Annotated in this window: 36 protein-coding genes, 1 tRNA gene and 2 pseudogenes; 22 read left to right on the forward strand and 17 right to left on the reverse strand. The window is 38.3% G+C overall.

The window, feature by feature from the left end; translation table 11 throughout:
- Positions 1-102: pseudogene (locus tag DK858_RS12770) on the forward strand (RNA-guided endonuclease InsQ/TnpB family protein); the annotation flags it as partial.
- 39 nt (positions 103-141) lie between these two features.
- Here the strand turns inward: DK858_RS12770 and rhuM are convergent.
- The 3 genes and pseudogenes from rhuM to DK858_RS12785 form a co-directional block, all read right to left on the reverse strand.
- A pseudogene (rhuM, locus tag DK858_RS12775) lies at positions 142-725 on the reverse strand (RhuM family protein); the annotation flags it as partial.
- A gap of 471 nt (positions 726-1,196) precedes the next feature.
- Positions 1,197-1,646, reverse strand: coding sequence for an IrmA family protein (locus tag DK858_RS12780; protein ID WP_036914279.1), 450 nt, complete (start codon positions 1,644-1,646; stop codon positions 1,197-1,199).
- Between the two features lie 378 nt (positions 1,647-2,024).
- Positions 2,025-2,119, reverse strand: a tRNA-Sec gene (locus DK858_RS12785).
- Positions 2,120-2,361: 242 nt separating this feature from the next.
- Between DK858_RS12785 and prlC the strand changes: the two genes are divergently transcribed.
- Together prlC and rsmJ are read left to right on the forward strand one after the other, a co-directional pair.
- Entirely contained in the window at positions 2,362-4,404 is a 2,043-nt protein-coding gene (gene prlC, locus DK858_RS12790; protein ID WP_109397745.1) for an oligopeptidase A, read from the forward strand.
- Between the two features lie 3 nt (positions 4,405-4,407).
- Complete coding sequence (gene rsmJ / locus DK858_RS12795; RefSeq protein WP_109397746.1) at positions 4,408-5,154, forward strand: 16S rRNA (guanine(1516)-N(2))-methyltransferase RsmJ; 747 nt, start codon at positions 4,408-4,410, stop codon at positions 5,152-5,154.
- Between the two features lie 74 nt (positions 5,155-5,228).
- On the opposite strand, the gene DK858_RS12800 is transcribed toward rsmJ, so the two are convergent.
- From DK858_RS12800 to uspA, 3 genes are all read right to left on the reverse strand, one after another.
- Complete coding sequence (locus DK858_RS12800; protein ID WP_109397747.1) at positions 5,229-5,978, reverse strand: SDR family oxidoreductase; 750 nt, start codon at positions 5,976-5,978, stop codon at positions 5,229-5,231.
- Between the two features lie 151 nt (positions 5,979-6,129).
- On the reverse strand, positions 6,130-7,470 hold the full coding sequence (gene gdhA / locus DK858_RS12805; RefSeq protein ID WP_109397748.1) for an NADP-specific glutamate dehydrogenase: 1,341 nt from the start codon (positions 7,468-7,470) through the stop codon (positions 6,130-6,132).
- A 256-nt stretch (positions 7,471-7,726) separates the two neighbouring features.
- A complete protein-coding gene (uspA, locus tag DK858_RS12810; RefSeq protein WP_023583131.1) occupies positions 7,727-8,158 on the reverse strand; it encodes a universal stress protein UspA in 432 nt (143 codons plus the stop codon).
- 404 nt (positions 8,159-8,562) lie between these two features.
- Between uspA and uspB the strand changes: the two genes are divergently transcribed.
- Entirely contained in the window at positions 8,563-8,895 is a 333-nt protein-coding gene (gene uspB / locus DK858_RS12815; RefSeq protein WP_006534411.1) for a universal stress protein UspB, read from the forward strand.
- A 66-nt stretch (positions 8,896-8,961) separates the two neighbouring features.
- On the opposite strand, the gene pitA is transcribed toward uspB, so the two are convergent.
- Entirely contained in the window at positions 8,962-10,461 is a 1,500-nt protein-coding gene (pitA, locus tag DK858_RS12820; protein WP_109397749.1) for an inorganic phosphate transporter PitA, read from the reverse strand.
- Between the two features lie 309 nt (positions 10,462-10,770).
- On the opposite strand from pitA, the gene DK858_RS12825 reads away from it, so the two are divergent.
- Complete coding sequence (locus DK858_RS12825; protein WP_109397750.1) at positions 10,771-11,985, forward strand: BaiN/RdsA family NAD(P)/FAD-dependent oxidoreductase; 1,215 nt, start codon at positions 10,771-10,773, stop codon at positions 11,983-11,985.
- A 603-nt stretch (positions 11,986-12,588) separates the two neighbouring features.
- Entirely contained in the window at positions 12,589-13,290 is a 702-nt protein-coding gene (locus DK858_RS12830) for a pirin family protein (protein WP_109397751.1), read from the forward strand.
- Between the two features lie 174 nt (positions 13,291-13,464).
- Here the strand turns inward: DK858_RS12830 and pckA are convergent, their stop codons facing one another.
- The 4 genes from pckA to umoB form a co-directional block, all read right to left on the reverse strand.
- Positions 13,465-15,084, reverse strand: a complete 1,620-nt coding sequence (pckA, locus tag DK858_RS12835) for a phosphoenolpyruvate carboxykinase (ATP) (protein ID WP_109397752.1) — start codon at positions 15,082-15,084, stop codon at positions 13,465-13,467.
- Positions 15,085-15,288: 204 nt separating this feature from the next.
- Positions 15,289-16,173, reverse strand: a complete 885-nt coding sequence (hslO, locus tag DK858_RS12840; RefSeq protein ID WP_109397753.1) for an Hsp33 family molecular chaperone HslO — start codon at positions 16,171-16,173, stop codon at positions 15,289-15,291.
- A 26-nt stretch (positions 16,174-16,199) separates the two neighbouring features.
- Positions 16,200-16,613, reverse strand: a complete 414-nt coding sequence (gene hslR / locus DK858_RS12845; protein ID WP_109397754.1) for a ribosome-associated heat shock protein Hsp15 — start codon at positions 16,611-16,613, stop codon at positions 16,200-16,202.
- A gap of 71 nt (positions 16,614-16,684) precedes the next feature.
- The gene (gene umoB / locus DK858_RS12850) at positions 16,685-18,793 is read right to left on the reverse strand and encodes a flagellar biogenesis regulator UmoB (protein ID WP_109397755.1); all 2,109 of its coding nucleotides are present in this window, start codon (positions 18,791-18,793) and stop codon (positions 16,685-16,687) included.
- Positions 18,794-19,146: 353 nt separating this feature from the next.
- Here umoB and nudE point away from each other — a divergent pair, with 353 nt between their 5' ends.
- Entirely contained in the window at positions 19,147-19,698 is a 552-nt protein-coding gene (gene nudE, locus DK858_RS12855) for an ADP compounds hydrolase NudE (RefSeq protein ID WP_109397756.1), read from the forward strand.
- Between the two features lie 46 nt (positions 19,699-19,744).
- On the opposite strand, the gene mrcA is transcribed toward nudE, so the two are convergent.
- Complete coding sequence (gene mrcA / locus DK858_RS12860; RefSeq protein ID WP_109397757.1) at positions 19,745-22,279, reverse strand: peptidoglycan glycosyltransferase/peptidoglycan DD-transpeptidase MrcA; 2,535 nt, start codon at positions 22,277-22,279, stop codon at positions 19,745-19,747.
- 115 nt (positions 22,280-22,394) lie between these two features.
- Between mrcA and DK858_RS12865 the strand changes: the two genes are divergently transcribed.
- From DK858_RS12865 to trpS, 11 genes are all read left to right on the forward strand, one after another.
- On the forward strand, positions 22,395-23,219 hold the full coding sequence (locus tag DK858_RS12865) for a hypothetical protein (protein WP_109397758.1): 825 nt from the start codon (positions 22,395-22,397) through the stop codon (positions 23,217-23,219).
- Positions 23,207-23,776 (forward strand): fimbrial assembly protein, encoded by a 570-nt coding sequence (locus DK858_RS12870; protein WP_109397759.1) that lies wholly within the window; start codon positions 23,207-23,209, stop codon positions 23,774-23,776. The genes DK858_RS12865 and DK858_RS12870 overlap by 13 nt, the downstream gene beginning before the upstream one ends.
- A complete protein-coding gene (locus DK858_RS12875) occupies positions 23,773-24,303 on the forward strand; it encodes a hypothetical protein (RefSeq protein ID WP_109397760.1) in 531 nt (176 codons plus the stop codon). Before DK858_RS12870 ends, DK858_RS12875 begins: the two co-directional genes overlap by 4 nt.
- A complete protein-coding gene (gene pilQ / locus DK858_RS12880; protein WP_370685749.1) occupies positions 24,303-25,403 on the forward strand; it encodes a type IV pilus secretin PilQ in 1,101 nt (366 codons plus the stop codon). The genes DK858_RS12875 and pilQ overlap by 1 nt, the downstream gene beginning before the upstream one ends.
- 578 nt (positions 25,404-25,981) lie before the next feature.
- Positions 25,982-26,503: a shikimate kinase AroK gene (gene aroK, locus DK858_RS12885; protein WP_012368596.1), complete on the forward strand. Its 522-nt coding sequence runs from the start codon at positions 25,982-25,984 to the stop codon at positions 26,501-26,503.
- 54 nt (positions 26,504-26,557) lie between these two features.
- Positions 26,558-27,652, forward strand: a complete 1,095-nt coding sequence (gene aroB, locus DK858_RS12890; protein WP_109397762.1) for a 3-dehydroquinate synthase — start codon at positions 26,558-26,560, stop codon at positions 27,650-27,652.
- Between the two features lie 169 nt (positions 27,653-27,821).
- Positions 27,822-28,760, forward strand: a complete 939-nt coding sequence (locus DK858_RS12895) for an SPOR domain-containing protein (RefSeq protein WP_109397763.1) — start codon at positions 27,822-27,824, stop codon at positions 28,758-28,760.
- Positions 28,761-28,842: 82 nt separating this feature from the next.
- Positions 28,843-29,658 carry an adenine-specific DNA-methyltransferase gene (dam, locus tag DK858_RS12900; RefSeq protein WP_109397764.1) on the forward strand — a complete coding sequence of 272 codons (816 nt, stop codon included), beginning with the start codon at positions 28,843-28,845 and terminating at the stop codon, positions 29,656-29,658.
- 44 nt (positions 29,659-29,702) lie between these two features.
- Positions 29,703-30,374 carry a ribulose-phosphate 3-epimerase gene (gene rpe / locus DK858_RS12905; RefSeq protein WP_023583115.1) on the forward strand — a complete coding sequence of 224 codons (672 nt, stop codon included), beginning with the start codon at positions 29,703-29,705 and terminating at the stop codon, positions 30,372-30,374.
- On the forward strand, positions 30,374-31,084 hold the full coding sequence (locus DK858_RS12910; RefSeq protein ID WP_109397765.1) for a phosphoglycolate phosphatase: 711 nt from the start codon (positions 30,374-30,376) through the stop codon (positions 31,082-31,084). Before rpe ends, DK858_RS12910 begins: the two co-directional genes overlap by 1 nt.
- 1 nt (position 31,085) lies before the next feature.
- The gene (gene trpS / locus DK858_RS12915; protein ID WP_109397766.1) at positions 31,086-32,114 is read left to right on the forward strand and encodes a tryptophan--tRNA ligase; all 1,029 of its coding nucleotides are present in this window, start codon (positions 31,086-31,088) and stop codon (positions 32,112-32,114) included.
- Between the two features lie 98 nt (positions 32,115-32,212).
- On the opposite strand, the gene yiiM is transcribed toward trpS, so the two are convergent.
- Together yiiM and sodA are read right to left on the reverse strand one after the other, a co-directional pair.
- Entirely contained in the window at positions 32,213-32,887 is a 675-nt protein-coding gene (yiiM, locus tag DK858_RS12920) for a 6-hydroxyaminopurine reductase (RefSeq protein WP_109397767.1), read from the reverse strand.
- A 114-nt stretch (positions 32,888-33,001) separates the two neighbouring features.
- Entirely contained in the window at positions 33,002-33,625 is a 624-nt protein-coding gene (gene sodA, locus DK858_RS12925; RefSeq protein ID WP_109397768.1) for a superoxide dismutase [Mn], read from the reverse strand.
- Between the two features lie 372 nt (positions 33,626-33,997).
- Between sodA and acs the strand changes: the two genes are divergently transcribed.
- The 4 genes from acs (at position 33,998) to DK858_RS12945 (ending at position 40,098) form a co-directional block, all read left to right on the forward strand.
- On the forward strand, positions 33,998-35,956 hold the full coding sequence (acs, locus tag DK858_RS12930; RefSeq protein WP_109397769.1) for an acetate--CoA ligase: 1,959 nt from the start codon (positions 33,998-34,000) through the stop codon (positions 35,954-35,956).
- A 159-nt stretch (positions 35,957-36,115) separates the two neighbouring features.
- The gene (locus tag DK858_RS12935; RefSeq protein ID WP_006534371.1) at positions 36,116-36,427 is read left to right on the forward strand and encodes a DUF485 domain-containing protein; all 312 of its coding nucleotides are present in this window, start codon (positions 36,116-36,118) and stop codon (positions 36,425-36,427) included.
- Entirely contained in the window at positions 36,424-38,079 is a 1,656-nt protein-coding gene (locus DK858_RS12940) for a cation acetate symporter (protein WP_109397770.1), read from the forward strand. Before DK858_RS12935 ends, DK858_RS12940 begins: the two co-directional genes overlap by 4 nt.
- A gap of 435 nt (positions 38,080-38,514) precedes the next feature.
- Positions 38,515-40,098, forward strand: a complete 1,584-nt coding sequence (locus DK858_RS12945; protein WP_109397771.1) for a phosphoethanolamine transferase — start codon at positions 38,515-38,517, stop codon at positions 40,096-40,098.
- A 24-nt stretch (positions 40,099-40,122) separates the two neighbouring features.
- On the opposite strand, the gene DK858_RS12950 is transcribed toward DK858_RS12945, so the two are convergent.
- Genes DK858_RS12950 through DK858_RS12960 form a run of 3 tightly spaced genes read right to left on the reverse strand, consistent with a single transcriptional unit; the run spans position 40,123 to position 42,962 of the window.
- Positions 40,123-40,812 (reverse strand): LutC/YkgG family protein, encoded by a 690-nt coding sequence (locus tag DK858_RS12950; RefSeq protein ID WP_109397772.1) that lies wholly within the window; start codon positions 40,810-40,812, stop codon positions 40,123-40,125.
- Positions 40,813-40,815: 3 nt separating this feature from the next.
- A complete protein-coding gene (locus DK858_RS12955; RefSeq protein WP_109397773.1) occupies positions 40,816-42,234 on the reverse strand; it encodes a LutB/LldF family L-lactate oxidation iron-sulfur protein in 1,419 nt (472 codons plus the stop codon).
- On the reverse strand, positions 42,225-42,962 hold the full coding sequence (locus DK858_RS12960) for a (Fe-S)-binding protein (protein ID WP_109397774.1): 738 nt from the start codon (positions 42,960-42,962) through the stop codon (positions 42,225-42,227). The genes DK858_RS12955 and DK858_RS12960 overlap by 10 nt, the downstream gene beginning before the upstream one ends.
- Between the last annotated feature and the right edge of the window lie 325 nt (positions 42,963-43,287).

The raw sequence follows: 43,287 nt of genomic DNA on the forward strand, positions 1-43,287 counted from the left end.
AACATCGAACGCAAGGGCATACTGGAATTACAAGCGGCGGGACTCGTCGTTTCTGCCCATGGAGGCCAGCGTAAATCCGTCGCACAGACGGTTGCGGTCTAAGAAGTGGGAAGCCTCGCCCGACAGGGCGGGGAGCAGTCACATGGTTTGGAAGAAACGATTGGTTTCTTTATTGGAAGGTTCGTAGTCCGCTGCCATGGTGAATATCTCTTTCACCCGTAAATATACTCGCCTCTCACTAGCGCGAATATCCCGGATGCGTTCGAGCATCTCATCAAAGTAATCTAGCACGACTGATTGGCCGATAGGCGGGTTATTCAGACGCTCATCATCCATCACAAACCCTTTGACCAGATACTGCTCCAGAGTTTGCGTTGCCCACTGACGAAACTGTGTACCACGAACAGAACGGACACGGTAGCCAATCGCGAGGATCATTGAGAGGTTGTAATGCAGCGTGTTGCGATTAACCTGCCGATTACCTTCTTGTCGAACTTGTAAGAAAGACTTACAAGTTGAATTTTGTACAAGCTCACCCTCTTCGTAAACAGCTTTAACATGTTGAGTTATTGCCTGAGGTGTTACCTGATAAAAATTGGCAATTTCAGCCTAAGATAACCACAGCGTATCCGACTCAAAACGGCATTCGACGCGAGTGTCTGTCCACCTTCACTTCGAAACAAAACAAATTCGCCCGGTGGTACTTCAGGAAGATTATCACTCATCAAATTACCTCCGCTCTGTGCGCTATAAATAAACAATGAATAACAATATATCATGTTTAATAAAAAGATAAGGACATCTGTAAATAGTAAGAAACCACATTATTTTATGAAATAACAATATGCTACATATCTTAAGATTAGCTGTAATTAAATTGGAGTAGATAGCAATGAGTGGGATCACTGGAGTCGAATTTAATGGATAATGGTATTAAATGAGTTTACTGAGTTGGATAAATAGCAGTGCCCCCATTAATGCCTATCCTTATTTAAGGATAGTGCTGAATTGATTAATTGAACTCACAACACCAAGCGGACACGAACAATGAAATAAAACACACAATTAAGATAATTACTAACTCAGCACTAACTTCATAATTTATAAAAAATAAAATTAACTTCACATATAACGATTAACTTTATAAAGTTATTATTGTGCTAGCAAACCACCAGCACAATAATAAACAGAAAGTGTTATTTAGAGCCACTCACAGACATCTTGGCAAGCTCTGGGTTCATTGGCTCAAAAATACTGAGTGGTAATTGGACTTTACGACCGTTTTTATCTTCAACGACCTTAATCACTTTAAACTCTCCGATATCGTTACACAGTACTTCTAAAGATGCTGTAATTGAACGGTTAGCCCCCATCTCACCAAAAGGTTCAACTTCAAGCACTTCATTACCGATAACACTTCCTTTTTTATCTTTCATCTGCAAAGTCATTTCTAAAGCGCCAAATCCTGCATTATCAAGTGACATATGACTGCCACCATTATCTAATGAGAATTCATAACTACAATAACCTTGGTTAAGAAAACTTTCTTTAGTGTGAGTAATACTGGCGTACCTATCTTCTGTTGCTGATGCAGACATACTTACTGATAACAATCCCAAGATGAGACAACCCGTTATTTTCTTCACTATTCACTCCCTATTTTGTTATAAAACCGATGAACTTTATAATAGACGATTTATTAATTCACTTTTACTCCACTTTGCCCTCTATCGATTTCTTTCCATTTAGGGCAATTTAAGCCAGAAAATCTTTAAGGAAAGATGTCCTTCCAAAGGTATTATCCGTATTGAGTTCTTGATTCGCCTACTCTTTTTTTCTATTTCTCTGAGATCACCACCAGCAGTGAGTATCTTCTTTGCTTGGTTTCGCAGATCACTCGCTTCAGCAAGTACCACTAAAACAAGTGTAGGGTGAGTCGGGTTGACATCAGGAGAGCATAAATTATCTTACTAACTAATATTTAAGGGATTATTTGAGTTTTGTGGAAGTACATTGAACTTGAGTGGCGGAAGATCACAGGAGTCGAACCTGCCAAGGACCGCTGGCGGCCCCATCTGGATTTGAAGTCCAGCCGCCCCACCGGGGACGATGATCTTCCATTTTTAAATATGGTCAAAAGGAAATAACGGAATGATTATACGCTGAATTATTTTTAATCCCAAGTGCATCAAATCAATAAAACCTCTTTCAAATAAAATAATCCCGTTTTTGAGTAAAACTTCGGATAATTACCGCGATACTATTGAACTTATACAGTTTCATCCTCATCTTACTATCTATAACGAATAAACTCAGTGGTGTATTTTACGTCACTGCAAACCCAAATACAGGATGTTTTTTATGTCAAATCCATTACTTAGCACAACGGGATTGCCTGCATTTTCCCTTATCAAACCAGAACATGTTGTTCCTGCACTAAAAGAAGTTTTAACTACCTATCGCCAAACCGTCGAAAAATTACTGGCTGATAACACGCAATTTACCTGGGATAACCTTTGCCAACCCTTAGCAGAAGCTGGCGATAAACTTTCTCGTGTTTGGTCCCCCGTTAGCCATTTAAATTCTGTTAAAAACTGTGCTGAACTACGTGAAGCGTATGAGCAAAGTTTACCGTTGCTATCTGAATTCAGTACATGGATGGGACAGCATGAAGGCTTATATCAAGCTTATAAATCAATTAAAGAAAGTGCTGATTTTAATGCGTTAACTCAACCACAGAAAAAAGCGATTGAAAACGCATTACGTGACTTTGAATTATCAGGTATCGGTTTACCTAAAGAGAAACAACAGCGTTTTGGTGAAATTAGCGCGCGTATGTCTGAATTAAGCGCTAAATATGGAAATAACGTATTAGATGCCACAATGGGTTGGTCTAAATTAATTACTGATGTAGACGATCTATCTGGTATGCCACAAAGTGCGATTGATGCTGCAAAAGCTATCGCGCAAGCCAAAGGGCAAGACGGCTATCTGTTAACACTTGATATGCCTAGCTATCTCCCTGTGATGACCTATGCGGATAATCGTGAACTAAGAAAAGAGATGAGTATCGCTTATAGCACGCGTGCATCAGATCAAGGTCCAAATGCAGGTCAGTGGGATAACAGTGAAATAATGGCGGAAATCCTCGCATTACGTCACGAACTCGCCCAACTACTTGGTTTTAAAAATTACGCTGAAAAATCACTTGCCACTAAAATGGCGGAGTCTCCAAAACAAGTCCTTGATTTTTTAACTGATTTAGCACAACGCGCTCACCCACAAGGTAAAGAAGAGTTGGCTGAGTTAACTCAATTTGCAAAAGAGCACTATGGTGTTGATAAATTAGAGTCTTGGGATCTGGCTTATTACAGCGAAAAACAGAAACAACACCTGTTCTCAATCGATGATGAGCAATTACGTCCTTACTTCCCTGAACAGCGTGCTTTAAGTGGTTTATTTGAAGTTGTTCATCGTATCTATGGTTTAACAGCCAAAGAACGTAACGACATCGACACTTGGCATGATGATGTCCGTTTCTTTGAGCTTTATGATGAAAGTAACACTTTACGTGGTAGTTTCTATCTTGATTTATATGCTCGCGAACACAAACGTGGTGGCGCTTGGATGGATGATTGCATAGGAAGAATGCGTCATGCTGATGGCAAGCTACAAAACCCCGTTGCTTATCTCACCTGTAACTTCAATAAGCCGGTAGGCGATAAACCAGCACTCTTTACTCATAATGAAGTCACCACACTGTTCCATGAGTTTGGGCATGGCTTGCATCATATGTTAACGCAAATTGATACTGCTGATGTTGCCGGTATTAATGGCGTACCTTGGGATGCAGTTGAATTACCAAGCCAATTTATGGAAAACTGGTGTTGGGAGCCAGAAGCATTAGCCTTTATTTCTGGTCATTATGAAACTGGCGAGCCATTACCACAGGCAATGCTTGATAATATGCTTAAAGCAAAAAATTATCAGTCCGCTATGTTTGTATTACGCCAATTAGAATTTGGTTTGTTTGATTTCCGTTTACATGCAGAGTACGACCCAACGAAGGGAGCTCGTATAATGGAAACCTTAAACAGTGTGAAAGAACAAGTTTCTGTTGTTCCTTCAACACCTTGGGCGCGTTTCCCTCATGCCTTTAGCCATATCTTTGCAGGTGGGTATGCAGCCGGTTATTACAGCTATTTATGGGCAGATGTACTGGCAGCTGATGCCTTCTCTCGCTTCTCTGAAGAAGGCATTTTTAACCGCGAAACGGGCCAATCATTCCTTGATAATATTTTAACTCGTGGTGGTTCAGAAGAACCAATGGAGCTATTCAAGCGCTTCCGTGGTCGTGAACCGAAACTTGATGCTATGCTTAAAGGCTACGGCATTAAAGGATGATATGTGAATATCTGTTTACTTTGTGAAGAAGGCGCTGATAACAGCGCCTTATCTGATTTAGCGCAACGTTGGGGACTAGTTCACGACGAAACGCAAATCATGGCTTTAGTATTAACACCGACTCACCTTGAATTACGCAAACAAGATGAACCTAAATTAGGTGGCATCTATGTGGATTTCGTAGAAGGCACAATGGCACATCGTCGTAAATTTGGTGGAGGTCGAGGTGAGGCGGTAGCAAAAGCGGTTGGGATCAAAAAAGACTATCTACCTGATGTTGTTGATGCGACAGCAGGACTTGGTCGAGATGCATTTGTATTAGCGTCTATTGGTTGCAAAGTCAGAATGGTAGAGCGCCACCCAGTCGTTGCTGCATTACTTGAAGACGGCCTAAAGCGTGCTTATCTTGATGCTGATATTGGTGAATGGATGCAAGAGAGAATGACGTTAATTCATGCCTCTTCAGCCCAAGCACTCACTGAGATCACCCCCCCTCCTGATGTTGTTTATCTTGATCCTATGTATCCACATAAGGCGAAAAGTGCATTAGTAAAAAAAGAGATGCGAGTATTTCAGTCTTTAGTGGGTGCTGATGAAGATGCAGATGCGCTATTAGAACCCGCAATGACTTTGGCGAAAAAACGTGTCGTTGTAAAAAGACCCGACTACGCAGAACCATTAAATAATCAGACTGCACATGCCAATGTAACAACCAAAAATCACCGCTTTGATATTTATCCTTGTGTTTAAGGTTATCCTTTTATTATAAAGGGGCTATAAAAGCCCCTTTATTACACCACCACAGCTTTTCTTCTATTTTCTGATTATTGAATACTATACCCACCATCAATAACAAGATTATGACCATTTATCATATCTGAAGCATTACTCGCTAAAAAGACAGCGGCTGCGGCAATCTCTTCTGGTTCTGCAAAGCGTTTAGCTGGAATTTGAGCTTTCATCTTTTCACCTTTCTCTCCTTCCCAAGCCTGCTTTCCTAAATCGGTCATCACAATAGTGGGAGATATTGCATTGATTTGTAAACCTTTAGGTGCCCATTCTGACGCTAACACTTTGGTCATACCGATAACACCCGCTTTAGTAGCACAATAAGCAATATGTTCGGGCAAAGCTATCACACCTGCTTGAGAGGCCAAATTGATAATCTTCCCTTGCCCTTGTTGTAACATATATTTTCCCACTTCTTGGCATAACAAAAATGTCCCCGTTAAATTGACTGATAACGTTTTATTCCAGTCCTCAACAGAAAGTGATCCCGCAGGCGCTAACGCGACAATACCTGCGCAATTCACCAAAATATCAATATGGCCAAATTCTTCAAATACGGAATAAACCGCACGATGTACAGACTCTTCATTTGTGACATCACATTGAATACCAACTGCACTATTTAATTGCTGAGCAACTTGCTCAACTTTCTCGGATCTATCTAATAACGCGACTTTTGCCCCTTTCTGAATAAACATCTTAGCAATAGATAATCCAATTCCAGCGGCTCCACCAGTAATAACAGCGACTTTATTTGGTAGAGTAAAATCGATCTGCATTGCCATAAATTTCTCCTACAAAAATAATCACTTTATAAAGTGCCTCTTTTTTAAGGATAGCAGATGAAAAATTTGAAAAAGATAAGATAGGTAAACGAGGGTAGCAGATTCAAGGGGATCTGACGGGTGTTAAACACCCGTTCAGAATAGATAAAATTTATAGTACGCCTTGAGCCAACATTGCATCCGCGACTTTAACAAAGCCTGCAATGTTCGCGCCTTGAATATAATTAGTCTGCTTACCTTCACCACCGTAGTTCACACAAGCATGGTGAATATCTAACATAATGTGATGTAAGCGAGCATCGACTTTCTCCGCTTTCCAGCTTAAACGTGCTGCATTCTGTGCCATCTCTAAACCAGAGGTTGCAACACCACCGGCATTAGCCGCTTTACCTGGTGCAAAAAGAACACCTGCTTCAATAAAGGCATCAGTTGCTGCGATTGTTGTTGGCATATTTGCACCTTCAGCAACCGCCTTCACACCATTTTTGATAAGCACTTTAGCTGCTTCTAAATCTAACTCATTTTGTGTTGCACAAGGCAAAGCAATATCAACAGGAACTGCCCAAGGTTGTTGACCTTCAAGATATGTTAAGCCAAATTCTTTTGCATACTCTTCAACACGACCGTAATTATTTTTAATTTCAGTGAGTCGAGCGAGTTTTTCAGTCGTAAATCCAGCTTCATCAACCACAGTACCACCTGAATCTGATGCAGTTATTACCTTAGCACCTAATTCTAAACATTTTTCGATAGTGAACTGTGCAACATTACCTGCACCAGAAACCGCCACACGCATTCCCTCAAGAGACATACCATGACGTTTAAGCATTGCATCAGTAAAGTAAACTAAACCGTACCCTGTGGCTTCTGGACGGATTAAACTGCCACCGAATGAAAGGCCTTTACCTGTAAATACACATTCATTACTATTAGACAGCTTTTTCATCATACCGGCCATAAAACCAACTTCTCGAGCCCCTACACCAATATCACCCGCAGGAACATCAGTATTGGCGCCTAAATGGCGATAAAGTTCAGTCATCAGTGCCTGACAAAAACGCATCACTTCCCCATGACTTTTACCTTTAGGATTAAAATCAGAACCACCTTTGGCTCCCCCCATCGGCAATGTAGTTAATGCATTTTTAAATGTTTGCTCAAAACCTAAGAATTTTAGGATGGAAAGATTGACTGATGGATGAAAACGCATACCACCTTTGTAAGGTCCAATGGCTGAGTTAAATTGGATGCGCCATGCACGGTTAACTTGTACTTGCCCTTTGTCATCTAACCAACAGACGCGAAACTGAATAATTCGTTCAGGCTCAACTAAACGCTCAAGTAATGATTGTTCACGATATTGTGGGTTTTTCTCTAAAAAAGGCCACAAAGTGGTAAAAACTTCACGAACCGCCTGATGATACTCAGGTTGATGAGCGTTATATTTTTCTACCCCTTCTAAAAACGAAGATAATGAGCCAGATATATTCATTCAACTATTCCTTTTTTGTGTAATGTGATGATGACATAACCTCATTTATTCGGAATATTTTTGGGTTTTTGTGAGGTTGATATTGTTTTGCTTCTTGAATATATCATTAAAATGTATTCACACTTCAAGACATTTTTTTCATAATTAGACAAATAAAAAAGGTTGACTCAGTTTAACTGTCGGAAAAATAGGAATTTTAGGCAAAAAAATACCTGCATAAGCAGGCATTTTTTTTGCTTAAACAAGCAATCGATTATTATTCATCATCTTTAAGAGGAACAATTAGCATATCAACATGCACAGTATTAATTAGTTGGCGTGCCGATGACATCAATTTGCTCCAGAAGTCTTGGTGATGACCACAAACGACTAAATCCATATCGTATTTTTTAATCGCATCAACCAGAACTTGACCTAAATCACCGCTACCGCTCAGGGTTTCTTGAATTTCATAACCCGATTTATCAGAAAGGTCTTTTAACGCGTTACGGGTTTCATCAGTAATACGTTGTTGCATATCACCGAGGTTGACATCAATTAGACCGGTATAAAGATCAGAGTAGTTAACATCAACGTGAATTAAGGAAACTTTGGCATTATAGGGTTTTGCCATAGATACAGCTTTCTGTACTAAGACGTTACTCTCAGGGGATAAATCAACTGCCACTAGAATATGCTTATAAGCCATCGTGAACTCCTTCCATAAGCTGATTAATCGGTTGGAAAGGCGGTTAAGCCTAAATCCTATGTATTAAATATAACGTTTTAAGATGAAAGTTAGATGTCGTCTTGATCACAACTTATGTCAAATCATCAAGAAAGCATCTATCGATAAATAACAATATACACCATTTTAGATTAGCACGATGTCATTCACCGACAATATCATCATAATAATGAGAATTGAGTATAAAAAACAACAAAAACACCCTTTTAGAGTTATTTTTTATTTTTTTTTCTGAAAAAGGAAACAACTTGAAAAAGTCACTTTTGTTTATTGCTTAATTTCACCTAAACTTAAATTAGAGAAAAAGTAACCTTTATTGGTAAAGATTTTCTCATCTCAGAATCTATTATTCTAGGGAGGGGATTATGTTTAATGTCATTGTTGTCTTTTGGGCGCTATGTATTCTTTGCCTGATTAATATGATGCGTTATTTTTCATCTATTCGGGTATTACTCACAATACTGCGTCAATCTGATCCTTTGCTATACCAATCAGTGGATGGCAATGGATTTTTTACTATGCATGGACAATTTTCAAAGCAGTTACGGCTGATCCGCTATATCAACCAACGCCAATACATCAATCATCATAATCCTGAAGTTATTATGCGTTGCGAACGAATTTATCGGCAATTTTATCTTGTTAGTCGTTTTTGTATTTTGGCTGTCGCAAGTTTAATTGCGATGCTTTTCTGGTAGAGACAAAAACAAAAAACGGTGACTAAAAGTCACCGTTTATAAACAAACTTGGGTAATTTGCTACTATTAGCTATTCACAATAAATGTAAGTGATATCCAATAAAGTAAGCCTGATAAACCAATGCTAACAGGTAATGTTAAGATCCAAGCCAGCGCAATGTTTTTCACTGTCTTAGTTTGAACACCACCACCATCAACAATCATCGTACCTGCAACTGCAGATGACAGAACTTGAGTTGTTGATACAGGCATACCCGTATAACTTGCTACACCAATGGAAACTGCGGCTGTTACTTGAGCAGAAACCCCTTGTGCGTAAGTCATACCTTTTTTACCAATTTTCTCACCAATTGTTACTGCAACGCGTTTCCAACCTACCATTGTCCCGATAGAGAGCGCTAATGCCACTGCGATAATGATCCAAATCGGAGCATATTCCACCGTGTTTAGCAGGTCACGACTCAATGTTTTTAAGAACCGTGCATCTTGGGCGCTAGTTTCTGGTAATTTAGCCACTTCTGTTGCGGTATCAGCGATACACATAAGTAATCGACGCATTTGAGCACGCTGGTCTGCTGTTAGCTCGTCATAAGAGCTAATATTTGCAAGCATCTGTTCTGTTTGATTCAGAACAATTGGCGTTCTTGCGCTATTACAGTGAAAATCTGTATCACTAGCATCAGCTTGTGCTGGTACTACTGGTGTATTATCAATAGCATGCTGTAGCGCTGGCTGATGTTTCTCATAATATTGTTGTAAGTGTACAACTGCATCATGAGTTTTGGTGATATCGTATCCGCTCGCACTCATATTGACGACAAAGCCCGCAGGCGCTACGCCAATTAATACCAGCATGATAAGACCGATACCTTTCTGCCCATCATTTGCACCATGAGAGAAACTCACCCCAACTGCTGATAAAATCAGTGCAGTACGGGTCCAAAATGGCGGCTTACGCTTACCATCTTGCTTCTCACGTTCAGCTGGTGTCAGGTGAATACGACGACGTTTTTTCGTACCACTCCAGTAACGGCGCAGTAAGAAAATCATCGCGCCTGCAATAACCAAGCCGATAATTGGAGAAAGAATGAGTGACAGGAAGATACTGATCATTTTAGGTACGTTTAACGCATCAACGATAGACGAATCTGTCACGATAGCATTTGTTAAACCAATACCAATGATAGCACCTATCAGCGTATGTGAACTTGATGCTGGGATACCAAAATACCATGTACCTAAGTTCCAGATAATGGCAGCTAACAGCAACGAGAAGACCATGGCGAGGCCATGAGCTGAGCTCACATTCAGCAGAAGATCTGTCGGTAACAAGTGAACAATAGCATAAGCTACGCTCAATCCTCCGAGCAAAACTCCAAGAAAGTTAAATACACCCGCCATCACGACCGCAAATTGCGCACGCATAGCACGAGTATAGATAACTGTTGCTACCGCATTTGCGGTATCATGGAAGCCGTTAATAGCTTCATAAAATAGCACAAATAGCAGTGCTAAAACTAACATTAAACCTGTATGAAATTCTAGGTCAGTAAACAAATGTAGCATAGACGTTAAGCCAGTTAGTTGGACATGAACGCGGCGCATTATCAGCGACAAATGCGAACGGTGGAAGCGAAATTTAACCTTTTTTTGATTTGATAACCAACAAAATCAGAGTCTTTTTAAGATAATTCCTTATATATCATCCAATTAATAAAAATAAAAAAAAAGTAAATTTCTGACAAATTTTTTCCTTGCTAATACGAATTTAGGTGAAAAATACAGATTTCTCCATATAATTTTACAAAAACATGCTGATCTTACGCGAAAATCATTGATTAAGTAGTCAGTAAAAACTAAGAACGAGGCATCATTGTGGGATCATACGATACAGTAATTATAGGTGCAGGTGCCGCGGGGCTTTTTTGTGCATCTTTAGCAGGACAAGCAGGATTATCTGTTTTAGTCCTCGATAATGGCAAAAAAGCAGGCCGTAAAATTCTAATGTCAGGTGGCGGACGCTGTAATTTCACCAATATGTATATCGAACCATCAGCGTATTTATCAGAGAACCCTCATTTCTGTAAGTCAGCGCTTGCTCGCTATACACAATGGGATTTTATTGAATTAGTGCAAAAACATAACATCGCCTATCATGAAAAAACGTTAGGACAGCTATTTTGTGATGATTCAGCACAACAAATTGTTGATTTATTACTCACTGAATGTCAAAAAGGGAAAGTAAGTGTTCGCTTACGTAGTGAGGTTACGCAAATCGAGAAAACAGATGTAGGCTTTACTATTTTTGTTGATGGAAAAACAATCACAACATCTTCAGTCGTTATTGCCAGTGGTGGTCTTTCAATGCCCGGTTTAGGTGCAACTCCTTTTGGCTATAAAGTTGCAGAGCAATTTGGGCTTTCTGTTTTACCAACACGCGCAGGATTAGTTCCTTTTACATTGCATAAACCCCAACTTGAACAATTAAGCCAACTATCTGGCGTAGCTATATCTGCTATTGTGACGGCAAAAAATGGAACGAGTTTTAAAGAAAACATTCTTTTTACGCATCGTGGCCTTTCTGGTCCTGCTATTTTGCAAATCTCTAGTTATTGGCAGCCAGGTGAGTATGTAAGTATTAACTTACTTCCAAATATTGATCTTGAAAACCTTCTACAAGAAAAACGTCAAGAACATCCGAATCAATTATTAAAAAATACGCTTTCTCGCTTATTACCAAAGCGGTTTATTGAGATAATGATAGAAAATCAACAGTTACCCGATGTTTCTCTGACTCAACTTAGTAATGAACGTATTACGCAAGTTGCAACGTTACTACAAGAATGGCAAGTTCAGCCCAATGGTACTGAGGGGTATCGCACCGCAGAAGTCACACTAGGTGGCGTAGATACTCGTGCCCTTTCCTCTAAAACAATGGAAGCCACGAAAGTCAAAGGACTCTATTTTATTGGAGAAGTCGTTGATGTGACGGGTTGGTTAGGTGGATATAATTTCCAGTGGGCATGGAGCTCAGCTTATGCCTGTGCACAGAGTCTTATTTCAACACCAAAATCGACTTTTGTTGAGTAATAATAAATAAATGTGTAAATAGTAAAGTTATAAATATCGGTTTTGTAATTTTATAAACTTATACGTCATATATAATGAAAACCTGCCATCATCAATCAGTGATGGCTTTTTCTTCTGGTATTTCTCGATAACGACTCAAAATGCCTTATACCCCTTCTTTCTCTCTGGTTTTATGCCATGTTTTCTCTTCTTTTTTCTATAAATGACCCCATAAAGAATGTTGTTAACTATTTGGTTATATTGATATTTTAAAAAATTATTAAAATAAAATAACTCGTTAATCAGTGAGTTAAGACTTTTTTGGCTCTTTTTTCTAATTTGATTAAAAAAAAGACTTTACAAATGATACTGAGAACTATTATCATTAATATCACTTTCAGATGCACCTCCTTCAGGGTCATATGAAAGAACGACATTGCTCACATTGCTTCCAGTGTTTTACTTTAGCCAGCCGGGTGCTGGCTTTTTCTTTTCTAGAACTTATTCGATGTTTTTATTTTCTCTTATTCAAATTATTTGGATCCTCAGGTTAAATTCCTCCGCTTTTTTACTTTGCGCTATTGAGTAAACTGTGTTCAACAACTTCAGAGAAGGAAACACATTATGATTTATCTACGCAAAGCAAATGAAAGAGGACACGCTAATCATGGTTGGCTAGATAGTTGGCATACCTTCTCTTTCGCAAATTATTACGACCGTGATTTTATGGGATTTTCTGCACTACGCGTTATTAATGAAGATCGCGTAATACCCGGTGAAGGTTTCGGTACTCACCCTCATAAAGACATGGAAATTTTAACCTATGTGCTTGAAGGTAATATTGAGCATAAAGACAGCATGGGTAACAAAGAAAATGTTCCCGCAGGTGAGTTTCAAATAATGAGTGCAGGTACAGGTATTACTCACTCAGAATATAATCCAAACAATGATAAAGGACTGCATTTTTACCAAATTTGGATTATGCCAAACACCGTCGGTATCACACCACGTTACGATCAACGCCGTTTTGATACGACAGTAAGCAAGCAGCTTATTTTATCGCCTGATGCTCGTGATGGCTCTTTAAAAGTCTTCCAAGATATGACGTTATGGCGCTGGAACCTTAAAAAAGGTGAAAAAGCACAATATCAAGCCGAAACAGGTCGTCATGTTTGGCTACAAGTTGTGAAAGGCAAGATAGCGATTAATGACATTATTGCGACCACCAGTGATGGAATAGCAATTGCGAATGAGGATATGATCCATTTCGTTGGTGATGAAGATAGTGAAATTTTACTGTTTGATTTACCTCCAGTAACAGCATAGTTGGGTTATCACCCTCTAAAGTCACTTTTTCTCTAATAAACAATTCACTTTATTTTTCTATTCCCTGAAAGCTTCTCGCATTTCAGGGATTTTTTTTATCTAAAAACTCTCAAATAAAAAAACACCAAAATCACATACTATGAGATTGGTGTTTTTTATTCATGCTAATAAGAATTAACGTTTTGGCCCAACTTTAGTTAACGCCTGACCCGCAGGGGTATCCGTATATTTATCGAAGTTTTTCACAAAACGATCGGCAAGATCGTCTGCTTTAGTATCCCATTGCGTTTTATCCGCATAAGTATCGCGAGGATCTAAGATTTCGCTGTTAACGCCTGGTAATGCTGTTGGGATCTCTAAATCAAACACAGGTAATGTTTTCGTTGGTGCTTTATCAATATCACCATTTAAGATGGCATCAATAATAGCTCGTGTATCTTTAATCGAAATACGCTTGCCTGTACCATTCCAACCAGTATTTACCAGATAGGCCTTTGCACCTGAAGCTTGCATACGTTTTACTAAAACTTCTGCGTATTGTGTCGGGTGTAGTGATAAAAATGCCGCACCAAAACAAGCTGAGAATGTTGGCGTTGGTTCGGTCACACCACGTTCTGTTCCCGCTAGTTTAGCAGTGAAACCTGATAAAAAGTGGTATTGTGTCTGTTCTGGTGTTAAACGTGAAACAGGAGGTAACACACCAAACGCATCCGCTGTTAAGAAAATAACTTTCTTAGCATGACCGGCTTTGGAAACTGGTTTAACGATATTATCAATATGATAAATAGGGTAAGAAACGCGGGTATTTTCTGTTTTCGAACCATCGTCAAAATCAACAGAACCATCCGCTAAAACAACCACATTTTCTAATAGTGCATCACGTTTAATTGCACCGTAGATATCGGGCTCAGCTTCTTTTGATAAGTGGATAGTTTTCGCATAGCATCCACCTTCAAAGTTAAACACGCCGTCATCATCCCAACCATGTTCATCATCACCAATCAGCTTACGCTTAGGATCGGTTGAAAGTGTTGTTTTACCTGTACCAGATAAACCAAAGAAAATAGCAACATCACCACTTTCGCCAACATTTGCGGAACAGTGCATAGAAGCGATACCTTTAAGAGGAAGAAAGTAGTTCATCATAGAGAACATGCCTTTCTTCATTTCGCCACCATACCAAGTACCACCAATTAACTGAATGCGTTCAGTTAAATTGAAGGCAACAAAGTTCTCTGAATTCAGACCTTGCGCCTTCCAATTTGGATTTGTACATTTCGCTCCGTTCATCACAATGAAGTCTGGTGTGAAATTTTCCAGCTCTTCTTGTTCAGGGCGAATAAACATATTTTTAACAAAATGTGCTTGCCAAGCAACTTCTGTGATAAAACGAACTTTTAAACGTGTATCCGCATTCGCACCACAAAAGGCATCAACAACAAACAAACGTTTGCCTGATAGCTGGTTGGTAACTAATGATTTTAAGTCATTCCACACTTCTTGTGAAAGTGGCTTATTATCATTCTTACCTTTCCCCTGATCAGCCCACCATACGGTATCACGAGTAACATCATCACGAACAATGTATTTATCTTTCGGAGAACGTCCAGTAAATATACCTGTATCAACGGCAATAGCGCCTAACGAGGTTTGTGTGCCTCGTTCATAACCTGTTAATCCTGGTTTGGTTTCTTCATTAAATAACAGCTCATAGCTTGGGTTATAAATGATTTCACTTGTGTCCTTAATACCGTACTGCTGGAGATCCTTAGGGGTAAGACCTTTAACGCTCATAGTTTCGCTCCTGATAAATAGACCTTTCTACGAATAATATTAAGGTGTTACGAGTAATTAACAGCGATTGTTATCAATATTTTGAAAATTTATAATTTTTTTATGTTAAGAACGAGAACTAATGCACAAAACTAAAGAAAAATTATTGAATAAAAAAGGACGCAAAATAGCGTCCTTTTGATAAAACAGCTTTGCTAAATCGAATCAGTGTAATTCAGAATCATCTAACGCATTGATATTATTAATATCACTCTCAGTGAAGATGTAGTGTGTTCCACAATATTCGCATTCCATATCAATATTTCCCTGTTCTTGCAACAGGTGGTTCACATCTTCTTTCGACAATGTTACTAATGTATTTTCACAACGTTCACGCGAACAAGTGCAATGAAATTCAACAAGTTGAGGATCATAAAGAGTGACATCTTCTTCGTGATATAAGCGATGTAAAATCTCTTTAGTCTCTAGCGTAAATAGCTCTTCAGCTTTGATTGTGTGTGTTAACTGTGTAAGCAATTCAAAATGCTCAGCTGTATGCTCTGCTGTGAACTCTTCTGAAGCAGGCAATACTTGTAATAGCATACCCGCTGCAGCTGGCTTGCCCGCTTGCATACCACTACGAATAAATACCCGTGTAGGTAACTGTTCTGACTGCTTAAAGTAGTTATCAATACAAGCTTCAATAGTTTCACCATCAAGAGCAACAATACCTTGATAACGTTCACCTTTTTCAGGTGTCACTGTGATGACCATAAAACCATTCCCGATCATCTCTTTTAAGGTACTACCTGCTTTAACATCATCCCCAATACGTGCAACACCACGCATTTGTTGATTGTTATTTCCATTGATCACAGCTAGTCGCACAGGACCATCACCTTGTATTTGAACTGTAATATCGCCTTCAAATTTAAGCGTAGCTGTTAACAAACTGGTCGCCACCAGCAAATCACCCAGAAGGTGTTGAACTGGCTCAGGATAATGGTGATTTTCAAGCATTGATTGATAGGTTTCAGTCACATTGACCAATTCACCACGTACCGCGTTTTTTTCGAATAAAAAACGTGATAAAGAGTCTTTTTTAGACATGATTTTCTCTCATTTCAGGGAATCGGTTAATCCGATTCTTGTAAATTTGTCTGTTTGAAGCGAAGTAAGGTGCGTCTTTCCTTTTTATCAGGGCGACGCTCAGGATGAGGCATTGTTAACGCATTCATTTTTCTTGCCAGAGCAATTTTTTCTCTTTTAGCAATACTCTCTGGTGTTTCACAATAAAGCGCTTGGGCTTGAGTAGCACCTTGTCGCTGTGAACTTACCATCAGAATGATTACCGTCCGTTCATCATTACCTTGTCGTAGACGTATTTCAGCGCCTTCTTCAACGGTTTTACTTGGCTTACCTCTCACACCGTTGTAGTGAACTTTGCCACCTTCAATCATTGTGCGAGCGATAGCGCGCGTTTTATAAAAACGTGCAGCCCAAAGCCATTTATCTAAACGAACGCCACTTTCTTGAGATAGTTGATTCATCCCTTTCTCCTTAACTTCAACTTCTTTATGAAGGCGATAGTGTAAACACATAGCCTTCCACAACAAGGGACTTACTGAGGAGGGCGATAAAAACAGTGCTCATAATAGAGACTGATTTTATTCATGCGTTGGTTGTTTTGTCGCCGACGCCGGATGATAAGAAATAGGTTCAATATTAAGAACCCAATAGCGATAAACAATAATAACGTATTACCAATGTAATATAACATTGTCATCGAATCTGGCAGGCTATGTAAAAATATCTGTAACGTACCATTCGCATCGACAACCATGCCTGTTATTACCCCACCCGTATCAAAAGGTGTATGTAATAAAATATCGGATAAACGTTGTAGTTCTCGCCACTGTTCTAACGGAGTAGGTTCAAACACGGAGTTTGAACTTGAAGCGTAATCAACAAGCTGTTTTCTTTCATCACTGATTAACAGTACCCCACCCGGAGGAGGACTGTTTAACAGTATTGCGGCTTTATCTATTTCTCGGTAGATAAAAGAAGATGTGGTGGTGTCGATAAGCTTTTCCAAGGCCTCAGCACTCACTGCACGTAATAAAACATTGGTTCCGGTTAATTTACCACTTTCAGCTCGTTGAACCAATGCATCCCAATCATTGACATTACTTAAGTTAACTAGCGCCATTTTCAGGCGAATACATTCATTTTCTCGCGGGCATAAATCCTGTGTTTTCAACACAATACCATCAAAATTATCTAACAAATTCATCCCTGATTTAGTGATCGCTTGGCCTAAACTTGGATTAACTCGGTTATTAGAAACAGGATGTAATTGCTCTTCGACCATATGTAATAAAGCGGCAGCTTTTTCTATCGTGCTCGATTCAGGCATTGGCATTGGATTACTGTTATTCCAGTAAATCCCTGAGCAATCAAAAGGCGCAAAAATCGTTTTATTATTCTTACTGGATAAATTAGGTGGCATGTAGCACATCCCAACCCCTTTTGCTTGGATAATATCCCCGACATGTAAATCAGTTGTTTCCAGTTCAGTAAAATTGGTGACTAAATGAGGTTCTGTATCTTTAAGCCATGAAAAACTGAGTTTCATTGAAAGGGAAAGAGGTTGATAAAGATACAACATGCCAATAATAAACAGGCTCCAGAAAACGAAAATAATATTTTTAATATAGCGTTTATATGGATAATTTTTTTCTTCATCATGCAATGAAAGGTAGTTTCCTTGCTTTACAACATGATGACTTGGATACATTTCTAAATAAGTCACCTTATCAATATCACTTTGAATATAAGGCTCCCAATGAGGTGGATAAACAAGATCAATCCCCCCTAAAGAAACATTTTTTACCTGCCCATGATCAAAATTGCCAAAAAGCCCCCAGCGCTTTAAACGCCCTTTAAAACAGTGAATTTCTTGTTTACGTGGTTTGATCAGAGGGTTGTGGATCAAAAAAATACCAACAGCAAGAAAAGCACCACCAGTCGCTAGGATCCACGGCAGAAAAACTTGAGGCATCATTAAGGCTGTTAGACACAACGTGAGCCCTATACAAATAAAAGAGCCATCCCAAAAACCAGATGAGTTATGTAATCGATATTCTTCGTTGGTTTCTTCTCGGATTTGTAATAAGTGAGCCGCATCACCTTCATTCTTTTGAATTGTTGAGGAACCATTTGCCAATATAGGTTCAGAGAGCTGTTTTAAACTTAAAGCAGAAAAATGAATTTTTTCATCTTTTAAGAAATGTCCATTCACACCAACAACGATAGGGATCGAAGGGGTACAAACAACATCGAGGACGTTTTCTTGCTGAAGATAAGGAACAAGTAGCGGGGGAATGTGAATTTCTACAGCATCAATATAATAACGCCAATGATTTAATCCTTCACTAGAACCAGCAAAGCGGTTGACGATATTTCTTAAAGTAGTAACGACTTCACCTTTAATCGGCATCTCGGGGAAGTTTTGTAATGAATAGCCAGAAGAGAAGTCAGATGTGCCAAAATAAGATAAATAATCACTAATAAGCCCATAGTCATCAGAAGTGAGCTTGCGATAAGTAGGTTTTGCAAGAGATGGGAGATGATGTGAACCATCAAGCCGCCTTCTTTTAAAAAATAGAAAGGCGGCCATTATAAATAGGCTTATCATCAAGATAGCCAATATAATGACTGATAGTCTCATTTTTTCCCCATACTTATACTGATGCTGCGTAGTAACAATAACAAATTTAAAACCCTGCCCAACATAAGGCAATTCCTATTCTTTTGTTCTATTTTTTATTTAAATACAATAGATTATATTTTTGAAGTCGCGTTATAATTTATATCTATTATCAAGTTTATATCCGCTAACGATGCTATCTTCAGGTAAAATAGCGAATCAATAAATAATAATATTCTCAAAAAATCAATAAATAACTAGGTTTAATAGCGGAGTGTACTCAATTTTCCTTTAAAAGCTAAATCTAATTGTTAGATTTATTTTGTCATTAATGTGTTAAATTCAGGTTAATCTCTATTCTGTCAGGGGCTGTTATGAAAGAACTAAAAAAACCCAATATATTAAACATTGATAACATCGCCCGTTCTCGATTATTTCAGATCCAATCCGTTAATCTAGAGTTTAGTAACGGAGAAAAACGCACTTATGAGCGAATGAAACCCGCTAATCGTGAAGCCGTTATGATTGTTCCTATCATTGATGACAATCTTATTCTTATTCGTGAATACGCTGTTGGTATCGAAAATTACGATTTTGGTTTTCCAAAAGGCGCAATTGATCCTGGTGAAAATGCCCTACAAGCTGCCAACCGTGAACTAAAAGAAGAAATTGGCTATGGTGCCCACTCATTCATAGAACTCGCTAAGCTTTCTATGGCGCCATCTTACTTTTCTAGCAAAATGAACATTGTCATTGCACGTGACCTTTATCCAGAACAACTCGAAGGGGATGAGCCTGAGCCGCTGTTCCAAATACATTGGCCTATTGCAAAAATGATGGACTTACTCGATCATCCAGACTTTACAGAAGCTCGTAATGTCAGTGCCCTTTTCTTAGCTCACCGCTATCTATTACAAAATAAATAGATAATAAAAAACCGGACGTTAACATCCGGTTTTTATTTTTGATTAATTAGAATAACTCGTTAGATTCGCCATTATCCTCAAAAATCTTTGTTCCTACTTCATTTTTTGCTCTTTCTGTCGGTTGAGTCCCTTCAATAAAATATTCTTTCATTGAAGGGCCATCACCTGCTAATTTCCCAGTTCTTCTATCAATTTGAACGGCCACAACACCTTGTGGTACAGGCATCATATTAACTGGTACGCCATCTAGAGCCACTTTCATAAAGTCGTTCCAAATAGGTTGAGCTGTTTTCGCCCCCGCTTCACCACCACTCGCGGCAGTTCGACCTAAATTGCGACTACTATCATCAAAACCAATCCAAGCTGTAGCAACAATATTGGCACCATATCCAGAGAACCATGCATCTTTAGAACTGTTTGTTGTTCCTGTCTTACCACCAATATCTTGACGTTTAAGATCACGAACAGCACGCCAACCAGTACCAGACCATCCCGGTTCACCCACAAGGTTTGTTCTTAATGCATCATGCATTAAGTAAGCCAGAGGTGTGCTAATAACATGTGGCGCATAAGGGCTTTCTTTTACAGTCTCAGCTAATGGTGCTTGTTCTAATTCAATTTCAGGCGTAGCCACTGCTGGCTGAGATTTATTAGATTGAGCAACGTTTTCCATATAGTCATCAGATAACGCAATAGAACGCATGGTATCGCCGTAAATAACAGGGATATCAGTGCAATCTGGGCAAGCTAGCTTTGGTTTTGCAGTAAACAGCTCTTCACCATCCGCATTTTCAATACGTTGGATATAGTAAGGTTCGATAAGATATCCGCCGTTTGCCATAACAGCAAATCCTCGCACCATTTGCATTGGTGTAAAGGATGGTGATCCTAATGCTAAAGATTCTGTTCTATCAATATTTTGATTAGGGAAACCAAAACGTAATAGATAATCAGCAGCATAATCGACCCCCATTGCACGCATTGCACGTACCATCACCACGTTTTTAGACTGGCCTAAACCTTGACGTAAACGAATAGGGCCAGCATACGTTGGTGGGGAGTTTTTAGGACGCCAATCTGTGCCTGCGCCCGCATCCCAACGGCTAATAGGTAAATCATTAAGCAATGTGGATAACGTCAATCCTTTGTCTAATGCAGCTGCATATAAGAAAGGTTTGATATTTGAACCAACTTGGCGTAAAGATTGAGAAACTCGGTTAAATTTACTGATCTCAAAATCAAAACCACCAACCAGCGCAATAATTCCGCCATTAATAGGATCTAACGCAACAAACGCCGCATTCACTTCTGGAATCTGTGCTAATACCCAATTGTTTTCGTTATTTTGACGTACCCATATTTGCTCACCAACACGCACAACGGCATCAACCTTTGTTGGTGTTGGGCCTTGAGAGGTGTCAGAAATAAATTTACGAGCCCAACGCACCGCTTTTAAATCTAGCGTAATATTGTCGCCCGTTTTTAAGATAACTTTGGCTTCTTTCGCATCAGCGGATAACACAACAGCAGGAATTAAAGGACCATAAGTTTGGATCCCTTTTAATTTTTTGTTGATAGCTTCGTTATCCCATGGCGTTTGCCCTTCACGCCACAGAACTTCTTGAGCACCACGGTAACCATGACGCATATCATAGTCGATAACATTGTCACGCAAGGCTTTTTCTGCTGCTAATTGATCTTTACGAACAATGGTAGTGTAAATTTTATAGCCATCGGTATAAGCATTTTCACCATAGCGCTCATACATTTCCATTCTCACCATTTCTGTGAGATAAGGTGCAGAAAAATCAATTTGCGGTGCATGGTATTTCGCAACAATAGGCTCGGCTTTTGCACTTTCATATTGTGCACGAGTGATATAGTTCTCTTCATACATACGCTGTAAAACGATATTACGACGTTTTAAAGCGCGATCATAAGAATAGAGTGGGTTAAGTGTAGATGGCGCTTTCGGTAAACCAGCAATTACTGCCATTTCATTTAAGCTAAGTTCATGAACACTTTTACCAAAGTACACATAAGCCGCAGCACCCACACCATAAGCACGGTTGCCTAGATAAATTTTATTTAAATACAGTGCTAAAATTTCATCTTTAGTGAGCTCTTTCTCAATGCGGATCGCCAAAAAGGCTTCTTTTATTTTCCGCATTAACTTCTTCTCAGGTGTTAAAAAGAAATTTCGAGCTAATTGTTGCGTAATGGTACTCGCGCCTTGAGAGGCTTGTCCTGATGTTAATGCCACTACAACAGCACGCGAGATCCCAATAGGGTCAATACCGTGGTGTTCACGAAAACGTGTATCTTCTGTTGCAATAAAGGCATTAATAAGTTGAGGAGGCATCTCCTCCAATGTTAGCGGTAAACGACGTTTTTCGCCGTATTGCGCGATCAACTCTCCGTCTGCACTAAATACCTGCATAGGGGTTTGTAAACGAACATCTTTTAATGTCGCGACATCGGGCAACTGAGGCTCAACATACTTATACATACCATATATCGAGGCTGCTCCCAAAATTATGCAAGCAAAAACGAAGATGAAAAAATATTTTAAGAACTTCACCTTAAATTTCCCATGTAGTGTGAATTGGGCGGTTTATAAACAAACAGTGCGTAGTATAAAGGTAACGCCTCTTTGAAAATAGGCAATTACTCATCAATAGATATGGATATCACTTATGGAAACACACAATTATCAGATTGGTATTGAAATTAACACTCATCATATCAATGCAATTTTGGTATTTCAGCAGAATAAACAATGGAAGATCAGTACATTTTGGCAATTCCCTTTACCTCTTAATGACGATTTAAATGATATAAAATTAAGAAAAATCTTAATGGATTGGCGTAAAAACTTACCCTTTATTAATAATGTTACGCTTTCTCTACCGGATCATTATGAAAGCTATCAAATTATCCCTCTGCCTCATACAGTTTCCCTTACATCAGCAGCATGTTATCGATTAGCGCAACTACGAGCTACATCTTACACACAAAATACAAAAATCCCTGTTAATTTTGATTATCGACAGAATAAGGATAAACTTGCTATTCATCTGTGCCACAAAACGATTTTAGATAAGTATATTGACTTATTTTCTCGAATAAACTTAACAGTAACAGCGATTGATACCCCAGCATGTGCACTGCGTTATTTAGCAACTTACCTTAACCTATCACCTCAAAATCCACTTTTATACTGTAAAAACAAAACACTACTTTGGGTATCATCTGATGAAAATATGCCTCATTACGGTACTCTTACCTATGAAAACCAACAAGAACAACAAACTTGTATTTACCAATTAATAGAAAAATATCATTGGTCATTAAAACAGTGTTACTTAACAGGCGATAACGAAGAATATTTTAGCCAGTTGATGCCTATTTGGCCCAATCGTTCCCACAACTTATTTGAAACAACGTCAGATAAAGATCTCATTCCACTTGTTGCATTAGGTTTAGCATTACGCCCTAAAGAGGTGTTATGTATCAAATAAATTATCTACCTTGGCGCCACCGTTTATTTAAACAAAAAGCATTGTTATGGCTTTCTCAAACACTATCATTGCTCATAATCATTTTCGTTGTATGTAGCTATTGCACCTATCATTTGGCACAAAAACAATCACTTATAACAGACCAACAACACCAGACTCAACAACAAGAAGATTTATTACTAAAACAACTCGATATATATCAAAAACAGAAAAAACAGACACTTTTACGCTATCAACACTACTCTCTCTATTATCAAAACTGGTTACGTTATTTACATTACATTCGCTTCTTTCGAGCTATCGAAACACATCTTCCCGCAACGGGTTGGATTAGCCACTATGATGAGGCAGATAATCAACGCTCACTGCACATCTCGCTCCCCAAAACACAATCACTCACCTTTATTACCAACCTTAAAAGTCATCCAGCTTTAGCCTCTTTAGCGCTGAGTTATGTGCAACAAAGCAAAATTGATCCGTTTTACACAGAAGTATATTTAAACGGAAAATTAGAAGAACAAGAGCGATGGAGTGACGATGATGAGGGAACACAATGAAAAAAAATGCACAATGGCTGTTACTTATTGCGTTTTTACCTAAGTGGAAACTAACTTTACTAAGCTTAATGATACCTTTTATTACTCTGCTAGCTTATTACCTCTTTATCTACACCGACTACCAGCAAGAAATAACCCAACAACACCTAGAAATAGCACAAAGACTAAAGCGAATTAATCACCATCAAAACACATTAAACACAATGCCATCAATGAATTCACTAATCACACAACAGATAGATTATGACATTCCATTCGATAACTCACCGGTTAGTGAGCAATTACAACGCTTACTGATGATTTATCAATTTATCCCCGAAATTTGGGAAAACACGCCCAACTCGTTACATAAACTCACATTTACTTTGTCTTATTCTCAGTTTTTAACACTATTGGAATGTCTCAATCAAACAAGTTTAGCACTGATTTCTCTGAATATTTTCCCAATAGAAAACCATCTAATTTCAGTACAAATGAGCCTGACAGAACTAAGTTATCCTCATGCAATACAGGGTGATATATCATGATAAAGATAGGCATGTTAATCGCCATATTATGTATAACAACCACCATTTGGGCTCACACCCGAGATCCCTTTTTTCCTCAGAATATCGATAACGAAACGATATCCTCTACCTTTATTGAAGAACGAATATCAACGACAGAGCAACCTGAAGAATTGCATCACCAACTTTTTCCTTTAAATTATGCAGATGCACAGAGATTAGGTGACCAACTAACTAATCACACTATTCCATTACTTAGTCAGCAAGGGCGGGTTATTATTGATAGAGAAGCGAATAGCCTTTCAATTGTTGATAATAGTAAAACACTGTCTGAAATAGAAGATTGGCTAAAACTACGGGACACCCCACAACAACAAGTTCATATCACCGCGCATATTGTCAGTAGCAGTCAGGATGCTTTAAATGAATTAGGCACTCAATGGGGATTACAAGCATTAAAAACACAAACCGAAACAACATCCACAATACCTAATGCGATTTCAACAACCTCCTCACTTAATTCAGCGTTATCAACACCTTCACTCTCTGCACTATCACTCCATCAAAACACCAAAAATCCCCTTCACTATATTGCATTTAACATTGCCAGAATCAATGGACGCCTATTAGAGCTTGAATTAAGCGCGTTAGAACAAGAGAAACAATTATCTATTATTGCAAGTCCACGACTAACAACCGCTCATGAAAAAACAGCATCCATCAAACAAGGAACGGAGATCCCCTATGTCAGTCGAGATAATGAAATTACACGAGTTCAATTTAAAGAAGCTGTCTTGGGTATGGAAGTCACACCCATTATTCAAAAAGATAAAAAGATAAGGTTAATACTTAAAATTAGTCAAAACACACCGGGCATTGCTCTTGTTCAAGGTGGAAGTGAACATCTGTCAATTGATAAACAAGAGATCAGCACAGAAGTGGCAATTCGTGATGGAGAAACCATTATGTTAGGAGGTATATTTCAGCAAAAACAGCAAGAGCACACGGCAAAAATACCCTTCTTATCCTCTATTCCCTTACTCGGCGTACTTTTCAGTCATAAAAGAGATCAACACAGTCGCCATGAATTGGTTATTTTTATTACACCCAAATTAATCTAATTTTTTATGTAAAAAGTAATTTTATTATAAAATACAATTAATTATATGTTTTTTACCAAGATTAAATTGAGAGTTATTCATTGTTTTTTCTTATAATCTGTATTTATAGATTTGACGATGAGGACGATTTAGCTTACAAGGGTTAGCTAATTTGAGTGAGCCTGAAACATCACAATAAAAATACGGATACATTTTATGCACTTCCTCTATTCTTGGAGGTAGGGCTTTTTATATGTAATATTGATCGATTGATGACGAAAAAGACAATATTATCAGATGCGGTTTTCCGACTAAATTGTGTTAGAATCTCCGCATTGCCAACAAAGATAATTACTTTTTAGTAGTTTTCGTTATGTACTGTGGGCAAAGGGATTTTTATCCTATGTTGTCACTTATGACAGCATGTGGTTATTTTATAGCGATCTACTGAAAGAACTCAGTCTTATTATGAGAGTGGATAACAAATGTTATCAGGCATGAATTAGATAAACACTCATAAATTTCAGTTTAGGTCCCGTCGCTGAATGAATTTGGCGGGGCGGGTTATCATTAACGAATATCTTAGTAATACCAAAAACATGGCAGAGAAACGTAATATCTTTCTGGTTGGGCCTATGGGTGCCGGCAAAAGCACTATTGGTCGTCAGTTAGCTCAACAACTTAGTATGGAGTTTTATGATTCCGATCAGGAAATTGAGCGGCGTACAGGTGCGGATGTAGGTTGGGTATTTGATGTTGAAGGCGAAGAAGGCTTCCGTCAACGAGAAGAGAAAATAATCAACGAACTTACTGAAAAACAAGGCATTGTACTTGCAACCGGTGGTGGTTCGGTGAAATCGCGAGAAACCCGTAACAGACTATCTGCACGTGGTGTGGTTGTTTATTTAGAAACCAACATTGAAAAACAACTCGCTCGTACCCAACGTGATAAAAAACGTCCTTTATTGCAAGGTGTTGAACCTGTGCGTGATGTCTTAGAGACATTAGCTGAAGAACGTAATCCTCTTTATGAAGAGATTGCTGACATCACTATTCATACTGATGATCAGAGTGCAAAAATTGTAGCCAATCAAATAATTGAATTATTAGAAAAAAACTAATAAATTCAGCTATTTACAAGGTTAAGTAAAGACAATAAGAAGAAGGCCACTGTTATGGAAAAAATCACTGTCACATTAGGTGAAAGAAGCTATCCCATTACCATTGCTTCTGGCCTTTTTCATCAAGAAGATACCTTTTTACCATTAACATCAGGGCAGCAAGTTATGATAGTCACAAATGTGACACTTGCCCCACTCTATTTAGAAAAGGTAACAAACACCTTAAAAAAACAGGGTGTTTTGGTTGATAGCGTAATTTTGCCTGATGGCGAACAATATAAATCGCTTGAGATCATGAATGATGTCTTTACTGCATTATTAGAAAAAAATCACAATCGAGATACAACACTTATCGCATTAGGCGGTGGTGTTATTGGTGATCTAACCGGTTTTGCCGCAGCAAGCTATCAACGTGGTGTTCGCTTTATCCAAGTACCAACAACACTATTGTCACAAGTCGATTCTTCTGTGGGTGGAAAAACCGCGGTTAATCATCCTCTTGGCAAAAACATGATTGGTGCGTTTTATCAGCCTGCTTCTGTTGTTATCGATCTCGATTGTCTTGCCACATTACCGCCTCGTGAACTTTCATCGGGTTTAGCTGAAGTTATTAAATATGGCATCATTTTAGATAAAGACTTTTTTATCTGGCTTGAAAATAATATTAATAAACTCTTAGCTCTTGATCCTAAAGCCATGGCATTTTGTATCCGCCGTTGCTGTGAGTTAAAAGCTGACGTTGTCGCCGCTGATGAAAAAGAAACAAGTGGTTTGCGCGCACTACTCAACCTTGGCCATACCTATGGACACGCTATTGAAGCGCATATGGGATATGGTGTTTGGTTGCATGGTGAAGCCGTTGCCGCAGGCATGGTAATGGCGGCAAGAACATCTCAAGCACTGGGTCAATTCACTGAAGAAGAGACGCAACGTGTTATTCAATTGCTTGAGAAAGCCAACCTCCCCGTCAATGGTCCTATTGAAATGACACCTGATGACTATTTACCTCATATGATGAGAGATAAAAAAGTATCTGGTGGCAAATTACACCTTGTTTTACCAAAAGGTATCGGTCAATCCGAATTACGTGCCGATATTACTCGCGAACAAGTCCACAAAGCGATAACATCTTGCATTAATGCAAATTAAGCACCCCATTACCTGACCAGAAATAAACCAGAACATTCAATTAAGGAAAATTCTGGTTAATATTGTCAAATGCAACGTTTCAGAAAAAACGTTTCATCCTTATACTATGAGGTAATGGCTAAGCTGAATAGAATATTTTTCGCTTTTTGACGCTCTGACGGAGGGCATAATGGACGAGTTCAAACCTGATAATGAAACCAAGGGTAATAATTCACTCAAACCTGATACATCGGATAGGCCTGAACGTCGAGCCAATCGACCTCGTAGCAATCCATTAAAAAATGCACGATTCTCTGTATCCCGTCAACAGATGATGATTGGTGTTGGTGTTTTAGTCCTTATTCTGCTAATTATCGCAATAAGCTCAGCATTAAAATCACCAGAAACAACTGAACCAGCACCTTCAACCAATACAGAAAGAAATATCGATCTATCTCAACAACCGTCATCCGTTACGCCTTCAGAAAATGGTCAGCCATCGGCTCCTCAATCTATTTCTGGGCAAGAGATACAGCCTGCAACACCACCTTCACAAAACTTACCACCAATGATTGATTCACAAGGTCAACGTGTTGAGATCCCTGGAGATATCGTTGATTCTTTAAATCAACAACAAGCGGGCATCAATCAAGCGGCTAATCAGCAATTAAACGCACAACAACCAAAACCGCAACAACCGGTTACACAAGCCCCCGTCACCAAACCAGTACAACCTGTACAAAAGCCGGCTGAAGTAAAAACACCACCGACAAAACCAGTGACACCTCCAGCAACAACGCAAACTAAACCTGCAACAACTAAACCTGTTGTTTCAGGTTCATTATCAGCAGGTAATTTAAGTTCTATTCCTGCTACTAACTATACGTTGCAATTAAGTGGTGCAAGTCGCCAAGATACCTTAGAGGCTTTCGCTAAAAAGAACCTCAATGGAAACTACGCTATTTACAAAACACAGCGTAATGGTAATCCATGGTATGTACTCATCTATGGAAATTATCGTAATATAAGCGAAGCCAAGCAGGCCGTTTCTTCTTTACCTGCGCCAGTACAAGCAAAACAACCTTGGGTTAGACCGATGAAACATGTTCATCAGGATCTAAAAAAATAATTAAGACGAAGTTCACCGCTGATATGCTGTCTGAAACAGAGTACAATCGGCGACTCTGAAACGATTGAGAAATTTGGACGGCATGAAAAAAAAACGCGCATTCCTAAAATGGGCTGGTGGTAAATATCCTTTGGTAGATGACATTAAACGTCATCTGCCTGAGGGTAATTGTTTAATTGAACCTTTTATGGGTGCCGGTTCTGTTTTTCTAAATACAGAATACGATTCATATATTCTTGCCGATATAAATAGTGATCTAATTCATCTCTATAACACGGTAAAGCAACATCCTGAAAAATTTATGAAGGATGCCCGCTTATTATTTACCCCTCAAATGAATATCGCAGAAGAGTTTTATCAACTACGACAAGAGTTTAATCGTTCAACAGATGCTTATCAGCGTAGTGTGTTATTTCTCTATCTTAACCGTCATTGCTACAATGGGCTGTGCCGTTATAACTCAAAAGGTGAATACAATGTCCCTTTTGGTCGTTATAAAAAACCTTATTTTCCTGAAACTGAATTAATTTGGTTTTCTGAAAAAGCACAAAAAGCCGAATTTGTTTGCCAAAGCTATTCATCAACGATGACTAATGCAAAAAAAGGTGCCGTCGTTTATTGCGATCCGCCTTATGCGCCATTATCACCGACTGCAAATTTCACGTCATACCATACAAATAGCTTTAGTTTTCAAGAGCAAGAACATCTGGCTCAACTTGCCTCAATGCTGGCTTACGAGAGACAGATACCCGTGTTAATATCAAACCATGAGACTGCGTTAACAAAAACGTGGTATGTGAACGCAAAAGAGCTACACAGTGTGAAAGTCCGAAGAACAATCAGTAGCAACACACTTGGTCGTAGCAAAGTGAACGAATTACTTGCCTTATATAAATAATCGTTAACACTTCCCGACAATGGGAGTGTTGTCAGGAGAATGCGATGAAAGATTTTCTGATTGCCCCTTCTATTTTATCCGCTGATTTTGCTCGTCTAGGCGAAGATACTGAAAAAGTACTCGCTGCGGGCGCTGATGTTGTCCACTTTGATGTTATGGATAACCATTATGTTCCTAACCTGACATTTGGTGCGCCAATTTGTAAGGCGTTGCGTAACTACGGTATTACCGCCCCCATTGATGTTCACCTAATGGTTAAACCCGTTGACCGTATCATTCCTGACTTTGCAAACGCGGGCGCAACTTATATCTCATTTCACGCTGAAGCCAGTGACCACGTCGATCGCACTATTCAATTAATTAAAGATTGTGGTTGTAAAGCGGGCTTAGTGCTTAATCCAGCAACCCCATTAAACTATCTCGACTATGTTATGGATAAATTAGATCTTATTCTACTGATGTCTGTTAACCCAGGCTTTGGTGGCCAATCATTTATTCCTAATACTCTCGATAAATTACGCCAAGTACGTAAAATGATTGATGATGGTGGCTATGACATTCGTTTAGAAATTGATGGTGGTGTCAAAGTCGATAATATTGCTGAAATTGCGCAAGCTGGCGCTGATATGTTTGTTGCAGGCTCAGCTATTTTCAATCAGCCAGACTATAAGCATGTTATCGACAATATGCGCCATGAATTAGAAAAGGTATCGTAATGACAGATAAAAAACTCAAAGGTATCCGTGCTATCGCCTTTGATCTTGATGGCACCCTCACCGACAGCGCTGTTGGTCTTACAGAAGCAACAGACTACGCATTAAAAGCAAAAGGCTTTCCTCCTGCTGGCAAACATAATGTCACTATTTGGGTTGGGAACGGTGTGGATATGCTACTGACACGCGCTTTGCACAATGCTGGCGTCGAGGATGTGACTGATACCTTATTAAAAGAGATGCGTGATCTTTTTGATGAACATTATGCGACCTCAGTCAAAACAGGCAGTGATTTATTCCCTCACGTCAAAGAAACCCTGGAGGCATTAGCTTCACACAATATTCCTCTGGGTATCGTGACAAACAAACCAACACCATTTATTGCACCTTTACTACAACAATTGGAAATTGAAAAATACTTTTCCTTGGTGTTAGGTGGCGATGATGTGAAAGAAAAAAAACCGCATCCAGCACCATTATATTTAACAATGGGCACATTTGGTGTTAAAAAGGAAGAACTCCTTTTTGTTGGGGATTCTCGCAACGATATTATTGCAGCACAAGAGGCTGAGTGCCCTTGCGTAGGTTTAACCTACGGCTATAACTACGGCGTATCTATTGCAGACAGCAAACCTGATTTTACTCTCGATAATTTTGCTGATTTGCTCTCTATCCTCGATATCACGCCAATGACAACTGTGGAACAGAATTAAAATGACGACTTCAGTAGAAAAAACGGCACAAAAGCCAATTGTATTCAGTGGTGCACAACCTTCTGGTGAATTAACTATCGGAAACTATATGGGTGCACTGCGTCAATGGGTACAAATGCAAGATGATTATGATTGCATTTACTGTATCGTTGACCAACACGCTATTACAGTACGTCAAGATCCTAAAGAGCTAAGAAAAAGAACCTTAGATACACTGGCTCTATACCTTGCTTGTGGTATCGATCCAGAAAAAAGCACTATTTTTGTTCAGTCACATGTTCCACAACATGCACAATTAAGCTGGGCACTTAACTGCTATACCTATTTTGGTGAATTGAGCCGAATGACTCAATTTAAAGATAAGTCAGCGCGCCACGCTGAAAATATCAATGCAGGATTATTCGATTATCCTGTATTAATGGCAGCAGATATTCTGATTTATCAAACAAACCAAGTTCCTGTTGGTATCGACCAGAAACAACATCTTGAATTAAGCCGTGATATTGCCCAGCGCTTTAACGCTATATATGGCGATATATTCACCGTACCCGATCCTTTTATTCCAAAAGGCGGTGCTCGTGTGATGGCATTACAAGATCCGACTAAAAAAATGTCTAAGTCTGATGATAACCGTAATAACGTTATCGCATTGCTTGAAGATCCTAAATCAGCAGCTAAAAAGATCAAACGTGCAATGACAGACTCAGAAGAGCCACCTCGTGTTATTTACGATCTTGAAAACAAAGCGGGTGTATCTAATTTACTCGATATCTTAGCGGGTGTTACAGGCAAAACTATTCCTGAATTAGAAGCTGAATTTGAAGGCAAAATGTATGGCCATCTAAAAGGTGCTGTTGCTGATGCGGTATCTGAAATGCTAACTAACATTCAAGAACGTTTTAACACATTCCGTAATGATGAAGTATTACTTAATAAAATTATGAAAGAAGGTGCTGATAAAGCCAAAGCTCGCGCTCAAGCAACCTTAGACAAGGTTTATGACGCAATCGGATTTATTGCACATCCATAATCTTTTGTTAATACCTAGAAAAACACCTCACCTATTTTTGAACTGACCCCAGTTTATTTTTAGGAAGGTGTTTTTTTAGTAAAGAGCAAATTAACTATTTATTCCTTAAACAACCGTCGATTAAAACTCTCAATAGTTTGATTTTGCAGCCTCAACTGCATAGTCTTACTCCAACTTGCAGATAATCCTGCGGCACTTAATAACCGATGATAAAGCTCTTCATCAAATGGCATATGAAAAGCTATCGAAATCGCTTCTTTAACAGAGACATCACTGTTTCTTGAAACTAAAACAAGAGGATGATGGCTCCCCGTTTCTCCCACACTCACAACCCGATATAACCAACCACAATAACCACTATCTTGCATAATTTGCGAAAAGTTACTGACATCTGTCACTGTGTTAAGTTTGTAGCAAGGAGAGCGAGGTTGAGTAACTTGAATTAATGCGGTTCCCCATTGATAAATATCACCAATAAAAACATTTTCTTCTGTCATGCCTGTTGTTGAGATATTTTCACCAAATGCAGGAGCATGAAAAAAATCCGTCAATTGCGGAAATTGCTCAGCCCAATAAAAATAATGTTCTTTAGGATAATGACAAAGTGCGCGATCAGGGCCACCGTGAAAACTCTTTTCTGCTTGCTCATCACCTTCTAATCCCAGTGATGTCAATTTGATATGACCATCCACCAGCCTTTTGGTGATCGCACTGGTAAATCCATTAGATGTTGTTGTGATATTACCGATAAAAACACTAGGAAAATAACGCATAGCTCTCTACCTAAACAGAAAAGAATAACTCATAGTAAAGAGAGTGTTCAAAAGAAACAATGCCGACAGATGTCGGCATTGAAAATATAAAAAGAAAGGAAGCTATTTACTCAATTATGCTTTACTCTGAAAACGTTTTTGCGCTTCATCCCAGTTAACAACAGACCAAAACGCTTTAATATAATCAGGGCGACGATTTTGATATTTCAAGTAGTAAGCATGTTCCCACACATCTAACCCTATAATTGGGTAACCAGATGCGCCAGCTAACTCTTCACCCATTAATGGGCTATCTTGGTTTGCTGTAGAAACTACCGCAAGTTTGCCATCATCTTTTAATACCAACCAAGCCCAACCAGAACCGAAACGGCTAGCTGCTGCTTTTTCAAATAACTCTTTAAAGGCATCAACGCTACCAAAATCGCGTTCAATCGCATCTTTTAGAGAACCTTGTAATTGAGTACCTAGCTTCAACCCTTTCCAGAATAATGAATGATTAGAGTGACCACCTGCGTTATTACGTAAAAAGGTACGTTGATCAGCAGGTACTTTATGAAGATTTTTAACTAATTCATCAATTTCTAAACCAGCAAGCTCAGGTAATTTTTCTAATGCTGTGTTGGTATTATTCACATAAGTTTGATGATGCTTAGTATGGTGAATTTCCATTGTGCGCTCATCAAAATGAGGTTCTAATGCATCATAAGCATAAGGCAGTGCAGGTAATGTATAGCTCATATTAATCTCCAGTGCTGTTTTATCTTCGATCACACCATGTGATTTATCTTTTCATTTCATTATAGTGAAAAAAATGCTAATGAAAATCATTATCATATCCATATTATTTTTGTGGTTTTTTTATCCAGCATGGTTAAATTAATTTTCACAGTATATTATTTTAATTTTAAAGCTTTCTATTAAATGATAATTCTATTAAATAAGAGAATAGTAGATTAATCATTCACCACTAGCTTTCGCACTATTTGAACATTCCATGAAAAGCATTTCCATTAATTCGTGATCTTCTGCGCAAAAAAGAAACAATCTTTATTTACCCTCTTTTGTTAACGACTTTTTGACATAGTATTAACAACAGTGAGGAGAACTATTATGACAAAAATAAACCAACATCATATTCCTGCAAACATTGCAGAACACACCCTGATCAATAAAGAGCAATACCAAAAAGATTATGAATTATCCATCAAAAACCCTGAGGCCTTTTGGGCAGATAAAGGGAAAATCATTGACTGGATAAAACCATATACTGTGGTAAAAAATACATCTTTTGACCCAGGCCATGTACGCATTCGCTGGTTTGAAGATGGTCAGCTAAATATCAGTCAGAACTGTCTTGATCGCCATCTTAAAACACGAGGTGATCAAGTTGCCATTATTTGGGAAGGTGACTCACCTAATGAGTCAAAAAAAATCACTTACCGACAACTTCACCACGATGTTTGCCAATTCGCCAACGTATTAAAAAACTTAGGTATTAAAAAAGGCGATGTTGTGGCGATTTATATGCCTATGGTGCCAGAAGCCGCAGTCGCTATGCTTGCTTGTACTCGTATTGGTGCTATCCATTCTGTTATTTTTGGTGGTTTCTCCCCTGAAGCGGTTGCAGGCCGGATCATAGACTCAAAAGCTAAATTAGTCATTACAGCTGATGAAGGATTACGAGCGGGTCGCGCTATCCCTTTAAAGAAAAATGTTGATGATGCTTTAAATCATGCTGATATCCCTCTTATTAATCATGTAGTGGTATTTCGCCGCACAGGGCATACCGAACAATGGATTGAAGGACGTGATGTTTGGTGGGATGAAATCATCCAAGGTGTCAGTGCAGAATGTGAAGTCGAAGTTATGGATGCAGAAGATCCTCTCTTTATTCTGTATACATCAGGTTCAACAGGCAAACCTAAAGGTGTACTGCACACGACGGGGGGCTATCTCGTTTATGCTTCAATGACCTTTAAATACACCTTTGATTATCATGAAGGCGACATTTATTGGTGTACTGCTGATGTGGGTTGGGTAACAGGCCATAGCTACTTACTGTATGGCCCACTATCAAATGGCGCGACCACGGTTATGTTTGAAGGTGTTCCTAATTACCCATCTGTTAACCGTATGGCTCAAGTTGTTGATAAGCACCAAATCAATATTTTATATACTGCACCTACTGCAATCCGTGCATTAATGGCTGAAGGTGATAAAGCAATTGAAGGGACTCAACGTACTTCTCTGCGCATTCTAGGCTCTGTTGGTGAACCAATTAACCCAGAAGCATGGGAATGGTTCTATCAGAAAATGGGGCGTAGCCAATGTCCTATCGTTGATACATGGTGGCAAACAGAAACCGGTGGTTTCATGATAACGCCATTACCAGGAGCAATGGATCTAAAACCAGGCTCAGCAACACGCCCTTTCTTCGGCGTTCAGCCTGCAATTGTCGATAATATGGGAGAAGTACAGCAAGGGGCTTGTGAAGGTAACTTAGTGATTACTGATTCTTGGCCGGGTCAAGCAAGAACACTTTTTGGTGATCACGAACGTTTTGAACAAACTTACTTCTCAACCTTTAAAGGTATGTATTTCTCTGGTGATGGCGCTCGCCGAGATGAAGATGGCGACTATTGGATAACAGGACGTGTTGATGATGTCTTGAATATTTCAGGTCATCGTTTAGGAACAGCAGAGATTGAATCTGCTCTTGTTGCACATCCTAAAATTGCAGAAGCTGCAGTAGTGGGTATTCCTCACAATATTAAAGGGCAAGCCATTTATGCGTATGTCACTTTAAATCACGGTGAAGAACCAACCCCTGAACTTTATACTGAAGTTCGCAACTGGGTACGTAAAGAAATTGGACCAATAGCTACACCAGATATTCTACATTGGACAGATTCCCTACCCAAAACACGATCAGGGAAAATTATGCGCCGAATCTTGCGTAAAATTGCCTCTGGCGACACAACTAACCTCGGAGATACCTCAACACTCGCTGATCCGGGTGTTGTAGAGAAACTGTTAGAAGAAAAACAGTCTCTATCACTCACCGCTTAATACACAACAAAATAGCTGTCATTTAAAAAACGTAATACGACAAAGCAAAGACATGAAAATGTCTTTGCTAGGCGCTCTTACCTAAAAATCATGAAATGCAGGGGATTGAAGCCTCTAAATCAAGTGATAAACCAAACAATTATATAGAGGAGAACTCTGATGAATGCCAATATTTATCAAGAGATAGAAAACAACCCTCGCTTTAAAGAACTGGTTAATAAACGTAGTCGTTTTTCATGGACACTTTCAATAATTACGCTCGTTATGTATGTCTCGTTTATCTTACTTATTGCATTCTATCCACAGTGGTTAGGTACACCACTGTACGAAGGAAGCTACATTACACGAGGCATTCCTATTGGTATTGGCTTAATTATTGCCTCATTTCTATTAACAGGTATTTACGTAATCAAAGCTAATACTGAATTTGACAAACTTACCGCTGAAGTTATTGAAGAGGTAGAAAAATGAGAAAGTTATTTTATGCAATAAGCTTATTTTTCCTTTCTTCAACGGTGGCTTATGCTGCTGCAATAACAGAAGGAGGTGAGAAACAACCTATGAATATTCAGGCCATTATAATGTTCCTAATATTCGTAGGATTAACACTTTACATTACTTATTGGGCCTCTAAACGTACTCGCTCTCGTGCTGATTACTACACTGCTGGAGGAAAAATTACTGGCTTTCAAAATGGGATGGCAATTGCTGGTGACTTTATGTCTGCCGCATCCTTTTTAGGGATCTCCGCACTGGTTTATACTTCGGGTTATGATGGACTTATCTATTCAATTGGATTTCTGATTGGTTGGCCTATTATTCTTTTTATCATTGCTGAACGCTTGCGTAATTTAGGGCGTTATACCTTTGCAGATGTTGTCTCGTATCGCTTAAGCCCTAAACCTGTAAGAACACTCTCCGCGATTGGATCACTGGTTGTCGTTGCCCTTTATCTAATAGCACAAATGGTCGGTGCCGGAAAATTAATCGAACTCCTTTTCGGTTTAAACTACCATATTGCTGTTGTGCTCGTTGGTATTCTAATGGTGCTATATGTTTTATTTGGAGGCATGTTAGCCACCACCTGGGTTCAAATCATTAAAGCTATTTTATTACTTGCAGGTGCAAGCTTTATGGCTGTTATGGTTATGAAAGCTGCCGATTTCAATTTCAATACCTTATTTAAAGAAGCCGTTAGTGTTCACTCAAAAGGGTTCTCTATCATGAGCCCTGGTGGCTTGGTTTCTGATCCTATATCTGCTCTCTCTTTAGGTCTTGCTTTAATGTTTGGTACAGCGGGACTTCCTCATATCATCATGCGCTTCTTTACTGTTAGCGATGCAAAAGAAGCCCGTAAGAGTGTTTTCTATGCAACAGGTTTTATCGGTTATTTCTATATTCTTACTTTTATTATTGGTTTCGGCGCTATCTTACTCGTTAGCCCTAATCCTATGTTCAAAGATGCCGCTGGTGCTTTGATTGGCGGAACCAATATGGCGGCCGTTCACTTAGCAGATGCTGTTGGCGGTAATTTCTTCTTAGGCTTTATTTCAGCTGTTGCCTTCGCCACTATTTTAGCCGTTGTTGCGGGACTAACTTTAGCGGGCGCATCTGCGGTATCGCATGATCTCTACGCTAATGTAATTAAAAATGGTCATGCAGATGAAAGACAAGAGCTAAAAGTATCCAAAATTACTGTAGTTATCTTGGGTATCGTCGCTATCGGTTTAGGTATTTTATTTGAAAAGCAAAATATTGCCTTTATGGTAGGGCTAGCATTCTCAATTGCAGCAAGCTGTAACTTCCCAATCATATTGTTATCTATGTATTGGAAAGGGCTTACAACACGAGGAGCCGTGGCAGGAGGATGGTCTGGTTTATTAGTAGCTGTCACATTGATGATATTGGGGCCAACCATTTGGGTAAGTATTTTAGGTCATGAAAAACCAATCTACCCTTATGAATATCCAGCATTATTCTCAATCATTATTGCTTTTATTATCTCATGGCTTTTCTCTATTACAGATAAATCATCTTTAGGTGAGCAAGAAAAAGCAAAATTCCAAGCACAGTTTATACGTTCTCAAATTGGCTTGGGTATTGAGCAAGGTAAACAGCACTAACAGCCAGAAATAATGTAACCTTTCTTAATAAAAAGAGCCTCAAAGTGAATTCCAACTTTGGGGCTCTTCAATTCCAATCGTTTTTATCAATTATCATAAAAACCGTGCTCTTATTTCTATCATTTACTTATTTATAATATTTTTAAGCTTTAACTACATATCTATACGATTATTTATATAACTTATTATCATCTACTCTAGCAGTATAAAAAGAAAAATAAATTAATTTAAAATCAATTAATTATAAATAAAAAAGTAAACATAATTTATTTATAATATAACTTATTAATAAAGCCCAAAAGCCCAAAATAACCAGAAAGATGCATAATAATATCAATTTCAGACACACTTCAGACAAACAAGGCTTGTATTGTCAAAACGTAAATGATTAACTTTTTATTGTATATAAAAAGAGATGGTATTTTTAAATAGATTATGTCTTGGTTAACTCATTACGCACTTTTATTTTTCTTATCTATGGCACCTGCAACATTGGGTGGTTCAACGCTGTATATAGAACAAAAAATCTATATTGTTCTTATTGGCTGGCTACTTATGCTGATATGTAGTGGTATTTATCGCTACGTTTTTGGAAAAATAATAACCGTTGTTATTAGTGCGCTATGGTCTTTAAATCTTTCTATTTCTCTATTTTTCTATCGTGAACATGATATTGCCTTTTCATCATCCATTGCTGAAACTTTTATTAATACTAACAGTAGCGAAACTGTCGGTATGCTCTCTTATAATAAGTACTATGTCTTATTTTATATATGTGCTTTTGCCGTTTACTATTTTTTCATCCATAAAGCGGCTCAAGTCTCTGATCTAAAAACGACAAAAAAAAGTGTGACCGCTTTTGTTATATTAATCGCCATTATTCCATTTTATAAAAGCTTAGCATTAAGAAACGACAACAATAGTAAATTACTTGCAGAATATACTCTTCTGAATACACCTTTTTATAATGCAGCTGCACTTGTCCGAACCCTCCATGAAAATCGCAAAATTAGAAGAATTCCTTCTCAAAAAGTTGAGTTCCAATATAATAAAAATAGTGATAATACAGAAATTTACATCCTAATTATTGGAGAATCTGTTCGCAGAGATCATCTTGGAATTTATGGCTATCAGCACGATACAACACCTAATCTAATGAAAGAAAAGAGTCATCTTATTTTATTCAATCAAGTTTATTCTCCAGCACCAGTGACCATTCTTTCTGTACCCATTTCGCTCTCAAATATAGGATTAGAACAGTTACAAGATAAAAATCATTATGCTGATAATATTGTTTCTCTTGCCAATCATGCTGGATTTAAAACATATTGGCTAAGTAACCAAGGTGAAGGTAATCAAAAAACCAGTGTTATTTCTGTCATTGCTAATATGGCCCAAAATAAAAAGTGGAATGAATTTATCGGTTATGATGAAGAGCTACTTCCTTATTTAGATAGCGCGCTTAATGAATCATCTGCACAGAAAAAATTAATCATCTTACATACATATGGTAGCCATGAGCCGGCCTGTAATCGATTTCCAAATCAGTATCTAAAGAAATTCACACAAGAAGATGATGATAATTGCTATGACAGCTCTATCGCTTATACAGATAAATTAATTAATGGCATCATTGAAAAAGTTAAAGATAAACCTGCTTCTATTCTCTACTTTTCCGATCATGCTTTACAGCGTCTCGATAAAAATAGAGAGGTTCGTTATCATCATGGCGTAAATACACCACGTAAAGAAGCTTACGATATCCCGTTGTTTATTTGGTATAGCCCCTCAACCGTAAAACCAACCATTAGTAATGAGGTGTTAAACAAACCTTACTCAACAGCAAATAATTATTGGTTATTAAGTAGTTGGCTTGGTATAGAACATCATTCACCGAATAAATGCTATTCACCCTTAGCAGATTGTTATCAGCCAAGATCACCCATCATGGTCATTGATGGTAATAAAAATCTCTTAAAATATGATTTATTAAGTTCTGAAGAACAAGAGCCACAATAATATATGGCTCCTTATACATAATTATTAGCAATCTTCAATCACTATATAAATGGCATTTAAAGAGCCATGAACACCAACAACTTTAATTAATTCAATATCAGAGGTACAACTTGGTCCACTAATAATATTAATACAAGAAGGCATTCGGACATCTTTTATTGCTAGTTGATGAAGTTCTTCCGCTAATTGAGCAACTCTCGGTAAAATGGTACTCCTCTTAATAACAAAGAGCGTTGTTTCTGGGATCAAACTAACACTACGTCCTTTATCTGCTCCAGAAAATAAAACAACACCCCCCGATTCAGCAAGTCCATATTCAGCAAAAACAATCCCCACTTTAGCATTTTTTACATGCTCAATATTTTCTCCACCAACATGGTGATCCCACACACTAACATCACAATGTTCAGATAATAAATCAATAACACCACTTTCTTTTAAACGAGGATCACCCGTCAATATCACTGATGAACCATATTTATTACATAATGCAAGTAAGCACTGAGGTAAAGCTTCTTGTGTCGTTGTCTCATAATCGCTTCCGGCTAATTTAGCGGTATTAAGAAAATATTGATATCGTTCCTCTTCCGATAATTCAGTTAATCTTTCTTCCGGATATGTATTTATTGGCGTTGGTAATGAGTCTGGTATTGTTTTTAATGGTCTTCCTAACTGAGAAGCTAAATGAGATAGGAATGTGTTTTTATTATTCATCTCTTATTTCTCCTCTTTTTGATGTTTTTTAAACCAACTACGGAAACTTTCACCATCACCTTGTGGCAAGTTTCTTGCTTCAGTCCACTCTTTTAATGCGCCTATATTTAAAGGAGCTTTCCCCTCTTTAATAAACCACCTTGCAGCATGAGCCCCCCAATTCATACCAACTTTCCATAATGTTGGATGACGGTTCACATAGTTAAATATATTGGTGATCGTACGCTCTGTTGTTGGTGTGATTTTTTCTTTAACCATCACATTTCTATGTTTTTTAATTAAATTGGATAGTGGTATTTTTACCGGGCATACAGAATCACAAGCAGTACATAATGAACATACATAAGGAAGGTTTTTAAAATTCTTATAACCACCTAATAAAGGGGTTAAAACAGCACCAACTGGGCCTGGATAAATAGAGCCATATCCTTGTCCACCAATATGACGGTAAGCAGGGCAAGTATTCATACATGCACCACAACGAATACAACGCAAAATATCTTTAAATTCTGAGCCAATAATTTTTGAACGCCCATTATCAACAATAACAAGATGGAAATCTTCAGGGCCATCAACATTGTCTTTTTCTCTAGGCCCTGTAAGCCATGTGTTATAGCCCGTTAGACGTAATCCAACAGCACTGCGTGCTAACATGGTAATAAGAATATCCACCTCTTTAAATGTCGGTGCGATACGTTCCATACCCATCACTGCTATATGTGTTTTAGGCAATGTAGTACTTAAGCGAGCATTACCTTCATTAGTCACTAAACAAACCGAGCCCGTTTCTGCAACTGCAAAGTTACAACCCGTTACACCAATATCAGCAGTAAAAAAATCATCTCTAATAGTTTGACGAACAAAACGAGTCATTTCTTCTGGTGTATCAGAGCCGTTATATCCCAATTTATCATGGAATATTTGACGAATTTGTTCTCTATTTTTATGAATAGCAGGTACAACAACATGCGAAGGCGCATCTTTAGCTTGCTGGAGTATAAATTCAGCTAAATCGGTTTCAATAACTTTAATCCCAGCATTCTCTAATGCGGTATTCATACCGATTTCTTCAGTTACCATTGACTTAGCTTTAACAACTTTCTTTGCTTTTTTTTCTTTAGCTACACTAAGAATATATTGCGCTGCTTCTTCTTTTGTTTTAGCAAAGAAAACGTGCCCACCATGTTCTTCTACTTTTTCAGATAATTGACATAAATAAGCATCTAAGTTAGCAAGCACATGATCTCGAATTTGAGCCGCTCTATCTCTCCAATCCTCCCAATGTCCAAGATCATCAACCATTTTTTGCCGATTTTTACCAATAGTTTCTTGTGCATTAGCAACGGCTTTTTGCATGACTTCATCATGTACTTGGCGATCGATAAGCGCTTTAAAAGGAATCGTACTCGTTCTTAACGACATAATTCCTCCTCATGACTCATCAAGACTTGTGCAATATGTAATACTTTAACAGGGTGTCCTTCTCGCTCTAAACGACCGCCAATATTTAGAAGACAGCTAACATCCGCACCAATTAAATAATCAGGCTTAACATCCATAATATGGTGGACTTTTTCTTTTACCATTTCTCCTGAAATTTCGGCCATTTTGATTGAGAATGTCCCACCGAAACCACAGCAGGTTTCCATATCTTGAAAAGGTAATAATTCAAGACCTTTTACATGTTGTAATAATTTAATAGGTTCTTCTTTAACGCCCATTTTTCGAAATAGGCTACAAGATGGGTGATAAACAGCTTTACCTTTAAGACTTGCGCCGACATCAAGTACACCAAGCTGATTTACAATAAAAGAGGTTAAATCAAACATTCTGTTAGCTATTTTTTCAGCTCGTATAGCCCAATTAGGTTCATCAGCAAGATATTTGGAATAACCTTTAATTGCATAAGTACAAGATCCAGCAGGAGAAATAATGGGGTAATCATTAACTTCGAAGGTTTCAATGAATTTCTTCATTGCAGGTTTTGCATTCTCAATATAACCACTATTAATAGCAGGTTGGCCACAACAACCTTGTTTTTCAAGAAAATGAACCCGACAACCTAATTTTTCTAGCAGTAATACACTGTCTCTTGCCATATGGGATTTTAGAGCATCCCCAATACATGTGACATAGAAATTAACATCCATACATTTGCTCCTATTGCTTATTTATTACACAAAATAATTTACCAACCGCCATTTATTTATTGTTATATTTGTATGACAATTAATGTTGGCACAAAAATGATGTTAAATATATGTTTAATCCTATGTTTTTTTATAATTTGAATCGGTATATGAGAATTAATTTAGGTATATAGAAATAGGATGGAAATAAATTATTTTAAATAAAACAATTTATTAAAAAGAAATGAAGTAAAAAATTTAAAATAAAACCCCAAACGCAAAAAAGCCAACCCAGTGGGTTGGCTTTCTCGTCTTATTTAATGCCTGGCAGTTCCCTACTCTCACA

Source organism: Proteus faecis (assembly GCF_003144395.1).
Classification (GTDB): domain Bacteria; phylum Pseudomonadota; class Gammaproteobacteria; order Enterobacterales; family Enterobacteriaceae; genus Proteus; species Proteus faecis.

Excerpts from the sequence above, each read along its gene's own strand:
- prlC (WP_109397745.1), top strand. The coding sequence starts at position 2,362 with ATGTCAAATCCATTACTTAGCACAACGGGATTGCCTGCATTTTCCCTT.
- DK858_RS12800 (WP_109397747.1), bottom strand. The coding sequence starts at position 5,978 with ATGGCAATGCAGATCGATTTTACTCTACCAAATAAAGTCGCTGTTATT.
- gdhA (WP_109397748.1), bottom strand. The coding sequence starts at position 7,470 with ATGAATATATCTGGCTCATTATCTTCGTTTTTAGAAGGGGTAGAAAAA.
- uspA (WP_023583131.1), bottom strand. The coding sequence starts at position 8,158 with ATGGCTTATAAGCATATTCTAGTGGCAGTTGATTTATCCCCTGAGAGT.
- uspB (WP_006534411.1), top strand. The coding sequence starts at position 8,563 with ATGTTTAATGTCATTGTTGTCTTTTGGGCGCTATGTATTCTTTGCCTG.
- pitA (WP_109397749.1), bottom strand. The coding sequence starts at position 10,461 with ATGCTACATTTGTTTACTGACCTAGAATTTCATACAGGTTTAATGTTA.
- DK858_RS12830 (WP_109397751.1), top strand. The coding sequence starts at position 12,589 with ATGATTTATCTACGCAAAGCAAATGAAAGAGGACACGCTAATCATGGT.
- pckA (WP_109397752.1), bottom strand. The coding sequence starts at position 15,084 with ATGAGCGTTAAAGGTCTTACCCCTAAGGATCTCCAGCAGTACGGTATT.
- hslO (WP_109397753.1), bottom strand. The coding sequence starts at position 16,173 with ATGTCTAAAAAAGACTCTTTATCACGTTTTTTATTCGAAAAAAACGCG.
- hslR (WP_109397754.1), bottom strand. The coding sequence starts at position 16,613 with ATGAATCAACTATCTCAAGAAAGTGGCGTTCGTTTAGATAAATGGCTT.
- umoB (WP_109397755.1), bottom strand. The coding sequence starts at position 18,793 with ATGAGACTATCAGTCATTATATTGGCTATCTTGATGATAAGCCTATTT.
- nudE (WP_109397756.1), top strand. The coding sequence starts at position 19,147 with ATGAAAGAACTAAAAAAACCCAATATATTAAACATTGATAACATCGCC.
- DK858_RS12865 (WP_109397758.1), top strand. The coding sequence starts at position 22,395 with ATGGAAACACACAATTATCAGATTGGTATTGAAATTAACACTCATCAT.
- DK858_RS12870 (WP_109397759.1), top strand. The coding sequence starts at position 23,207 with ATGTATCAAATAAATTATCTACCTTGGCGCCACCGTTTATTTAAACAA.
- DK858_RS12875 (WP_109397760.1), top strand. The coding sequence starts at position 23,773 with ATGAAAAAAAATGCACAATGGCTGTTACTTATTGCGTTTTTACCTAAG.
- aroK (WP_012368596.1), top strand. The coding sequence starts at position 25,982 with ATGGCAGAGAAACGTAATATCTTTCTGGTTGGGCCTATGGGTGCCGGC.
- aroB (WP_109397762.1), top strand. The coding sequence starts at position 26,558 with ATGGAAAAAATCACTGTCACATTAGGTGAAAGAAGCTATCCCATTACC.
- DK858_RS12895 (WP_109397763.1), top strand. The coding sequence starts at position 27,822 with ATGGACGAGTTCAAACCTGATAATGAAACCAAGGGTAATAATTCACTC.
- dam (WP_109397764.1), top strand. The coding sequence starts at position 28,843 with ATGAAAAAAAAACGCGCATTCCTAAAATGGGCTGGTGGTAAATATCCT.
- rpe (WP_023583115.1), top strand. The coding sequence starts at position 29,703 with ATGAAAGATTTTCTGATTGCCCCTTCTATTTTATCCGCTGATTTTGCT.
- DK858_RS12910 (WP_109397765.1), top strand. The coding sequence starts at position 30,374 with ATGACAGATAAAAAACTCAAAGGTATCCGTGCTATCGCCTTTGATCTT.
- trpS (WP_109397766.1), top strand. The coding sequence starts at position 31,086 with ATGACGACTTCAGTAGAAAAAACGGCACAAAAGCCAATTGTATTCAGT.
- yiiM (WP_109397767.1), bottom strand. The coding sequence starts at position 32,887 with ATGCGTTATTTTCCTAGTGTTTTTATCGGTAATATCACAACAACATCT.
- sodA (WP_109397768.1), bottom strand. The coding sequence starts at position 33,625 with ATGAGCTATACATTACCTGCACTGCCTTATGCTTATGATGCATTAGAA.
- acs (WP_109397769.1), top strand. The coding sequence starts at position 33,998 with ATGACAAAAATAAACCAACATCATATTCCTGCAAACATTGCAGAACAC.
- DK858_RS12935 (WP_006534371.1), top strand. The coding sequence starts at position 36,116 with ATGAATGCCAATATTTATCAAGAGATAGAAAACAACCCTCGCTTTAAA.
- DK858_RS12940 (WP_109397770.1), top strand. The coding sequence starts at position 36,424 with ATGAGAAAGTTATTTTATGCAATAAGCTTATTTTTCCTTTCTTCAACG.
- DK858_RS12945 (WP_109397771.1), top strand. The coding sequence starts at position 38,515 with ATGTCTTGGTTAACTCATTACGCACTTTTATTTTTCTTATCTATGGCA.
- DK858_RS12950 (WP_109397772.1), bottom strand. The coding sequence starts at position 40,812 with ATGAATAATAAAAACACATTCCTATCTCATTTAGCTTCTCAGTTAGGA.
- DK858_RS12955 (WP_109397773.1), bottom strand. The coding sequence starts at position 42,234 with ATGTCGTTAAGAACGAGTACGATTCCTTTTAAAGCGCTTATCGATCGC.
- DK858_RS12960 (WP_109397774.1), bottom strand. The coding sequence starts at position 42,962 with ATGGATGTTAATTTCTATGTCACATGTATTGGGGATGCTCTAAAATCC.